Source organism: Bombilactobacillus sp. ESL1092 (genome assembly GCF_058107465.1).
The window spans coordinates 576,714-634,384 of sequence record NZ_CM176594.1 but is presented as its reverse complement, the minus strand read 5'-3'; the positions used below and the strand labels follow the sequence as shown (position 1 = coordinate 634,384).

The 57,671-nt window shown below is 38.0% G+C and carries 53 protein-coding genes, 1 tRNA gene and 2 pseudogenes (2 of these 56 cut by a window edge); 52 read left to right on the top strand and 4 right to left on the bottom strand.

Features of this window, described 5'->3' with window-relative positions:
• The 24 genes and pseudogenes from AC3B6Y_RS03035 to AC3B6Y_RS02920 form a co-directional block, all read left to right on the top strand.
• On the top strand, positions 1-1,164 hold the 3' portion of the coding sequence (locus tag AC3B6Y_RS03035) for an SLAP domain-containing protein (RefSeq protein ID WP_489791338.1). 249 nt of this gene lie to the left of the window's left edge; only the last 1,164 of its 1,413 coding nucleotides appear in the window; its start codon lies off the left edge, out of view; it ends in the stop codon at positions 1,162-1,164.
• A gap of 382 nt (positions 1,165-1,546) precedes the next feature.
• Positions 1,547-3,019, top strand: coding sequence for an SLAP domain-containing protein (locus tag AC3B6Y_RS03030; RefSeq protein ID WP_489791337.1), 1,473 nt, complete (start codon positions 1,547-1,549; stop codon positions 3,017-3,019).
• A gap of 162 nt (positions 3,020-3,181) precedes the next feature.
• Positions 3,182-4,240: a glycoside hydrolase family 73 protein gene (locus tag AC3B6Y_RS03025; RefSeq protein WP_489791335.1), complete on the top strand. Its 1,059-nt coding sequence runs from the start codon at positions 3,182-3,184 to the stop codon at positions 4,238-4,240.
• Between the two features lie 296 nt (positions 4,241-4,536).
• Entirely contained in the window at positions 4,537-4,884 is a 348-nt protein-coding gene (locus AC3B6Y_RS03020) for a hypothetical protein (protein ID WP_489791333.1), read from the top strand.
• A 155-nt stretch (positions 4,885-5,039) separates the two neighbouring features.
• Positions 5,040-5,378, top strand: coding sequence for a hypothetical protein (locus AC3B6Y_RS03015; RefSeq protein WP_489791332.1), 339 nt, complete (start codon positions 5,040-5,042; stop codon positions 5,376-5,378).
• A 26-nt stretch (positions 5,379-5,404) separates the two neighbouring features.
• Positions 5,405-5,752: a hypothetical protein gene (locus AC3B6Y_RS03010; protein WP_489791331.1), complete on the top strand. Its 348-nt coding sequence runs from the start codon at positions 5,405-5,407 to the stop codon at positions 5,750-5,752.
• A 51-nt stretch (positions 5,753-5,803) separates the two neighbouring features.
• Positions 5,804-6,148 carry a hypothetical protein gene (locus tag AC3B6Y_RS03005; RefSeq protein ID WP_489769497.1) on the top strand — a complete coding sequence of 115 codons (345 nt, stop codon included), beginning with the start codon at positions 5,804-5,806 and terminating at the stop codon, positions 6,146-6,148.
• Between the two features lie 37 nt (positions 6,149-6,185).
• The gene (locus AC3B6Y_RS03000; protein ID WP_489791330.1) at positions 6,186-6,530 is read left to right on the top strand and encodes a hypothetical protein; all 345 of its coding nucleotides are present in this window, start codon (positions 6,186-6,188) and stop codon (positions 6,528-6,530) included.
• Positions 6,531-6,673: 143 nt separating this feature from the next.
• Positions 6,674-7,093 carry a DUF1492 domain-containing protein gene (locus tag AC3B6Y_RS02995; protein WP_489791329.1) on the top strand — a complete coding sequence of 140 codons (420 nt, stop codon included), beginning with the start codon at positions 6,674-6,676 and terminating at the stop codon, positions 7,091-7,093.
• Positions 7,094-7,206: 113 nt separating this feature from the next.
• Entirely contained in the window at positions 7,207-7,656 is a 450-nt protein-coding gene (locus AC3B6Y_RS02990) for an ArpU family phage packaging/lysis transcriptional regulator (protein ID WP_489769499.1), read from the top strand.
• Between the two features lie 984 nt (positions 7,657-8,640).
• Positions 8,641-8,916: pseudogene (locus AC3B6Y_RS02985) on the top strand (hypothetical protein); the annotation flags it as partial.
• Between the two features lie 28 nt (positions 8,917-8,944).
• A complete protein-coding gene (locus tag AC3B6Y_RS02980; RefSeq protein WP_489791328.1) occupies positions 8,945-10,219 on the top strand; it encodes an NlpC/P60 family protein in 1,275 nt (424 codons plus the stop codon).
• A gap of 118 nt (positions 10,220-10,337) precedes the next feature.
• Positions 10,338-10,679, top strand: coding sequence for a hypothetical protein (locus tag AC3B6Y_RS02975; RefSeq protein WP_489791327.1), 342 nt, complete (start codon positions 10,338-10,340; stop codon positions 10,677-10,679).
• A 2-nt stretch (positions 10,680-10,681) separates the two neighbouring features.
• Positions 10,682-11,794, top strand: a complete 1,113-nt coding sequence (locus tag AC3B6Y_RS02970) for a GH25 family lysozyme (protein WP_489791326.1) — start codon at positions 10,682-10,684, stop codon at positions 11,792-11,794.
• A 230-nt stretch (positions 11,795-12,024) separates the two neighbouring features.
• Positions 12,025-12,942: a peptidoglycan recognition protein family protein gene (locus AC3B6Y_RS02965; protein ID WP_489791324.1), complete on the top strand. Its 918-nt coding sequence runs from the start codon at positions 12,025-12,027 to the stop codon at positions 12,940-12,942.
• Positions 12,943-13,107: 165 nt separating this feature from the next.
• Positions 13,108-13,902 carry a hypothetical protein gene (locus AC3B6Y_RS02960; RefSeq protein ID WP_489769504.1) on the top strand — a complete coding sequence of 265 codons (795 nt, stop codon included), beginning with the start codon at positions 13,108-13,110 and terminating at the stop codon, positions 13,900-13,902.
• Positions 13,903-14,075: 173 nt separating this feature from the next.
• The gene (locus tag AC3B6Y_RS02955; protein WP_489791323.1) at positions 14,076-14,555 is read left to right on the top strand and encodes a sigma-70 RNA polymerase sigma factor region 4 domain-containing protein; all 480 of its coding nucleotides are present in this window, start codon (positions 14,076-14,078) and stop codon (positions 14,553-14,555) included.
• 433 nt (positions 14,556-14,988) lie between these two features.
• Entirely contained in the window at positions 14,989-17,661 is a 2,673-nt protein-coding gene (locus tag AC3B6Y_RS02950) for a hypothetical protein (protein WP_489791322.1), read from the top strand.
• 503 nt (positions 17,662-18,164) lie between these two features.
• Positions 18,165-20,942, top strand: a complete 2,778-nt coding sequence (locus AC3B6Y_RS02945; protein WP_489791320.1) for a hypothetical protein — start codon at positions 18,165-18,167, stop codon at positions 20,940-20,942.
• Positions 20,943-21,670: 728 nt separating this feature from the next.
• Complete coding sequence (locus AC3B6Y_RS02940; protein WP_489791318.1) at positions 21,671-23,149, top strand: hypothetical protein; 1,479 nt, start codon at positions 21,671-21,673, stop codon at positions 23,147-23,149.
• 12 nt (positions 23,150-23,161) lie between these two features.
• On the top strand, positions 23,162-24,172 hold the full coding sequence (locus AC3B6Y_RS02935; RefSeq protein ID WP_489758108.1) for an AI-2E family transporter: 1,011 nt from the start codon (positions 23,162-23,164) through the stop codon (positions 24,170-24,172).
• A gap of 72 nt (positions 24,173-24,244) precedes the next feature.
• Complete coding sequence (locus tag AC3B6Y_RS02930; RefSeq protein WP_489791317.1) at positions 24,245-25,924, top strand: hypothetical protein; 1,680 nt, start codon at positions 24,245-24,247, stop codon at positions 25,922-25,924.
• A gap of 167 nt (positions 25,925-26,091) precedes the next feature.
• Complete coding sequence (locus AC3B6Y_RS02925; RefSeq protein ID WP_489791316.1) at positions 26,092-27,078, top strand: acyltransferase family protein; 987 nt, start codon at positions 26,092-26,094, stop codon at positions 27,076-27,078.
• A 67-nt stretch (positions 27,079-27,145) separates the two neighbouring features.
• On the top strand, positions 27,146-27,835 hold the full coding sequence (locus AC3B6Y_RS02920) for a 2,3-diphosphoglycerate-dependent phosphoglycerate mutase (RefSeq protein ID WP_489758111.1): 690 nt from the start codon (positions 27,146-27,148) through the stop codon (positions 27,833-27,835).
• A gap of 147 nt (positions 27,836-27,982) precedes the next feature.
• Here the strand turns inward: AC3B6Y_RS02920 and AC3B6Y_RS02915 are convergent, their stop codons facing one another.
• Positions 27,983-28,411 (bottom strand): type III toxin-antitoxin system ToxN/AbiQ family toxin, encoded by a 429-nt coding sequence (locus AC3B6Y_RS02915; RefSeq protein ID WP_489791314.1) that lies wholly within the window; start codon positions 28,409-28,411, stop codon positions 27,983-27,985.
• Positions 28,412-28,787: 376 nt separating this feature from the next.
• Between AC3B6Y_RS02915 and efp the strand changes: the two genes are divergently transcribed.
• The 11 genes from efp to AC3B6Y_RS02860 all read left to right on the top strand — a co-directional run bounded on the left by efp (position 28,788) and on the right by AC3B6Y_RS02860 (position 39,029).
• Entirely contained in the window at positions 28,788-29,351 is a 564-nt protein-coding gene (gene efp / locus AC3B6Y_RS02910) for an elongation factor P (RefSeq protein WP_489758115.1), read from the top strand.
• Positions 29,338-30,156 carry a PfkB family carbohydrate kinase gene (locus AC3B6Y_RS02905; RefSeq protein ID WP_489791312.1) on the top strand — a complete coding sequence of 273 codons (819 nt, stop codon included), beginning with the start codon at positions 29,338-29,340 and terminating at the stop codon, positions 30,154-30,156. The genes efp and AC3B6Y_RS02905 overlap by 14 nt, the downstream gene beginning before the upstream one ends.
• A complete protein-coding gene (locus AC3B6Y_RS02900) occupies positions 30,153-30,704 on the top strand; it encodes an ECF transporter S component (protein ID WP_489791311.1) in 552 nt (183 codons plus the stop codon). Before AC3B6Y_RS02905 ends, AC3B6Y_RS02900 begins: the two co-directional genes overlap by 4 nt.
• A gap of 4 nt (positions 30,705-30,708) precedes the next feature.
• The gene (locus tag AC3B6Y_RS02895; RefSeq protein ID WP_489791310.1) at positions 30,709-31,398 is read left to right on the top strand and encodes a DUF6198 family protein; all 690 of its coding nucleotides are present in this window, start codon (positions 30,709-30,711) and stop codon (positions 31,396-31,398) included.
• Between the two features lie 238 nt (positions 31,399-31,636).
• Positions 31,637-32,179, top strand: a complete 543-nt coding sequence (gene citX, locus AC3B6Y_RS02890) for a citrate lyase holo-[acyl-carrier protein] synthase (RefSeq protein WP_489769513.1) — start codon at positions 31,637-31,639, stop codon at positions 32,177-32,179.
• 217 nt (positions 32,180-32,396) lie between these two features.
• A complete protein-coding gene (locus AC3B6Y_RS02885; RefSeq protein ID WP_489791309.1) occupies positions 32,397-33,185 on the top strand; it encodes an alpha/beta fold hydrolase in 789 nt (262 codons plus the stop codon).
• Positions 33,186-33,325: 140 nt separating this feature from the next.
• Positions 33,326-34,507, top strand: coding sequence for an aminotransferase class I/II-fold pyridoxal phosphate-dependent enzyme (locus tag AC3B6Y_RS02880; protein WP_489758121.1), 1,182 nt, complete (start codon positions 33,326-33,328; stop codon positions 34,505-34,507).
• Positions 34,507-35,964, top strand: a complete 1,458-nt coding sequence (locus AC3B6Y_RS02875) for a hypothetical protein (protein ID WP_489791308.1) — start codon at positions 34,507-34,509, stop codon at positions 35,962-35,964. Before AC3B6Y_RS02880 ends, AC3B6Y_RS02875 begins: the two co-directional genes overlap by 1 nt.
• Positions 35,961-36,944: a glycosyltransferase family 2 protein gene (locus AC3B6Y_RS02870; protein WP_489791307.1), complete on the top strand. Its 984-nt coding sequence runs from the start codon at positions 35,961-35,963 to the stop codon at positions 36,942-36,944. The genes AC3B6Y_RS02875 and AC3B6Y_RS02870 overlap by 4 nt, the downstream gene beginning before the upstream one ends.
• Positions 36,945-37,008: 64 nt before the next feature.
• The gene (tyrS, locus tag AC3B6Y_RS02865) at positions 37,009-38,271 is read left to right on the top strand and encodes a tyrosine--tRNA ligase (RefSeq protein ID WP_489758124.1); all 1,263 of its coding nucleotides are present in this window, start codon (positions 37,009-37,011) and stop codon (positions 38,269-38,271) included.
• Positions 38,272-38,294: 23 nt separating this feature from the next.
• Positions 38,295-39,029 carry a DUF975 family protein gene (locus AC3B6Y_RS02860; protein ID WP_489791306.1) on the top strand — a complete coding sequence of 245 codons (735 nt, stop codon included), beginning with the start codon at positions 38,295-38,297 and terminating at the stop codon, positions 39,027-39,029.
• 115 nt (positions 39,030-39,144) lie between these two features.
• Here AC3B6Y_RS02860 and AC3B6Y_RS02855 read toward each other — a convergent pair whose 3' ends face one another.
• The gene (locus tag AC3B6Y_RS02855; protein ID WP_489791305.1) at positions 39,145-39,804 is read right to left on the bottom strand and encodes a metal-dependent transcriptional regulator; all 660 of its coding nucleotides are present in this window, start codon (positions 39,802-39,804) and stop codon (positions 39,145-39,147) included.
• Between the two features lie 96 nt (positions 39,805-39,900).
• On the opposite strand from AC3B6Y_RS02855, the gene AC3B6Y_RS02850 reads away from it, so the two are divergent.
• From AC3B6Y_RS02850 to AC3B6Y_RS02840, 3 genes are all read left to right on the top strand, one after another.
• On the top strand, positions 39,901-40,416 hold the full coding sequence (locus AC3B6Y_RS02850; protein ID WP_489769517.1) for an HdeD family acid-resistance protein: 516 nt from the start codon (positions 39,901-39,903) through the stop codon (positions 40,414-40,416).
• 119 nt (positions 40,417-40,535) lie between these two features.
• Positions 40,536-42,386, top strand: coding sequence for a cation:proton antiporter domain-containing protein (locus AC3B6Y_RS02845; RefSeq protein ID WP_489791304.1), 1,851 nt, complete (start codon positions 40,536-40,538; stop codon positions 42,384-42,386).
• 89 nt (positions 42,387-42,475) lie between these two features.
• A tRNA-Thr gene (locus AC3B6Y_RS02840) sits at positions 42,476-42,548 on the top strand.
• 162 nt (positions 42,549-42,710) lie between these two features.
• On the opposite strand, the gene AC3B6Y_RS02835 is transcribed toward AC3B6Y_RS02840, so the two are convergent.
• Positions 42,711-43,412, bottom strand: a complete 702-nt coding sequence (locus tag AC3B6Y_RS02835; RefSeq protein WP_489769519.1) for a hypothetical protein — start codon at positions 43,410-43,412, stop codon at positions 42,711-42,713.
• Between the two features lie 171 nt (positions 43,413-43,583).
• Here AC3B6Y_RS02835 and AC3B6Y_RS02830 point away from each other — a divergent pair, with 171 nt between their 5' ends.
• Both AC3B6Y_RS02830 and guaA read left to right on the top strand, forming a co-directional pair.
• Positions 43,584-44,255, top strand: coding sequence for a hypothetical protein (locus tag AC3B6Y_RS02830; protein ID WP_489769520.1), 672 nt, complete (start codon positions 43,584-43,586; stop codon positions 44,253-44,255).
• Positions 44,256-44,274: 19 nt separating this feature from the next.
• Entirely contained in the window at positions 44,275-45,822 is a 1,548-nt protein-coding gene (gene guaA / locus AC3B6Y_RS02825) for a glutamine-hydrolyzing GMP synthase (protein ID WP_489791303.1), read from the top strand.
• A gap of 70 nt (positions 45,823-45,892) precedes the next feature.
• On the opposite strand, the gene AC3B6Y_RS02820 is transcribed toward guaA, so the two are convergent.
• A complete protein-coding gene (locus tag AC3B6Y_RS02820) occupies positions 45,893-46,462 on the bottom strand; it encodes a TetR/AcrR family transcriptional regulator (protein ID WP_489791302.1) in 570 nt (189 codons plus the stop codon).
• An 83-nt stretch (positions 46,463-46,545) separates the two neighbouring features.
• Between AC3B6Y_RS02820 and AC3B6Y_RS02815 the strand changes: the two genes are divergently transcribed.
• The 12 genes and pseudogenes from AC3B6Y_RS02815 to AC3B6Y_RS02760 all read left to right on the top strand — a co-directional run.
• Positions 46,546-47,193, top strand: a complete 648-nt coding sequence (locus AC3B6Y_RS02815) for an HXXEE domain-containing protein (protein ID WP_489791301.1) — start codon at positions 46,546-46,548, stop codon at positions 47,191-47,193.
• Positions 47,194-47,198: 5 nt separating this feature from the next.
• A complete protein-coding gene (locus AC3B6Y_RS02810; RefSeq protein WP_489791300.1) occupies positions 47,199-47,852 on the top strand; it encodes an HXXEE domain-containing protein in 654 nt (217 codons plus the stop codon).
• 95 nt (positions 47,853-47,947) lie between these two features.
• On the top strand, positions 47,948-48,301 hold the full coding sequence (locus AC3B6Y_RS02805) for an iron-sulfur cluster biosynthesis family protein (RefSeq protein WP_489791299.1): 354 nt from the start codon (positions 47,948-47,950) through the stop codon (positions 48,299-48,301).
• A 230-nt stretch (positions 48,302-48,531) separates the two neighbouring features.
• The gene (locus tag AC3B6Y_RS02800) at positions 48,532-49,464 is read left to right on the top strand and encodes an NlpC/P60 family protein (RefSeq protein ID WP_489791298.1); all 933 of its coding nucleotides are present in this window, start codon (positions 48,532-48,534) and stop codon (positions 49,462-49,464) included.
• Between the two features lie 292 nt (positions 49,465-49,756).
• Positions 49,757-51,262 (top strand): ABC transporter substrate-binding protein/permease, encoded by a 1,506-nt coding sequence (locus AC3B6Y_RS02795; RefSeq protein WP_489758137.1) that lies wholly within the window; start codon positions 49,757-49,759, stop codon positions 51,260-51,262.
• Complete coding sequence (locus AC3B6Y_RS02790) at positions 51,249-52,007, top strand: amino acid ABC transporter ATP-binding protein (RefSeq protein WP_489790202.1); 759 nt, start codon at positions 51,249-51,251, stop codon at positions 52,005-52,007. Before AC3B6Y_RS02795 ends, AC3B6Y_RS02790 begins: the two co-directional genes overlap by 14 nt.
• A 10-nt stretch (positions 52,008-52,017) precedes the next feature.
• Entirely contained in the window at positions 52,018-53,160 is a 1,143-nt protein-coding gene (locus AC3B6Y_RS02785) for an ArgE/DapE family deacylase (RefSeq protein WP_489791297.1), read from the top strand.
• A gap of 407 nt (positions 53,161-53,567) precedes the next feature.
• Entirely contained in the window at positions 53,568-54,689 is a 1,122-nt protein-coding gene (locus AC3B6Y_RS02780) for a 5-methyltetrahydropteroyltriglutamate--homocysteine S-methyltransferase (RefSeq protein WP_489791296.1), read from the top strand.
• A 56-nt stretch (positions 54,690-54,745) separates the two neighbouring features.
• A complete protein-coding gene (locus AC3B6Y_RS02775) occupies positions 54,746-55,045 on the top strand; it encodes a glycine cleavage system H family protein (protein WP_489758141.1) in 300 nt (99 codons plus the stop codon).
• A 138-nt stretch (positions 55,046-55,183) separates the two neighbouring features.
• Positions 55,184-56,545 carry a threonine/serine exporter family protein gene (locus tag AC3B6Y_RS02770; protein WP_489758142.1) on the top strand — a complete coding sequence of 454 codons (1,362 nt, stop codon included), beginning with the start codon at positions 55,184-55,186 and terminating at the stop codon, positions 56,543-56,545.
• A gap of 278 nt (positions 56,546-56,823) precedes the next feature.
• Positions 56,824-57,567, top strand: a pseudogene (locus AC3B6Y_RS02765) (transporter substrate-binding domain-containing protein); the annotation flags it as partial.
• On the top strand, positions 57,559-57,671 hold the 5' portion of the coding sequence (locus AC3B6Y_RS02760; protein WP_489791495.1) for an amino acid ABC transporter substrate-binding protein/permease. 1,297 nt of this gene lie beyond the right edge of the window; 113 of the gene's 1,410 nt are visible here — the first part of the coding sequence; it begins with the start codon at positions 57,559-57,561; its stop codon lies off the right edge, out of view. The pseudogene AC3B6Y_RS02765 and the gene AC3B6Y_RS02760, both read left to right, overlap by 9 nt.

Below are 57,671 nucleotides of genomic sequence, written 5' to 3'. Positions count from 1 at the left end.
ATGGGTCTTAATGAAACGTTCTTAGATAGAAGTGGTGCTTTAGGAGTAACTAATGGTCAGGATGGCTTAGTTGATCAAGGTGGAAAACTAAGCGGAATGTCCAAACGTTTTTATAGTGGTGATACACAAAATGGCTCATCTGATGGTATTACAAATGATAATGATGACGCAGCAAATGTTTGGAAGATTGCTGATAAGTATAGTAAAAAGGTAACAGTTGAATTTAATAACGATTCAGCTAATACTTATGAGGTTACGAATGCTAATTTATCAAAGATGACTAACACCGTAAACGGCATTTTAGCAATTGGTGGTGATGTAGTAGAAAAGATTGCTATTTATCCTAACGATAATCCTAGCGAAACTGTTAATACTATTACCTTGAAACTACATGTTTCTGGTGCTCGTGATAATGCTAGTGGTAGATTAGAACAAATTTACAATCAAGCAGATGGTTCAATCAATCGTTTGAATGTTTCAGATAAAGTTAAATCAGCTGCTCATAATGCTGCTAAAGCCGTTTATGAACAATCTTTAAACGATGTGAAGAAAGCTAGAACTGTTGATGACATTACTGGTATTGAAAATACTTTACAATCTAACTTAGATAGTATTGGTTCTCAAGCACAAGTAGCTGATACAACACCAAGTAATACTATTCCTTCAGCACCTTCGATCTCAATTCCAACAACACCAGCTGAAACTTCTAGTCAAGCTACAAGTATTGCTAAACGTGGCGTTGTAACTATTACTAAATCTGGTAGTGCACAAGTATATAATAAAGATGGCAATGCTATTAATGGTACATTCTTAGCTAATGGTACTGATTGGAAGACATCAAGATTAGTTACATTGGCTGATGGTCGTCAATTGTATAAAGTTGCTGCTAATGAATATGTTTTAGCAAGTGATGTTAGCTTCTCATCTGACCAAACAGTTAAGACTAACAAGGAAAAAGGTGTCTTCACAGCCAATAATAATGGTACAAATGCTGCTGTTTATAATTTAGTAAATGGTAAGTTTACCATTGTTCCTGAACGTGTATTATTATCTAATACACAGTGGCGTTATGATAAGAAGGCTGTTGTTGGTAATACAACTTATTACAAAGTTTCACCAACAGAATGGACTTCTACAGCTTATGGTCATGCTACGGCTGAATAATGCTTATATGGTTTGAAATAAAAAAGAATTTCTCAAAAAATGAGAGATTCTTTTTTATTGTCATTATACTGTAAGCTAAGTGAAACTTTTGATTTAATTAATTCAAATATTTTTACTTTTGAAATATGATATTTGTGTAACAAAATATTTACGAATATATAATATTCTGCCTGTATAGTAAATATCGCTTGCAAAAGCTAGTATTTGAGTTAAAATAGCATTGTTGGTATAAAAGGTATTGACTGTAATTAGTTGATGAATTGTACAGTGACGACTACCAATTTACTATCATTTAGTGTACTTTTTAACAACTTTTTATATTTATAATATAGGTTCAATATCTTCTATAAAATTATAAATGATTCGAGGAGGAATACCAATTATGAAGAAAACTTCATTAATGGGCGCTAGCGTTGTAGCAGCTGCTTTGTTAGCTGTTGCACCAGTTGCTGCCCCAGCAATTAGCTCTGTTTCTGGTACACAAGTTGTTAAGGCTGATACCACTTCAGATGCAGGAAATGTTTTTAACAATATTCAAGTTACAAGTTTAAGCTATGATTTAAATAAGACTGCTGACTCAGATAAGATGGGTAGTCAAGCTTTTGCAACTGCTGCTAGTTCTTTGTCTACAGATTATAGTAAATCTTTGAAAGTTAAAGACTTGATGGGTACAGATAATAAAGCTTCAGGTTTCTTGGTTAATTTCCAAAATTCTGTTCCTGTTGGTGATCCTTTAGTTACTAAAGATATTCAAGACGATACAGTTAAAATTTCTGTTAAATCTGGTGATTTACAATTACAATCAGCTGCTGAATTGACTAATAAGATTAGTGATATCGAAGCGAATGGTGGTTCTTTAACAGCAACTTATACTATCTATGATGGTTCTAATAAAGAACTTGCTTCTAAGTCATTTACTCTTAATGCAAGTGCTCCATCGACTGCTGCTACAGTAACATCATTGTATGCTACAGCTCCTGCTTCTTTTGATGTTCAATCTGGTACCCCAGTAAGCAACTACAACTACGGTGCTACTGCCAACGTTAAAGCTGTTGATCAAAATGGTAAAACTGTTAATGTTACAACATCAGCTAAAGTTCAACAATTAAGTACAACGGTTGAAGGTAATACAACAACAAATACTTGGAACGATGCTACAGGCAACTTTGCTAAGGAAACTGATAATAACGGTGTAAAAACTGCTAATGAGTATCGTCAACAAGTTACTTTAACATTACCTGCTAATGCTAAGGACGCTACTGTATATGTTAATAATGTTAAATTGAATAATATTAATGGTAGTGCTGTATTTAATAGAGATATTAACGTTAAAGGCTCAGACGAAGCTAATGCTGACTTTACTATGGACAAAATCAATGGTGTAGTTACAGTTAAGAGCGACAACACAGCTGTTACTTTATACGATAAGAACGGTAAGAAGATTGATGAACGTTATGTTCTTGGTGGAACATCATGGTTTACCAATGGCAAGCGTACAATCTTATCAACAGGTAAGGTTTACTACAAAGTTTCACCTACAGAATATATTTCTGCTGATGATGTAGCATCCTATGTTGCTAATGGTTCTGATTCATCATCCAACACAACAACAGATAATGGTTCTGTAAAATTTGTTAAAGAACATGGTACTTTCACAGTTAATGATGGTGCAAATTACGGTAATGTTTTGTTAACTTACAAAGATGGTAAGTTCTCAACTATCGAACGTGTCATTGCCGCTAACTCACAATGGCGTTATGATAAGAAAGCTGTTCTAGGTGACAGAACTTATTACAAGATCTCACCAACAGAATGGGCTTCTACAGCTTATGGTACAGCCGTAGCTGACAAATAGGTCATTAAGTTGATTTGTAAAAGGGTTTCTCTTTCGATGAGAAACTCTTTTTTTACATAAATTACAATTAATATTTTATTTTGATTACAAAGATTAGAATTACTTGCAATCATTTACGAGGATTGTTACTATCGAATTGTAATTAATCTGGGAGGCATTTTTTTGAAAAAGAAATTCATCACCTCAACTATCACGGCTGCTGTTTTGACAACTTCTTTATTACCATTAGTTAATACTGTAGCTCAGGCGACAGACCAAACAGTTGATAATCAAAATGTTAATAATGATATCACAAGTTCGAGTAATGATCAACAAATTAATAATAACACAGCCCAACAAGCAACTAAGGCTAGTCAGAAACAATCTCAAGTAGTTTCTCCTCAAGGAGATTCAAGTGTGAGTCCGGTTTCTCCAGCAGCGACTCCTGCTGTTTCTACACGAGCAGCTACTCTGGGAACATTTGCAACAACTACTTCACAGCAAGCGTTTATTAGTCAAATTGCTCCATATGCACAACAAGCGGCTAATTCACGTAATTTATATCCATCAGTTATGATGGCTCAAGCTATTTTGGAAAGTGGTTGGGGGACATCTGCTTTGTCTCAAGCGCCAAATTATAATTTGTTTGGAATCAAAGGTAGCTATAATGGAGCTTCTGTGAATATGCCGACGTTAGAATGGGTTAACGGTCAGTATGTTTCTGTTGATGCATATTTTCGTAAGTATCCTAGTTATTTAGAATCATTTAATGATAACGGCGACAAATTGCGGAATGGTGTTAGTTGGGATAGTTCTTATTATAGTGGCACTTGGCGTGAAAATACGACTAGTTACCGTGATGCCACTGCCTGGCTACAAGGTCGATATGCTACTGATCCAACTTATGCAAGTAAGCTCAATAGTATTATTGATACTTACAATTTAACGCAGTATGATAATACTGCTGCTGCTTCAGCAACTATTCCAAGCAATAGCTCTAATTCTAATAATTCCGTTCCATCAGAAGGACAAGTACAGACTTTTCGTCACGTTGTGAGGACTTCAAATGTGTCTTCATATGCTTGGTTATATGATGATAACGGTAATTGGATTCAGGAACGTTATTTGCAAAAGAATACTGACTGGAAGACCGATAAAATTAAAACTTTGAATGGACGTCAGTATTATCGAGTTGCTGGCAATGAATGGGTTCTGGCTAATGATACAACGGTCATGAGTTAATAATTGAATTTTTTATAAATGACGTAAATATTAAGTAATCTTACTAGTAAAACTAGCAGGATTGCTTTTTTTGTTTAATCATGTTTCTCGTATTAATGTAAGAGTGAAATTGTTTTATTTTTAAGTAGATTAGTCGATTGTATTAACAATATATTATTAAATCATAAATAATTGCTAAAAATTAAAACGTTAAGCGATGAAAACATAGCGTTTAATTGGATTTTGTTAATTTTTTAATTTTTGGTGTTATAATTTAATCGGTTTCAAAATAAAGATAATTTAAGGAGGGAAAAGGCATGACTTTGAAATCGAAATTAGTAATGTCGCTGGTAAGTTTGACAATGGTTGCACCGTTGTTAACTACAGGTCTAACTAGCGTTGGTGCTGATACTGTTAATGATAATTCACAGCAAATCAGCACACGTAATATTAATGTTAGTCCTACAAATGGTGTTGTAACAGTTACCTCTAACTTAGCTAGAGTTTTTAACGATAACTTATTTAGCGATGGAACACAGGTGGTCAAGTATCAATCATCTTGGAGAACTGATAAAGTTGCTTATAATACTGCAACGGGAGAAGAATTCTTCCGGATTGCACCTAATATGTGGTTATCGGCTTATGATGTTGTATTTTCATCTTAAGGTATTTTATTTCCAGTAAATGGAAAGGCTTTCTCTTCACCTTGGAAGTTTCTGATCAGTTTTAAATTAAGGGTTATTATGACTTTGACATTATTAAAGTTAGGAGATTAAGAATGAAACTTAAATCAAGTTTAATGATGCTAATGACTAGTGCGATGGTATTATCACCTGTTATTAGTACAGGGTTAACTAATGTAAGTGCTGATACTGTTCAAGCTAATTCTGAACAGGTTCAAAGCAGTAAATTGCAACCACGATTTGACGGCCATAGTAATGTTTATTCGATTCAAGTTAAAAGTGGCGTAGTACAAGTTGTTGATGAATATAATATTTTGATTAACACTGTAGATATAGATGGTAATTACGTTAAACACGTACCGAGTGGATCCCAGTGGAAATATGATGAGATTTATTACATGATGGATGGAAGTACTTGGTATAGAGTAGCGGGAAATGAATTCTTATCAGATGATGTTGTTACTGTTATAAGATAATATTTTATTTTTAGGAGGAAATTATAATGAAACTTAAATCAGGTTTAATGATGTTGATGACTAGTACTATGATGTTGGCGCCTGTTATTAGTACGGGATTAACTAGCGTTAGTGCCGATACAGTGAATGATAATTCCACGCAAGTTAGCACCCGTAACGTTAGCCTTAGTCCTACTAACGGTGTGGTTACTGTTACGGTACGAATGGGTAGAATGTATGATGATAATTTACAATTTGAACCTGCCAGAGTTTTACCATATCAATCAGCATGGAAGACAGACAAAATTGCCTACGATTCAGCAACAGGAAAAGAATATTTTCGTATTGCACCGAATGAATGGGTAATTTCTGATGATGTAGTATTTTCATATTAATTTAGTTGTATTATTTGTTAATTTGATTGATAGAGTTAGAGGCTAAGAATTATGAAGTTAAAATCAAATTTAACCATATTGGCAACAAGTATTTTGATGTTAGCACCTGCTATCAGTACTAGTTTAACTAGTGTTAATGCAGCTACTGTTAGCAGCACTTCAGAACAAATCAGCACCCGTAACATGGTTATTAGTCCAACCAAAGGTACGGTAACCATAACTGCAGCAAATGGTCGAGTTTACAATGATAGTTTTGCTCTTGTCCAAGGGTTAACCTTCAAATATCAATCATCTTGGAAAACCGATAAAATTGCCTATGATACGGTTACTGGTAACGAATACTTTCGCGTAGCACCCAATAAATGGGTTAATTCTTATGACGTTGTTTTTTCATAATAATTGGTAAAGTTTTATTTGTAAGGAGGAGCTTATAATGAGATTCAAGTCAAGTTTGATGATGTTAGTAACTAGTGCAGCCATGCTTGCCCCTGTTGTGACGACTGGATTAACTGCTGTTTCAGCAGATACGGTTGCCCCCGATGTAACACAAGTTAGCACTCGAAATATCACGATTAGCCCAACTAAGGGCGTGGTTACTGTAACTTCTAACTTTGCTCATTTTTATAAGGATAATCTAGAAATGGTGCCTGATTGTGGTGTCTATTATCAAACAGCTTGGAAAACTGATAAAATCGCTTATAACTCATCCACAGGTGAAGAATTCTTTCGGATTGCTCCTAATAAGTGGTTGTCCGCTTCTGATGTAGTATTCTCTTAATTAATTAAAAACTGTAATGTAATTTTGTGATCACAATTTACTTATTAGCTTTAAAGACCTCTTACATAAAAGGGGTCTTTTTTATTCAATTTAATTACTTTAATTACTAATATAAACAGCTTGGTGGTTTTTGTAAGAAAGGTATGAATATAACTATGGTAAATAATAATTCTTTAAATCAGAATTTAACATCAATTAATGTTAATAACTTATTAATTCAATATCAGACTAAAAGAGCTGCTGTGATTAGGTATAATCTGATTTACTCTTATCTGATTGATGCGTCTCGTTCGCAAAAATTATCAGAATACTTGATGTTAAAATATTTTATCAATCAATGCTTTTGCAATATATGTGAAGAGATAATTATGCAAAGAATTTCTAATCAACAACATTCCCAAATCCTCCAATACACCTATTTAAAGCCCTTAAAGAATGATAGGGCTATCATGACAAAACTTAATTATAGTAATTCTAGTTACTATCGTCACAGAAAGTTAGCCCTATGTGATTTTGCGGAATTTTGGCCCAATCGCTTTGATTCGTTAAAAGTATATGATTAAACATTGATAATAGTTGGGATATTTTTGACACATTAAAGGAACACTCTTGGGATAATATCCATTGCATAATAGTATTGTTGAAAGTTTTGAAAGACATTACAAGGAGGTTAACAATGAGAAGAAGAAGAGAGTCACAATTACTTAATATTGAACAAACAGCTATTAATGCAGATAATATTTTAAGTCAATATCAACATAAGAAGGATTTACTTCAAAGATGGAACTTTGGTATTCAATCGCCTAGTTTTGAAACCGTTACCCAAAATGATCATTCTAAGAATCATGTAGAAGATCGATTAGTGTCACATATTGATGAAAAAACTTTTTGTGGTTGGTGTGAACAGATTATTAACGAGATGATTAATGACAAGCAGCATGCACAAATTTTAAAGTACACTTATTTAACTCCGCTAGATAGTGACCAGGAAATAATGGAGCGTCTACACTATGAACGTTCTAGTTATTATCGTCATCGTAAGTTAGCTTTGTGTGACTTTGCCGAATTTTGGCCACCTGTTGTTCAAGAATTAGTAGTTTACAATGAACAAGTGAAACAAATTTAAGACAAGTTTGAAACACCTATGATATTTAAATCATTGCATAATGATAGCGTAGAAAAAGATAGCTAGTTAAAGCACTTCTAATGAAGTGCTTTTTTTGTACCCAGAAAGGGGGTGATTGTTATGGATTAATTATATATTTCAATAATTTGGATGTAGAAAGGAGTTTTATAAATGGATAATTCAGGAATTGTGACTGTCTTAGAAAGTAAAGCCAAAGTTTATTCAGCTGTTGCTGGTAGTTTAACTGGCCAAACATTAGCTTTCAATACGCAATGGAAATACAATCTTACTTCTACTGACAGTCAAGGTAAGAATTGGTTTCATGTTGGTGGCAGTCAATGGGTTTGCGAGACAGAAGTTGGTGTGAAAATTCAAAGCGCCGTTCATACTAGCGGAACTTTAAAATCTAATGGTGCTTTTGTGCGGGTTTCACCGAATGGTTCTGGTGCAGGCTTTAATTTAACTGCTCAAGAGTCATATCGATATGATACCAAGGTAATCGATGCTTGGGGCTACACTTGGTATCATGTCGGTTTTGCTAATTGGGTTGCCGGCTTGGATGTCAATTTAAACATTTCGGGGGTTGTGACGGTTACGGAAAGCAAGGCCAAAGTCTATTCGTCCGTTAATGGCAGTGCTACTGGTCAAACTTTAAGTTTTAATACGCAATGGAAGTATAATTTGGTGGCTATTGATGGTCAAGGACGTAATTGGTATCACGTTGGTGGTAGTCAATGGGTCTGTGAAACAGAGGTTGGCAATCAGTTACAAAGTTTAACTCATGTCAGTGGAACTTTGTCCTCCAATGGCGCCGTTGTTTATCATGCGCCTCAGGGTTCGGGAGCTGGTTTTAACTTAACAGCAGGAGAATCTTATAAATACGATACTAAAGCTATTGATGTTAATGGTAATGCTTGGTATCACGTGGGATTTGCTAATTGGGTGTCAGCTAACGATGTCATCTTGGCTAGTTCCAAACCAGGTAATGGAGCGCGTGTGAAAGTTACTTTCTATGATCCAGCAGTTTTGGGATCTTCGATGGGATATGGTGGTGTTGCGGCCAACTTAAATGTTTATCCTAAAGGAACTAAATTGAAGATTGTTTTGGATCAACCAGTTAATGGACAAACAGTACTTTATCGTCAGGTGAATGATACTGGAACTTTTGTTAATCAAAATCCAAATCAAATTGATATTGCTTTGCCTAATTCGCAAATTCCAGCTTATGGCGTCACTTATGCAACGATTTATGTTCTTTAAGTTTATAAAATAATGGAGGAAAGGTATTATGGATAGTTCAGGAATTGTAACAGTTTTAGAAAGTAAGGCTCAAGTGTATGCTACTGTTAATGGTAGTAAAACAGGACAAACTCTAGCGTTTGATACGCAATGGAAATATAATAATACTTCTACAGATGACCAAAGTCGCAACTGGTTTCATGTTGGTGGTGGCCAATGGGTTTGTGAAACAGAAGTTGGCGTGAAAATTCAGAGTGCTACACACACGAAAGGAGTACTAAGTTCTAGTGGAGCCTTTGTTCGGATATCTCCTAATGGTTCGGGAGCTGGTTTTAATTTAGGAGCCAATGAACCTTACTCTTATGATACTAAAGTGGTTGACGCTTGGGGGTATACATGGTATCACGTCGGTTACGCTAATTGGGTTGCCGGCTTGGATATTACCTTAAAAACTTCAGGAGTTGTTACTGTGCTAGAGAGTAAAGCACAAGTCTATGCTACTGTTAATGGGAGTTTAACTGGTCAAACTTTAGCCTTTAATACGCAATGGAAATATAATTCTACCGCCGTGGATAAGCAAGGACGTAATTGGTATCATGTTGGCGGGGGCCAATGGGTTTGTGAAACAGAAGTGGGCGATCAAATCCAAAGTGCTACTCATGTAAAAGGAACCTTAAACTCAAATGGAGCTTTAGTTCGTTTTGCTCCGAATGGTTCTAGTTCAGGACATAATTTGACTGCGGGTTTAGCTTATAAATATGATACGAGAGTTGTTGATAACTGGAATTATAGTTGGTACCATGTAGGCTACGCTAATTGGGTTGCCGGTTTAGATGTAACGGTGAGTGGTTCTGGTAGTGAGATTGTCAATATTGCTGAAAGCATGTTAGGCTACTTCACTTATAGTCAGGTTCACGGAGTATCATATATTGGCTCGGTTGCCAATCCTAATCGTTATGGTCAAACCGATTGTTCCGGTTTTGTTTGGTTAGTTCTTAAAAAAGCTGGCTGCAATGTTCCGGACAATATGCAATGGTACACAGGATCTATGGAAAGTGATGCTCGTTATAATCACAATTGGTTAAAGCAGGTCTCAACTAGTGAAGCTCAACCAGGTGATATTATTATTATGAATTCCGGTTCGGGAGCAGGTAACAACGGACATACTGCGATCTTAACTAGTAACTGGAATGGCAATGCCACTTCGATTATTGAAATGGGTGGTAACCCTAATGCTAATGGTGTCAATACTTGGACGGTAGGTAATGCATTTTATAGTTTATTAAATGCTGGAGCATCGCAAGTATTGGCTCGACCTATCTAAATTAGGTAAATAAAGTGACTAGAATTAAATGAGGAGAAAAAGTGATTAAAGAAATAGAATTGCGTTTCTATTTGTTTGATCGCTTTTTTTGTTTTAGGAGTTAAAGGAGATGATCTGAATGAGTCTGTGGTCTTGGATTGAAATAACTATCGCCTTATTACCAATTCCAGCAGCCTATTTGGGATGTAAAAAAGCACTAAAATCTATGCATGATAATTCACGTGTCTCTAAAATGGATGCGCGCGTCACCCATACAGAACAAGCTATTCAAGCAATTCTGCATGATTCTTTGTATAAACGATGTACTTTTTTTATTAGTAAAGGTTCAATTTCCTTAACGGAGTTGGATAATATTGAGCACTTGTATAAAGGTTATGCAAGTGTCGGCGGCGATGGAACTGGTAAAACTCTCTACAATAAAGTGCTAGCTTTAAAAATTTTAGATGATGATAAGGAGTGATGATGTTGAAAAAAGTTTATGTGAATTTGTTTTGGGGAGTAGTTATGGAACTACTCTTTTTTACTACATCAGTTCAAGCTGCTAATACCGATATGGTGGACGTATCTAATCATAATGGCGATATGACTTATGCTAATTTTGTAGATATGCGCGACCATTATGGCGTTAAATCAGTGGTCACCAAAATTAGTGAGGGAACTGACTATCAAGACCCTACGGCAGCTAATAATATTAAAACTGCCCAGCAAGCAGGTCTATATATTAATGGTTATCATTTTGCGCGTTATCAAACGGTCCAACAAGCTAAAAACGAGGCAGACTATGCTTGTCAAACCGCTAAGGCTGATGGCTTACCTGTTGGAGCTGTTTTGGTAGCAGATGTTGAATCTTCTGAACAACAAGCACTGAGCTATTCGCAAAATCAAGCCAATAATGAAGCGTTTGAGAATGTTGTTCAACAATATGGTTATCGTCCTAATATCTATACGATGGCTAGTTGGGTAGGAGTCAAGTTTCCCGTATCTAAAGGGTGGATCGCTCAATATCCTGCTAATCCTTGGAACTTAACTTCTTATAGTAATCATCATGCTTGGCAATTTGCGTCAGATATGTCGTTTACTGGTAGTTATGGGCAGTTTGATGTATCTAATTTATATGATGATTTTTACACCGCTGGACAAAAGACTGTTAATACTATTAATAATGTCGTCACCACTCAAACCACGGATAAGAATGCTTCGACTATGTTTCACAGTGATAGTTCTGCTTTTGATACAACGCCGTTATTGAATAATACTAGTTGGGCAGCTTCGAAGATAATACCTGATAACAATAATCGTCCGATGTTTTTAGTCGGTGGTGATAGTTATCTACCACAAAGGAATACTAATCTTAAAGGCTTACTGACGATTAATTATTTAAACGGTTATGGTCCCAATGCTGTCGATAGTACTGGTAAGGAAATTGCAAATTCCAATCTAACTTTTAAAGGGGGAACACAATGGAAAACGAATGATAAACTGTATAATATTTCTGGGGTTGGCTATTGTTATAAAGTGGCAGCAAATGAATATGTCGCAGCGAAGTATCAAGTTGGATCTGGATTTAAAGGATAATTAATTGAAAATAAATGGCTTAACGTATTATTAATTATTTTCCTCCGAGTACGAATCAATATTAATGTTATGATGATTTAGTTCAATGTCAAAATCTAACATCTATATCTCAATGACTATTATCGAGATTATAAGTCTTTTGCGTTTATGTTACACAAATGTTAAAGATATTGTTCTGAAATTTATTTATTGTTAAAATGATTACAAGATTAAAAATGGAGGAAATAAAAATGCTGAAACGAAATTTAAAAATAATTATTTCGTTGATGTTTGGTTTAGTTATTGGCTTTGGCTTCACCAGCCAAAACACAAAAGCTGAAACAGTTAATGAATACATTCAGCGCAATAATATTCAACCAAGTAATATTCAACAGGTCAATGGAACTTTTGACCAAATGTTTGGTTATGAAAATGGTGTTGGTAAACCTGAAGGGGTCGTTATCCATGAAACTGCAACTCCAGGGGCTACTGCTTGGGATGAAGTAACCTACTTCAACCGCGAATGGCAAACCGCCCAAACTTATGTACATGCGTTTGCGGATGCTAACCACATTTTACAAATTCATAATACTGACTATGGGGTTTGGGGAGCTGGTTATTGGGCGAACCAACGCTTTATCCAAATTGAATTATGTGAAGAAAACACTTATGATGGTTTTGCTCGTTCGGTGAATAATCAAGCTTACTTTACTGCTTATATGTTGAAGAAATATGGCTTGAAGCCGTCATTGGCTGATCATACTGGTAGTGGTACGATCTGGTCACATAATGCGGTGAATCAGTATCACCCTTCGGCTGGTGGGCATACTGACCCAATTGGTTGGTTTAGTAAATGGGGTTACTCCATGGATCAATTCTATCAATTGGTTCAAAGTCAATATGATAAGTTGAACGATACTGCCAATAATGCGGCTGCTGGCAACAGTAAAGATGGTATTATTCAAGTTAATGATAATACAATTGGCGACATTTATAATTTGAAATCTGATGGTAGCTTTGAATTAGTTCCTGAGAGAAAATTATTAAAGTCAACCCAATGGATTTACAATAAGTCTGCAGTCTATAATGGTCATACCTACTTTAAGGTTTCCCCAACGGAATGGGCTATTGACACGCAAAACACGATCTTACGTTATTCCACACACTAAAATATCATAATTATTTAAAGACTATTAGTGATTTTTTGCTAATAGTCTTTTTTTGTGATCTTTTTTACCAAAAAGAGTAGTCTTTTTAAGTAATTCGCGTTAAATTGTTATTGTTGCAACCGTTAACACGCGGCTGCTCCAATCATAAGGAAGAGGTATTGGGATATGAAAGATTACGATTTAACCAAAGTACCAGTGATGAATAAAGAGGTGTTAAAAGCAGCGATTGCGCACCAACAATTACCCATTCGCCAGGAATTTCAATTAACGGCACAAACCATTGCTTTATTTGATTTACAAGGTCAAGCGGCATATCCAACCGTCATTTTTGACCGCCAATTGGGCTATTTTGGGCTTCGCCAAACGACTCGTCAAATTTGGAATAACTATTTTCACCAACATATCTTCGATTTGTACCATACCCGCCGCTTGATTCAATATCATGGGCACTCACGATTATTGGCGCTGTCCTTAGGTTCATTGGTGTATTTTCCATTAGGGGCGATTGGTCATGGCAACAGCGACTGGGTCGGTTTGCACGGGCAGATTGATTGTGCACAAGACCTTCAACACCAACAAGCAACTTTTTATGATGAGTCCGGACAGCAATTACAATTTACTTATAGCCGCCGGCATGATTTGTGGACGGCAATTCATCAAGCTGGCTTTTACGCGCAATATAATGTGCGGGCATTTGAACTGGCAGCTCAAGAGTTAGGCTTGGAACTTAAACCGATCGTTTGGAGTAGCTTATTGAAGCAGGTGATTAACTGTCACTGCTCCTTACATCGTCAATTACCAACCACATACTTAGAAGTTAAAGACTTTTTACAAAGTTTTCAGACTTGGTCTTTAACCCACTTATTAAAAGATCCCGACTTGGATTTAAATGAACAATTGCAGCAAGAGCAGCTGCGCTTTTGGCAAAGTAATTTACATGCGGCGCACTATTTATGGTAGTAATTGCGCCCGCGGTTGCAGATTAGTTGTGTGCAACCAGTAGTAATTAATTCACAAAAGGTGTATTCAATCCTTTGGTAGTCGTGTTTAACGCGTGTTTTATGGGAAGTTCAGGCTTGTTATCTTAAAGCTACACAAGCGCTTGTGCAAACTTAAGATGGGAGTTTGAACTAGTGAAACATTCGTTACGGCAAGGTTTTGATTTAGCCTTAACTAATCAACGCTTAATTGGTGGCGCCTTGAAACAAGCTGGGGTTTGGCGCAATAATCTGAATTATGAAGATTATTTTCAGGATGCCTTAGTACTGTATGCCACGACGTGGGTCCAATTTGAGCAATCAGCTGGTCAATTTGCACCGTATATTTTTCAAAAGATTGTCTGGCGCACGCAAGATCAATTGCGCCAAAGTCACCGCCAGCAACATGAGTTGGTGGAAGAACTCTTTTATTTACCCGCGCAACCGACCACGGCACTTAGCGACTGGCAGGTAGTGTTACACCAAAAGGCTCGGCAATTAGCACCATTAGAACGGCAAGTATTGCAAGCCTGTATTCTAGAAGTACCACTAACGCAATTGGCGAAACAAGTTCATAAAAGTCCGCGGTATTTACGTAAAATTCGCGCCCAAGTTCGTCAGAAATTAATATCATAAAGTGATTGATTGAAAAAACACAACTAAAGTTCAGAGACGTTTGAATAACTTTAATTGTGTTTTTTTTAATATTTTTCTAATAATTATCCTGCTTAGAATAACATAAATATTATTAAGGATTTTAAGATTAAATGAATTATGGTTTACTGCCAATATATACTCAGTTTGTTTGCCTTAATATCAAATAAAGTGATTTTTTAAAGGGGAAAGTTTCATTGACTTGGTGAATTAATGAGCACTAAAATGGAGTATCAATTGTTACGTAGTAGTTGATGCACAAACAGTTTATTGAACTTTTTTACAAAATAATTAATTATTTTTTGATTAAATGCTATAGCTAAATAAATTCTTTGATATCAAAGGCACTGATAATTTGTATTATTTTTCAAGTAAATCTTTACTGGAAAAATTGTTTAATTTTGCATCGAGAACTATGAGAGATGCAGTAAGAATAGGTGTAGTGATGTTAAAAAGGCAAAAAGTTTTCCAAATTTTCATGGGTTTGGTAACTGTTAGTTTAGTGAACATTATTTTATTTAATCAGCAAAATTGTAATCCCACAGTGGTGGCCGCGCAAATTTCGTCATTGCTGCCTTGGACTAGCAAGCAACTCGGCGGCAAAACGCCAACTGCCAGTTTGATAGCAACAGAGCCCTGGACGCGGAAGAGTGAACTTGTATATAACTCGCAGGTTTATCAACCGGCAAACTTTCGCTTAACTGGTACGAGTACTTGGAATCCGCAGTCGAAAAGTTGTGATGTTGCGTTAAAGTGGGATGATCTGACAGCACCAGCGGCACCATATCAGCTTAATGGTGGTTATAAAGTTTATTCTTCATCAGCGAGTAATGCGAGCTGGTTGATGGAACCAATCAATTATGGCAAGCACCTTAAAGTTTTGAATGTTTATCCGGATAAAGGGAATTTTTTGAAAAAATGGCTTGCTGGCTATGATAGAGATCCCTCTGACGGTTCGAGTTTGTTAGATATCACTGAAGTGCCACTGACGACTTTTAATAAAAATCCCGATTATTATTTATATCAAAATCATCAAAATGGTGCTTATCAATATGATTCTCTTTTTTTTGGCTCCAAAGATAGCAATGGGAATCAAGATATTAGTGATGTGGCGGGCCAAGCTGTGACCAAGTTTGGGAATACGGGTCGCGCAGTGATTATTGGTCATGATGTTGTCGCAGGCAATCATTCGCTAGCACAACATGCTAACTTCAACAAATATTTAGCCGATAAATTAGGAATTCAAGTCGTGGCAGTGCCTGATGGGCAAGTGCAGCCGCGGGTAGGCTCGACCAAGGTTAAATTTGTGAACGCCGGTTTTTTAACTGAGTATCCTAATGAATTACCTACGGATCAAGATTATACGATTTCCAAATCGCATACTTTTGGGCAGTACTATCTCTATGGCGGGCAAGCCCAACGCTGGATGCAATTTGATCAACCTTATTCAGATGCTGAAAATAGTCATTTCTTTGCCTTGAACGCTGCCAGTAATCCTTATGAATTAAGCAGTGGTCAAACACCAGCGGCGAGTGATTTAGGCGATAACAATCATTACTTAATTACCAAAAATAATTATGCGATGATTCAGACCGGTCACACTTTAGGAGCTTGTACACCTGATGAAGCGCGGATTATCGTGAATACCATTTATTATGTTTCGTCCTTAACGACGACGAATACCGCTAATATTAAAACCGCCAAAGATACAACGGCGCCCAATGAACCCGACGTGAGCCTGGCTAATACTAATCCTGGTAATCCGAACCGCCTCAATATTACTTTAGATAAGCATGTGGCTACTGGAATGAGTTATAACGCGCAAGACGGCGATAATGGTAATCTCTATAATTTTAAAATTACGGCTAATGTTGCCGGGAGGAATGAAGAACTGGATTCGGATGCTATTCATCAAAAGGTTGAAAGTGGTGTTTGGGGTTATCTCTACCAAATTGATAATCAGCCTACCGCCACTTTGACGCCCAATCATGATAGCTATGGGAATGTTACTTTAACCGACATTGACCGCAGTGATGGGAGTGGTGAACACCTGACACCAGATATTAATAATTTAAAAGTTAGTTTTACCGCCCAACGTTCACTCGGTCATTCGCAATTTTTGCATGTTGCCACCGTCGATCGGGCGGGCAATATTTCCACAACTAAAACGGTGAATCTGAATAGTTATAATTTGCCGTATCAAGGCACCTTAACGACAACAGGGCAAGTGGATGGACAGGCTGCTTCAACGACACCAACTTTTCGTCCCGGCGCGACTGTCCAGTTGAAGAGTGATTACCAGATGCAAAATCAAGCTTATAGTTATCAAGATTTACAAGCACCCATCCATTTCAGTGATCATTTACCAGTTGGCTTAACGTATGTGCCTAACAGCTTACAGGTAACACTGCGAACAACTAGCGGGCAAAGTTATACTTTGACGCCACAGCAATTACAGGCTAATCAGCCACTGGACTTTAGTTTATTAAGTCCAGATGGAACGGCTATTTTTCCACCGGGGAGTTTAATTGAAGTAACTTTTCAAGCCACAACGTCAGCGCAAGACAATTTAGTCCAAATCATGAATCATGCTGAAGTGACGGGCAAGAGTAGTGATCAACTATCCCAAAAGACCACTAGTGATCTAAAACTGACGCGGGCTGGTGTGTTAGAAATTACGAGTGTGCCCCAAGAGATTGCCTTTGGGACTGTGAAGAGCGCACCAGTCAACAATGATAATACTAAAACGATTGGGGATCTGAAAGTGCGGCATTTTAGTTCGACCACTGCTGCTAGTCAGCACTTCAATGTGCAAGTGGCGTTTAATCAGCAATTACGTAATTCACTGCTCACGCCGGTGACGGGGTGGAATTTACAGTTGGATACAGACAATGGTTGGCAATCGGTCACCTCTGCGACAAACTTGGGTCAACAAACGCAATTCAGTGGTAATGTGCAGGGAGGCATTGTCGATTTTGTTAAGCAAATTGGAGTCGGTAAATGGCGGTTAACCATTCCCCAGATACATCCCAAGAGTGATGATTATCAAGGAACCATCACTTGGAGTGTAGTCAATGGAATCAATTAAGTTAATGGCATTTTAGAATAGGCTGGAACAAAATAATTAGAGGTTGAGACAAAAAAGTTGTTCGTCAATTTCAACGGACATTTTCTTTTAAAGGTGCTTTAAACCTCGTTATTGTTCCAACCTTTTTCATTTGCAGTTTACATAATTTGTTAAAGTTAAGATCTGACAAGTGGCATTGAGGAGTTATTTTACAAAAAAGTGAATTCAAGTACAAAAATATGTGGATTTTAAATTAAATTTGCTTAGATATTAAAAAAACCATTTATTTCAATCAAGCTTTGCGTAATGGGTGGATTTTTATTGACTTTAATAATTATTTTGCATTAAAATTATTACGTAAATAATTCATGCATTTTTAATTAAAATTAGGCTTTATTTATTAAATAAATGCTATTTTGAAAATAATTTTCGGAAAATATTTTTAATTATTGTAAAAAATAATCTTGCTGGAATCGAATGTGAGTTCAGAATTGGTTGGTTTTAGTTGCTAAATGTCAGTTGCGATGAAAAAAGGTGTAATGATGTTTAAATTACAAAAGCTAATTCAAAAAACAATCATAGTGGTGGCGATCGGATTTTTAGGAATTAATGTTGGGGTAGAACCAGTTAGTGCCCAACCAGTTCAGGTCGCAGTTTCCGCTAAAAAGCAAACAGGCACTGATTTAAAATCAATGATTGACCAAGTGCAAAATTTGGGACAACCAGTTGCTCAGTCCACACCAACAACGCAACAATCGCCTACCAAAGCGATTCGCGTTGCTCACACGCCTACAAAAGCTGCTTCTAATTTAGCAAGAACGGCAGTTCCCGAGCCGGTCTATAACTCTACGACTTATGGACAATCCAAGTTTGGTTTAAAGGGTCATAGTACTTGGGATCCACAATCGAAAAGTTGTGATGTTACTTTGAACTGGGATGATTTAAGTTCTCCTAATTCTAAATATACGTTAAATAGTGGTTATAAGGTTAATTCGGCATTACAAGGTGCCAAAACTTGGACTATTGAGCCCATTAATTACGGGCGCCATTTGAAAGTCTTGAACGTTTATCCTGATGATGGTAAACACAACGGGCGTTTTTTAAAAAGTTGGTTGACGGGCTATGATAAGAATCCTGATCCGGCATCAGCTCATGAAAGTATGTTGAATGTAACGGAAGTTTCGTTGCCTGATTTTAACAGTAATCCTGATTATTATTTGTATACTAATCATAGTTCGGGTGCGTTCCAATATGATGCCATTTATTTTGGCTCACGAGATAGTAATCTACACCAAGATATTAGTACTACTGCTAGTCAGGCGGTGGCTAAGTTTGGTAATGCTGGTCGGGCGGTCATTATTGGTCATGATGTCGTGGCGGGTAATCACTCAATTGGTCAACATACCAACTTTAACCAATATTTAGCCGATAAATTAGGTATTAAAGTTGTTCAAGTGGCCGATGGGCAAGTGCAACCACGCGTGGGTTCACAACAAGTAAAATTTGTTCATACCGGTTTTTTGACCGAGTACCCTAATGAATTACCAATTGATCGCGATTATACGATTTCTAATTCTCATACTTTTGGTCAATATTATATGTATAGTGGTCAAGCAGAGCGCTGGATGCAATTTGACCAGCCGTATTCGGACGCAGAAAATAGCCATCCGTTTGCGATTAATAGTGCTAATAATTTGTACGAATTAGCGGTGGGACAGAATCCAGCGCCTAGTGATTTAGGTGATAATAATCATTATTTAATTACCAAAAATAACTATGCTATGATTCAAACGGGTCATACTACGGGAGCTTGTACACCGGATGAAGCGAGGATTATTGTCAACACAATTTATTATGTTTCATCTTTGTCAATGACTAATTCAGCCACGATTAAAACTGCTCAAGACAAGGCCGCACCGAACACGCCTACTATTTATGCTACTAAACCAACTGATCCAGACAAAATTCATATTACATTAGATAAGCAAGTGACAGCTAACAATTCCTATGCTACTCAAGATGGTGATAATGGGTCGGTCTATTGTTTTAAAATTCAAGCCAATGTTGCTCAATTTTCAGATAGTGAAATTGAATCGGATGCGATTAACCAAAAAGTGGAAAGTGGCGTCTGGGGCTATTTATATAAGATTGATGATCAATCTTCGGAAACACTCACGCCACGCCGTGATGCTTACGGTAATGTAACTCTGACAAATGTAGATCGTCCGGACGGAAGTGGTGAACATTTGGTACCAAACATCAATGATTTGAATGTGGGTTTTGACGCTTACCGTGCGCAAGGACGCTCGAAAATTTTACACGTTGCCACGGTGGATCGCGCGGGCAATGTTTCGAAAACTGTAGATGTGGCTTTTGGCGATTATTATAATGCGCCGTATCAAGGACAATTAACGCAAGCAACTCAAGGAGCAGAACAAACAAGCTATAATACCACAACGACCTTTCAACCGGGTGATCTAATCAATTTTAAAATGGATTATCAAATGGATGATAAGTCATATGCCTGTCAAAACTTGACTTCACCAATTACTTTTAGTGATCATTTGCCAACGGGTTTAACCTATGTTCCGGGCAGTCTCAAAATCAGTTTAACTAATCCTAGTGGAACTAAGTATAATTTGACACCAAGTGTTGCTGACGCAGCACAGCCCTTAGATTTTAGTATGAACAGCCCTTCCGGAACGATTTTTCCGCCGGGCAGTTCGATTGAAATTACTTTTCAAGCAAAAACTTCCGCACAGGATAATTATGTTAATTTAGTCAATCACAGTGAATTAAGTGGCACTAGTAGTGATGGTACTAATCAATCATCCGAAGCTAATGTAACTTTGACACGGACGGGCGTGCTGACGATTAAGGAAGTACCGTCGGAAATCAAGTTTGATAAAATTCGTATCCCCAAAGATAGTGGGACAAATGCTTCGACCGTGGGGAATTTAAAAATTCAACATTTTAGCCCTGACAGTACTAATGCGGCCACAGGTTCGCAGAATTTTAACGTGCAAGTTTCGTTTAATCAAGCTTTAGTCGGTAAAAACAAAAAAACTACTAAAAATTGGAGCTTAGATTTGAAAACAGATCAAGACTGGCTGCCAGTGGAGACTGGAACAAAGTTGGGCCAAAAGACTGAATTTACCGGTAATACTACGACGGATGGCATTGTTGATTTAACTAACAAAGTTGGGAAGGGCCAGTGGAAATTGACAGTTCCTAAGGTTCGCCCTCAAAATAATGATTACAGTGGTACTATCACTTGGACGGCAGTTAATGGACTGAGTTAAGTGTTAGAAAATGATGTGCATAAAAAGATCAGTATTCAATTAAGAGCTAGATTTTTAAAATTCTGGTTCGAGTCATAATAGCAGTGTTTTTAGTTTTCACCATAGTAATTGTTTGTTGGTTCAAAATAGTTTATCAAATTAATTTAAGAGATACAATAAAGTGGCTAGATCCTTGTGAATCAAGGATTTAGCCACTTTTGATGGTATACTTAATAAGTAAAGTTAAATGCTAAGGCAGTGGCTATTCCGAAAGGGAGTGGTGCTTATGGTGTAAAAACTGTAACCCCAGATCCTAAAGAAAGGAATAGCAAATTGTTTCATTTTAACGTCCACGATCTTTGCCAAATAATCAATACGATTATTGACGTGGCAAGTTTCTTCAAGTTTCTTTTGGATGATCATGCATGAATCAAAAAAATAGCTGTCCTTAGCCACGCCAAGCTAGATAGCTATTTAAAGTAGATTTAAAATTTTGAATAGTCACCGCTTTGGTAACTTTACGGAAAGGTTAGTGTTACAGCACTGACCTTTTCTTACATACAAATAATAACATAGTTGGAAATAGATTTCATGTCAAAGGATCGTATTGATGAGTTTGAGATTACTTTTCTATTATTAAATTTCGAATATTAATTATCCCTACTTTTCATATTTTGCTATAATGAAGCTTGTTATCTACATATGCATTAAAGCGCAATTCATTGGTCAAATAATGAGGGGATTATTTAATGAAGAAACAGCGAATTTTGGGAACAAGATTGCTAATGATTTGCAGTTTGTTGGGACTGCTGTTAGTTGGGTGTCACAAGCAGGCAGTTAATCAACAAATTACGCAATCGAAAACAGCTTGGTATTTATACCAAAAGCCCAATCAAAATGTGCAACGTTTGCGTTTTTATCGCAATCAGACAGTAGGGGTGCAACATGTTAGCTTATTGGGCGATCGCCATGGCTCAAGCGTGTTGAATGCTAAGTTTGCGAATCCTTCCTATCAGCTCAATCAAGATGGTCAAGAAATCACGATTAATACGACTCATCCGAAAATGATTTTAGCTGTTAAAAAAGCCTACCATGAACAAAAAGCTGGTTACACACTAACCGGCTTTGACGTGACTTATCAGGGTGAAAAGTGGAAGTTGGGTCAGATTACAAAAGTTAATCACGCTAAAAATAAGAAGTATCGCCAGTATCAAAAGCAACAGCGTCAAGCACAGTTAACGACGAAGCAATCAGATCAATTAGGGCCAACTTTATTAAAGCATTTGGTGACTCCGTCTTTGAAAAATGCAAGTAGCCAATTAAATAATCAATCAATTGCGGGCGAGTATAATTATCGCGCCTTGTTAGGCATGAGTCGAGTTTACGGGCATTTAAGTATTGATACCAAAGGGCATTTTACGAATACTTTATATGTTCACGCCAAGCAAAGCGTGAAAAATCCTAACCAAGATAATCCAGTGATGTTAGAGCAACAGACAATTTCTGGAATTTTAACAAGTTTATATGGTAAATTATATTTTAAGCCGGCTAATGTTTTAAGTGTCAAATACTTTACAGCGGGGCAAAATCCTGAAAATCCGGCGATTAAGTCGTTTAATTTGACGACTAATTCCAAGAGATATGGTCAAAATATTAAATTGGCCAAGTACCGCATTGAAAAAACGGATCAGGGGCTAATGCTTTATAATCAAGACTTAGCAGCATGGACTGATCAAAAGCAGTCCACGACTGACGGTGTTCAGCTCTATGAAAACGCCAAAGCAGGCCCCACTTTAAAGCAGCAGTACGATAGGTTGTATCAGCATTATCAAGATTTAAAGAAAGCGCCAGTTACCTCGAATGCAGATTTAAGGCAATATGTTGCAGTTAATGCTAGTCAACATGATAATACGTTAGCGGGAATTGGTATTAATTTGGCGGGCAAATTTAGCATTACACAAGATGCTAAAAGCTTTACCGGAATTGATCGTCAAGGTCATCAACAACCAACTCGCCAATACGTGGCGTTATTAGAACCGGCTATTTTGCAAGATCAAAAAAGTAAACACACCGTGAATACCCCCGCTGGTCAATTCTTGGTTTTTGGTGTTTATCAACAGCGTTTATATCTATTACAACAACCCGATAGTGATTCCACGACCACTACGTGGACGGGGTTTAAGAATCTAAAATTAAAATTACCAATTGCGAATATTACGTGGAATTAATGAGGTGACCACATGAAATTATATCGAGAGTTTTTACAAAATCAGCAACTGCGCCGGAGTGTGGTGTTGTTGTTATGCATTTTTGTTATTTGGTTAATGCGAGGGATCATGAGTATCGTCTTGTTAACGTTTATTTTTACTTTTTTGTCCATTAATTTTGTCCGGTGGGTGCAAAAACGCCTGCACTGGTCGCCGTTTTGGATTGTCACTCCGTTGTACTTAATTATTATCGGGGTGATTTATCTGTTTGCAACGCACTATATTCCTAATATCATTAATTCCACGGTGCAATTATCCAAAAAATTATTTAGTTTTTATAATAGTAATCAAGTGCAAAATAATTCGGTCTTGGCTTACATCGTCGATAGTCTGAAAAGTTTAAAATTAGATGATCAGCTCAAAAAAGGTGTTGCTCAAGTAGTGAAATATTTGACTAGTGTCGGGGCTTTAGGTGTTACAATCGTTTTATCCTTTTTATTGAGTTATTTTTATAGTTTTGATGCTGATAAAATGAATGATTTTGGGCGTTCTTTTCAAAAGGGACACTTGGCATGGTTCTTTCAAGATATTAATTATTTTGCCCAAAAATTTGTGAACACCTTTGGCGTAGTTTTAGAAGCCCAGTTGGTGATTGCGGTTGTCAATACAATTTTAACGAGTATTGTCATGATTATTTTGAAGTTTCCAGGTATTCCGAGTTTAGCAGTCATGATTTTTGTGTTGTCCATGATTCCGGTAGCGGGTGTAATTATCTCCTTGGTTCCATTGTCAATCGTGGCTTATTCTGTGGGCGGTTGGCAACCAATGATTTATATCTGGATTGCTGTTTTATTAATTCATACGCTAGAAACCTATGTCTTAAATCCCAAGTTAATGTCTAGTCGCACCAACTTGCCGATTTTTGTGACCTTCGTAGTGTTACTCATTGCCCAAAAAATGTGGGGTACTTGGGGGTTAATTGTGGGTATTCCAATTTTTACTTTCTTTTTGGATTTACTAAAAGTTAAAACAATTAAAGTCTGATGAAAGTTAGTGTTCTGTATATTACTTTTATGTTAAACTGATATTAGTTGGTAATAGAGTGAGGTATTTTATATGTCATTATTTAATAAGCAACATTCTAATAAACAATCGGATTCTAATCAGCCGCAAGAACAACAAATGGCTAATAATCAACAACCTAATCCGAATATGATGCCGAATCAGGCGATGAATAATAACAATTATGGTGGTGCTAGTCAGCAAACACAACAAATGCCGGTCCAAAACCCGAATAACGTAGCTTTGAATCAACAAACGCAGCAGATGCCAGTGCAAGATCCCAACGCGGCGTTGAATCAGCAAACACAACAAATGCCCGTCCAGGACCCGAATGCTTCCATGGGCCAACCGACTCAGCAGATGCCAGTTCAAAATCCGCCGGCCAATGATCAAAACGCGGCTAACGCCAATAATTCGGGTTATTTTCAAGATGTTGCTGAATATCCCGTGCAAAATCCTGCGCCTCAGAATAATGATACCAATTTATATCACTCCAGTAATTTTAATAAGCCCAATGTGACAGTTAATGAAGTCACTGAAAAAACGGCTTCGAAGAATACCGGTTGGGATCAGTGGCGTCAAACTGAAGAACAATTAACCAATCTCAAGTCTGAACAACAAGAATTGAAGCACGTATTGAAGGGGCAATTACTGAGCAGTCGGACTTTTTATCATCAAACGCTTCAAAGAAAGCAAGAGAGTGACGACCCATATGCTCAAAATGTTAATTACGACTTGCAACAAATTCAACAAATTAATGATTCTTTGAAACGCTGGTTTGGAACCGATGCTATTTCTGGTGAGGTTATGTTTGAAAAAGGACAACAGTATTTAGTTTTAGAAGAACGTTTGGCCCAACCGGATGATGAAAGTACTGATGATTTAGCTAATTTGAATTTTTATTTAGATTCATTTCATGTGTTGCCTAATTTAGTGACATTAAACTTTGATGAAGAATTAGCGGCCAATTGGCAAGATAACCTGGACGCAGGGGTTGTTAATCCCGAATCACAATTATTAAACTTGTACCAATATTTTCAAACTGAAGCAGACGCCAAAGCCAATGTGAAGCGTTCTGGGATGGGCATTGAAATTAGCCCTCATGCACGTGTAGAAACGGACTCGCAACAAAATATTGATCGCATTTATGAGCGAGATAGTTTAGTGATGAAGGTGGTCAAGGATGAAGACGGGCAACCAGCTAATATCTACCACTACTATAACGGTCAATTGTTAAGCTTAGACTATTTAAATGAAGCAGGAATTAATCTGGTAACAGAGTTTTTTGATAGTCGGGCGAAAGATCAATTGTTGCGTAAGAATTTTTATCGTTTAGATGGCACGTTGGCGGTGATTTTGAATTATCAAGAATCCCAACCGCGGGTTCAGGTCTTCAATCATAATAATTCTTTAGTCCAAGCTTTTGAAACGGAGCAAGATTTTGCAGCTTGGTGGCTGGTCAATAAGGTCTTAAATGATAAGACGACGATTATTGTTCCCCTGAGCTCACCGGTTTGCATGATTCTGCTAGAATATCCGGATGCTAATTATCAAGTAATGCCTTATATTGATGATTTTAAACAGCAACAAACTGAAGTTTCACAGTTATTGCCATTGACGGAACGCTTGAGTGCTGGAATTTTAGTTAAATCGGCTGATGATCAAAAACGTTTAAGTGAATTGACGCAAGGGCAAGTTAATGTTTCCATTGTGAATGCGGATGATGAACAGTAAGAATACTAAATTATAATTTATAAAAGCTGAGACAGGGCGATTAATGAAGCAGCATTAGTTGGTCATTAATTCGAAAGTCGCCAGCTTTTTTTTGCTGTTGCAATCCATGCTAAAATATAAAGTGATATCTATTTTGTTAAATAAGTTAGGAAAGGATCTTTTGATTAATGCGCAAGCAGCAAATTGATAGTCTGGATGCAATGAAAATCTTAGCTGCTTTAGCAGTAGTTAGTATTCATACAGGCTTTGTTGATGTTTTAGACCGCTTGAGTCACAGTCATTTTTTTACTTTGACAGTTCGGATGGCTGTGCCATTATTTTTTATTGCTGCAAGTTTTTTATTGGCGCGTCATATTAATGTCCATCATGATCGTTTGCCAGCTTTAAAAAATTATACGGTGCGGATTGGTAAGTTGTATATTTTTTGGTTAATCTTATACGGGTATTATATTGGGCGTGATGCGTGGGATAGCTTTCGCATATATGGTTGGAATTTGCCACGTTTTTTATATACTTGTGGTCAATGGTTACTGGTGGGTCCTTGGACCATGTTAGTAGGCTGGTATTTAAATGCACTCTTATTTGGAGTTTGGTTTGTTTATTGGTGGGGACGTAAAAGACCTAAATTGAGTTTTAGCACTGCCTTAATTATTTTTTTGACGATTGTGTTCTTTAGTGCCTATGTACCTGTGAACACCGGTATTTTAATCGCCTGCACACTATTTGTTGGTCCGATTTATGTTTATTTGGGCCAATTTATTGTCCATTTAACGACTTTGCCAAGTTGGAAAATCTTGGGCACGACGTTGGTTGCCGCGCTTATCATAGCTTACTGTGAGTTACATTTTGTCTTACAAGGACATGGTCACAGTGATCAATTAGTGAGCTACTTATTGTTAGCTCCCGTGTTATTTATGATAACTTTAAAAATACCGCTCCATTTGCCACATGCTAAATGGTGGCGCAATTTAAGTACGGTGATGTATTTTAGTCATTACTTATTAATGAAAATTGGTTACAATTTTTTGTATTATCAAATTCATAGTACAACGTTACGTTATGGCTTAGTCGTTATTGCAGCTGTGCTTTGTTACTTGTTGATACTTGGCTTACAGCACACGCGGTTGCGGTTTTTGGTCAAGTGGTCTTATTGACACTAGTTTACTGAAAACATATAATATCTTGTGAGAATGTAAACCTAATAAAAGGGGTATTGCGATTATGGCAAAATTAGTATTTATTCGTCATGGCCAAAGCCAATGGAACTTATCAAATCAATTCACTGGCTGGGTTGATGTGGATTTAAGTGAAGAAGGCGTTGAACAAGCTAAAAATGCGGGTCGGTTATTGAAGGCTGAAGGCATTGAGTTTGATCAAGCTTATACTTCTGTCTTGACACGGGCTATTAAGACTTTGCACTATGCATTGGAAGAAGCCGGTCAATTATGGATTCCGGAAGAAAAATCTTGGCGTTTGAATGAACGTCATTATGGTGCTTTACAAGGATTAAACAAGCAAGAAACAGCTGATAAATATGGTGATGAACAAGTCCATATTTGGCGGCGTTCTTACGATACTTTACCACCATTATTGGATGCCAGTGATGAAGGTTCTGCAGCACAAGATCGGCGTTATGCTGACTTAGATCCACGGGCTATTCCTGGTGGCGAAAACTTAAAGGTTACTTTGGAACGGGTTATTCCATTCTGGCAAGATAAGATTGCGCCGAAGTTGTTAGACAACAAGAATGTGATCATTGCTGCTCATGGTAACTCTTTGCGGGCTTTGACTAAGTATATTGAAGACATTTCTGATGAAGACATCATGGATGTTGAAATGGCTACTGGTCAACCTGTAGTTTATGATTTGGATGATCAATTAAATATCATTAGCAAGACTAAATTAGGCTAGAAAGACCTATATTAGAAAAAAAGACTGACAAACAATTTTCGTTGTTTCAGTCTTTTTTGTTTACAAAATTTAATTAGTTTCAAATTGCGTAAGTGCGTGTTCCAATAATTGAAAATCATTACATAAGTTGCAGTAGTAAGTGTCTTTTTACAGATACCTTTTACGATAGACGGTTTGTGACTTTTTAAGAATGCGTTTGCTAACCATTGGATCAGAAATGTAAAGATATTGATTAAGTAACATTCTGTCCTTTCGATTGTGATTGTTTAAATCAATATTCACTAAACTTAATTCAGTTGTTGGTACTGGTAACATGTTATTTAATAAGATGTAACCTAGGCGATTATTGATATTGTTCTTTTCAAATATTTTAATAATGACCCGAGATCGTGTTTTCATCCGTTGTTCTTTCTGTGGGTTGTAACTGGATAATGGTGCGAAATAATTGAATTTGCCATTTTGAAAAACGATTCCGCAATAATCACGATGATTTTGATATGTATTTTGAATTGAAACTTTTGGTGCTAATTGATGAGCATAATTAATATGGATATCAGAAACTGTGTATAAATCCATATTTACTTTTCTCCTATAAAAAAGTAGAGCCCTATTTTATCTCTACTTTTCAAGTCCAACTATGGTATGGATACACCTAATCTTTATACTTACACATTATAAATTGCTTTTGTTAATTTTCAAATTTACTAAGGTTCTTATTTTCGGCATTTTTGAAAATTTGTTTTTTCTTTATAGTGTTCCAAAAGTTAGAAGTTTTATTTATCTCATTAAAGTAAAAATTCTTACTTGAGCGTCGCACGTAGTTAGTATTCAACTTTAGTCTCCACTTATATAGTTTACAAAAAGAATCATGCGTAATTAATGGTTCTAGACTTAACTATTTGGCTAGATCTGCTACAATGATAGGTAATTAAGGATTTGGAGGAGAGACATTATGATTGAAGCAGTAAGTTTACGTGCTGGGATGACATTTATTCAAGATGGCAAATTAATCAAGGTAATGAAGGCTGATCATCATAAGCCAGGTAAGGGCAATACTGTAATGCGCTTGAAGCTTAAGGATTTGCGCAGTGGTTCAATTGTCGACACAACCATGCATCCAGATGTTAAATTGGAGCAAGCAGTTATTGATACAAAAGCGGCACAATACTTATACACGCAAGATGATGTAGCGGTGTTTATGGATTTGGAAACATATGATCAATATGAAGTTCCTTTGGCAATTATTTCCCAGGAAATGAAATTTTTAATGGAAAATATGGAAGTAAAAATTGATTTTTATGGTTCTGAGGTGGTTGGAATTAGTTTACCAACAACTGTTGTATTGACGGTGACGGACACGCAACCTTTAATTAAAGGGGCTACGGCAGCGGGTTCGAATAAGCCGGCAACAATGAATACAGGTTTGGTGGTCGCCGTTCCTGATTTTATTAATGTTGGTGAAAAACTGGAAATTAATACGCAAGACGGAAGTTATGTCAAACGTGCCAATAAGTAGACCAGATCAGCACTTCTTAGTAGCTGAAGATTGGTCCAGTTGGGGCAGTATGTCTTTGCAGGTAGCGACCACTGTCTTGCAAAATTTGGGAATACCTAGTGTCAGTTTACCAGTTAACATTTTGGCAACGCATCCAGGACATGACGTGCAGGCGCCTAAATTAGATGTGAGTCAATGGCTCCAGCAAGTGCTAACTTATTGGGATCAAGTCGCGTTTAGTGGTTTGGCACTTGGTTATTTGGGTACGAAGCAATTAGTTACTATTTGGCAAAAATATTTAGCAAGGCATCACTTGCCGTTAGTCGTGCTCGATCCTGCGATGGCTGATCATGGTCAATTGTATGGTTTATTGAATCATGATTATGTGAAAGCGCAACGCCAGTTATTACCATTCGCTGATGTTTTGACCCCGAATTTCACAGAAGCGCAGCTGTTATTAAATACCACAATTACGACTCCAGACCAATTAGTTCAAGCACTGAAGCAATTAACACAACAAATTAAAGGCAATCAAGTAGTGATTACCGGTGTCGCTAAGCAGGACAAGATTGGCTGCGCTTATCTCGTGGCAGGAAAATTACAATATTTAGCGTATCCGAAAGCTCATCATTCTGTGAGCGGTAGTGGTGATTTATTTACCAGTATTTTGGCTGGTTGTTTACTACAGCAAATGGATTGGTTAGCAGCAGTGCAAACAGCAACACGATTAACGACGAAGGCAGTAACATTAACACCAATAGAGCAAAGTGATGTCCAAGTAGCGACAATCGCGGCCGATTTAGAACAATTGAGGATGAGAAAATGACATCAAAAACATTACGGAAAACGATTTTTACCGGTTTGTGTGCCGCAATTATTTTTATTGGAATTAGTCTGTTTCGAATTTATTTGCCAGCACCAACGGGGCGGCCCTTTATTCATTTTGGCAATACTTTTGCGGTTATTTCAGTCATGTTGCTAGGCTTTCGAGCAGGTGCGTTAGCTTCGATGATTGGTCTGGGACTATTTGATATTCTCAATGGTTATGCGGCAACGTCGTGGTTAACCATTTTGGAAGCTTTGATTTTAGCCTTTGTCACTTCCTGGGTCTTTAAACGAGTACATTATGTAACTGACAAGCGGATCAGTAAATTGTATGTAGTATCGTTTGCCGCGGGGGCTATTAAGTTGTTAACTTCTTGGTGTACGGGAATTATTGAAGGGTTAATGGTTGGAACGCAATTACACGTGGCGATGATTAATGCGTTTGTTAGTTTGCCAGCGACTTTGATTAATTCGCTTGCGACTTTTATCATAGTACCGTTAATTTATGTAGCATTGGAACGAACCTTATTGAAACGGATGAAAATGTAATCATATGATTGAATTAGCTGATGGAACTAGAAGACGTCTCAAAAGTTCCGAAATGATTTTTTATTTGGGCTTTTCCATTATTTTAAATTCACTGGCCAATGGCTTAACAGTTGCTACTCATTTAGGTAGTGCTGTTTGGACGGCCTCAGCGGTTAATCTCGAAGGTCAAATTTCTTGGAGCTTAGGTACAATTTTGTTGGTTTATGCATTGCTAGTTCAGTGCTTAAACACTCTGATTAGTCAAAAATTAGATTTGACCATGTTTATCAGTAATATGTTGTTTGCACTGTGCTTTAGTTATCTCGTGCAATTTAGTAATCATTGGTTTACTTTATTGAAAGTTCCCCAACTACCATTAATTTGGCGCTTAATTCTCGATATTTTAGGTGTTTGCTTAATTGCCACGGCAGTGTCCGTGTATCAACGTGTGAATGTGATGTTACATCCTAATGATGAATTTAGTTTTTTATTACGGTTTCATTTTTTTCACGGAAATGCTGCGTGGGGGCAAATTGTTAGTTATATTATTCCAGTATTAATTATGATTTATTGCTGGGTACGTTCAGGGCAATTGCAGTCCGTGGGCATTGGAACTTTGTTCTCACTGTTTTGCCAAGGTTTTGTCATTGGCTGGGCTGATCACCACATTTTTAGCAAATTACAGCACCATTTTACAACTAAGCCGACTGAATAAACTAACTGCAAAATGTTAGTGTAGTTGTCTATACCACTAATTTTTGCGTGCTAAAATTAGGACATGATGAGAAGTGAGAGTTTCGGCAATTAATTAGAGTTTTGATAAGCTCTGAGACTTTTAATCTTCCAAATTAATCATTAAAATAACTTGTGTCTTATGAACATTATGTTAAACTTAGCGCGAGTAAATTAAAGCATATCTGTAATTTCAGATAATTGATAAGGTGTAGTAGACGATGACAATACTTGACCACGGGACGCCGATTACATTAGCTGCCATGAAGCAGAATCAAATTTGGCGTACTCAACAACAAGCAACTCTGACAAAAAATTACCGTATGGATGTACTTTTAACAATTCGGTTGATAATTCCTGGCAATGTCAAGAATAATGAAGCTTTACGTAGAGTTTTTATTGCAGGTTTAAAAGAACTAGAATTAATTTGTTCCAAAGAACAACTGCCTATAATTTATTTTGAGAACTATTTACATCGACTGACAGGGCCAGAAGCTTTTTTGATTTTGTCAGAAAGCTCAGTGCTAATTAAACGGCGAATGGTTCGCTTTGAAGATCAATTTACTTTAGGCTGTTTATTTAAAATTGATATTTGGCCGTATGGTTCAGACAAGTGTTTATCACGGACCGATGTTGGTCGTAGACAACGACAGTGCTTAATTTGTTCGCAACCAGCTCAACAATGTTGTCGCGAGCAAAAGCATAGCTTAGAGCAATTAAAATTAGCAGTTGATCAGTGCTATTGGGCATATTTTGGTCAATAATTTTTAGTAAAAGTATAAGACTGAAGCAAGCAAAGTTAGTGTTCAAAAATGAACCATTTCGGCTTGTTGCAGTCTTATTTTAGTGGTGAAAATTATAGTGCTCAGCTTTTGTTCATCCGGTGGTGTAGTCTGCTATTTGGGACTTGAACCCCCTTCCAAAAAAGTGTAGTTTAAAATTAGTTAATTTTAATGCTGAACATTTTAGGAGATGCTTAGGATGTGGCTGACAACAAGTGACGGAATCCAGTTAAATTATCAAGTCCGTGGGCAGGGACCAGTCTTAGTCTTTGTTGCGGGTTATTCTGGAACGCAGTTAGAATGGCAACAAGAAGTCGATTTTTTTGTGCAACAACACTATCAAGTAGTGACGATTGATCAACGCAATCACGGTCAATCACAACGGACGCGGCATAATTTACGAATTGCTCGCTTGGCCGCCGATTTGGCGGAATTATTTGCGGCCTTGGACTTACATAATGCAGTTTTAATTAGTCATTCCATGGGCGCAGCCGTGATGTGGTGTTATGTTAGTTTGTTTGGAACGCAGCGCATAAAAGCGTTAGTTGATGTGGATGAATCCCCTAAAGCTTTGAATACGCCGCATTGGCAATACGGAGCTTTAGATCTAACTTGGGAAACTGTGCGGCAACAGCAACAGCGCATTTTACAAACGAAAATGACTTATCAACAAGTACCAACACCAATTTGGCAAGCATTGAAAGCACAACAGCAGGCGCATCCATTTGATCCAGAATTAAATGTGCCCTTATTAACTAATCACTTGTTGCAAGATTGGCGCGATGTGATTGCTACCTGTTTGTTACCGCAATTATTTTTAGGTAGTGTGCATTCGCCGATTTGGCACCCCGGTTATGTCGACTTATGCTTGCAGTTAGCTCCCAAAGGTTATGCCCAGATTTTTCAAAATTCGGGGCACTTACCGCATTTAGAAGAAGCGTCGCAGTTTAATCAGTGGGTATTAACGTTTTTGCAAACGGTAATTTGAGAGTTATTGGTTCAAAAACGGGTTTAGCTGTATAATAAAAGCTTACAGAGTTTGCTAATAAGTTAGCAAGCAGAGTCTGATGGTAAAGAATTTCAAAAGACAACTGATTGTTCTAGGTAATCCAAGAAGGGAAGATTGACATGAGTGATTTAGAATCCAAAATGAGTACAGCTGCATTGCAGTTAAAACCACAAGATATTTTTTTGTTTAATGCTCAAGCTAATCAAACACCAGGCATTGTGAATATGACAGTCGGGGAACCAGATTTTATTACGCCCCAGCATATTCGTGAAACGGCTAGTCAAGCAATTTTAAATGATAAGATGCACTATACAATTCCGGAAGGCAAACCTGAATTAACACAGGCAATTGCGGACTTTTTAAAGACCAAATATGATCTACAATATGATCCCAAAACACAAATTGTCACTACAATTGGTGTGACGGAAAGTGTTTATACCACTTTAACAGCAATATTAAATCCTGGTGATGAAGTAATTTTACCGACACCTTGTTTTACTATTTATGAACCGGATATCTTATTAAACCAAGCAAAACCAGTTTATTTAGATACTTCACAAACTGATTTTCGGATTGATCCTCAAGTTTTATTAACGTTGTTACAACAACATCCGAAAGCTAAGGCTATTATTTTGAATTATCCGAATAACCCGACAGGGGTAACCTATGATCAACAGCAGCTACAAGCGTTAGCTGATGTGTTACGGCAATTTGAAATTTTTGTTTTGAGTGACGAAATTTATAGTGAACTATCTTATGATGTTCAACACGTTAGTTTAGCGAAGTTTTTACCGGAGCAAACAATTTTAATGAACGGTTTATCTAAATCGCATGCGATGACTGGTTGGCGCGTGGGTTATGTTTGTGGTCCCCAAAAAATTATGGCTCATTTGTTACATGTGCATGAATTAGTTACCACTTCCATTCCAGAAGTTAGTCAGGATGCGGCCATTGCGGCCTTGACAGCTGGTCAAGATGATACAAAAGCGATGAAAGTGGAATATCAAAAACGGCGGGATTACTTGTATCAACATTTAACACAGTTAGGTTTTCAAACTTCTAAACCGCAGGGAGCTTTTTACCTGTTTATTAAATTGCCAGCCAGTTTGCCGCAAGATGACGTCCTAGTGGCGCAAGAGTTAATTGCACAAGAAAAGTTGGCTTTATTACCAGGCAGTTTCTTCGGTTTAGGAGGTGCTGGTTATTTGCGGATTAGTTATGCTGCCAGCATGGAAAAAATTAAAACGACGGTCACGCGTTTAGCTGATTACTTGAAGAAAAAGGAAGGTTCTATTGCTTGATGGGTGCAACTTTCCAATCATGGATGACTAAAGTTTTAAAATTGGTTTTAATTGGCTTTGGTGGCTTGATGGTTGTCGGAGCCATTTTAAATAGTTGGACGCTGTTAAAAGAACAGGTAGGTACAGATCGGTGGCTATTGGTAGTGAGTTGGTGTTTGCTACTAGGCTTAATCACAGTTTGCACCTGGTTATTAGTCAAAATTCCCGATCAACCAATTAACAATTTAGTGGTGGTCACACTTTTATTAATTATTTTTGCGGGGCTTTTTTTAGCTTGGATTTATCAAACACCAACTAAACAATTTAGTGACTATCATAAATTTTGGCAATTGGGCGCTCAAGCAGTTCACGGACACCCGATTTATCATACTGATAACAGTTATTTTTCTAAGTGGGCTTATCAAACCGGTTTTTTAGTTTACGTAATGGGTTTTATTAAACTATTTGGTGTTAATTTGCGACTGTTTCAATGGTTCACGGTCGTACAACAAGTTGTGGTGCTAGCTCTAACTTATGTGTTGGCACAAAAGTTATTCCACCAAGTAACAATTAGTCGCCTTAGTGTATTTTTTATTGGGATTAATCTGGAATGGTGGGCACTGAACAATCGGGTGACCAGCCAATATTTGGCGTTAATCTTTTTCTTGTTGACCTTTATTCTGCTAATTGATGCTAGACCGTTTCACTGGTTAGCAGCGGGAATTTGCTTAGCACTCGGCAATGTCTTACGGCCCTTAGGGATCGTTTTTGTGGCTGGAATTATCGTATTTTGGCTTATTTATCGGTTGTGGACAGTACCAAGCAACTGGAAATCTTCAATAGCTCAGCTATTGGGTTTAGTCGCAGTTTATTTTTTGCTACTGGCTAGTTTGGGCTCTGCCATTAAATTATCTGGTTTAAACGCGTACGGATTAAGTAATCGAGATAGTGAATGGAAATTTGTCATGGGCTTAAATTATCCGACCGCTGGCGCTTACTCAAATGAAGTACGGCACCAGTTTAATTTACATGATAGCCGGCAAGTGATGTTACACAAAGAAAAAAATGTCACCCAGCAGCATATTCGTTATTTGAACAAGCATCACCTCTGGCTGAAATTATTTGTAAAGAAATTTTTTGTTCTATGGTCTAATCCGTCTAACACGCTGTCTTTTTCCCTTTTTGACCAAAATCATACGCCACGACATACTTGGTGGGTAACGATTATTGCTTACGGGATTAGTGTGATTGAGATGGGATTAGTGTTGCTGGGAGCTGTGGTATTGTGGTTGAAGCAGTCCAGTAATTCAAAGTTTAATCTCTTATTACTGGTGTTATTTGCCTACGTTTGCGCGCAACTAATCATCGAAGTGCAAGGGCGTTATCGCTTAGAGTTCGTGCCGATATTAGCGATCATTGCCAGTGTGGGTGTTAATCAGTTTTGGATGGGGATAAAAGAGTCGAGGTGCGGTCAGTGAGCACAAATAAATTAAGTATTGTGGTGCCCTGTTTTAATGAACAGGCGGTTTTGCCGCAATCCATTCCGGTTTTAAAACAAGTCTTACAAAAGCTGATTGTTCAACATCAAATCGCGACTGATAGTCAAATCGTTTTGGTAGATGATGGCAGTAAAGACCAAACTTGGTCGTTAATTGAACAATATAGTAATGCTGATCAAAACGTGACCGGAGTTAAACTCAGCCGTAATTTTGGGCACCAAGGTGCGCTACTAGCTGGCTTAAGTACTGTGGTGCATGATTCCGCTATGGTAGTGTCGATTGATTCGGATTTACAAGATGACCCCCAAGCCATCATTGAAATGGTAGGCAAGTATCATCAAGGCTACGAAGTAGTTTATGGTGTACGCAATAATCGCGCTACTGATAGTGCGTTTAAACGTTCAACGGCCGAACTATTTTATCGAGTGATGAGTGTTTTAGGAGTTAAAATGATTCCGGATGCGGCAGATTTTCGATTAATGAGCCAACGAGCTGTTCAAGTACTATTAGATTATCCCGAACGCAATTTGTTTTTACGGGGATTGGTACCATTAGTCGGTTTTCAGAGTGCTAAAGTCTATTACCGACGGGCAGCGCGTGTCGCAGGGGAATCCAAGTATCCGTTAAGTAAAATGTTGAAGTTAGCTATTGATGGCATTACTTCCTTTTCAATTGCGCCGATTAAATTAATCATGGGTCTAGGCTTTTTTATTGTGCTAGTAGCCTTGTTATTATTACTGTATACTATTGTGCAGAAAATACGGGGCGCCGTAGTATCTGGCTGGTCGTCGTTAATGATTTCAATCTGGGCGTTAGGTGGTGTGCAACTGATCTGCATTAGTGTGATTGGTGAATATGTGGGGAAAATTTTTCAAGAAGTAAAACAACGACCGCGTTTTACAATTGAGAAAGATTTGTACCATGCTAAAGAATCAGCTAACACAAAAGTAAAAAATTAGGGTCAATTTTCTAGTTAAAATTAGCTATAATGAAAGATAAATACTTGCTAAAGGAGTGAGGTTCGTGACTAAAAATATTATTGATGAATTAACTTGGCGCGGTGCCATTAATCAACAAACTGATGCAGAAGGTTTAAAGTCTTATGTTCAAGATCATCAGATTGCACTATATTGTGGGGTTGATCCGACCGGTGATTCGTTACATGTGGGTCATTTAGTAACTTTTATGATTTTAAAGAGATTTCAATTATTAGGTCATAAACCAGTGATCGTTATTGGCGGAGCAACGGGTTCAATTGGCGATCCGTCGGGTAAAAAATCTGAACGTGTTCTACAAACCATGGAGCAAGTGCAAAAGAACCAAGCGGCTTTAACTAAGCAGATGGTGGCTTTATTTGGAACTGATAACTTTGAAATTGTTAACAACTATGATTGGTTGTCAAAAATTGATTTACTCACCTTTTTACGAGATTACGGCAAATTATTTAATGTCAATACAATGTTGAATAAAGAGATTGTCTCTTCGCGCTTACAAGTAGGGATTTCTTATACTGAATTTACTTATCAAATTTTACAGGCGATTGACTTCTTAACGCTTTATCGCCAACATCAAGTTCGCTTGCAAATTGGTGGTGGTGATCAATGGGGCAATATTACCGCGGGCATTGATTTGATTCACCGAGTTGAAGGCAATGATACGCAAGTCTTTGGCTTAACTATTCCGCTCTTACTGAAAGCCGATGGGACTAAATTTGGTAAAACGGAAGGGGGCGCAGTCTGGTTAGATCCGAAGAAAACTAGCCCGTACGAATTTTACCAATTTTGGTTTAACACTGATGATCGAGATGTGATTAAGTACTTGAAGTACTTTACTTTCTTAGATCAAGACCAAATTTCGCAATTAGAACAACAAATGCATTCAGCTCCGGAAAAACGGGAAGCCCAACGCGTATTAGCTCAAGAAGTTACCCGCTTTGTGCACGGTCAAGCGGCTGTTGATGAAGCAGAAAAAATTTCAGCTGCCTTGTTTAGTGGAGATTTACTTGCTTTATCTGCGCAAGAAATTGAACAAGGTTTTAGCTCGGTGCCATCAGTGAGTGTTACTGGTCAAATTAGTAACTTGGTGGAATTTTTGGTTGATCAAACCCAAATTGAACCTTCAAGACGTCAAGCTCGTGAAGATATTCAAAACGGAGCAATTTATGTTAATGGTCAACGTCAACAAGACGTTAACTATGAATTAGATCCAACCCAGGCGTTTGATGGGCGATTTGTGATTATTCGTAAAGGTAAAAAGAAGTACACTTTGGTTCGCATCCAAGGGTAGTTAGAAAGAATAGGTAAAAAAGATTGCGACTTCCCCAAAATATTTATGAAATTAAGCGTCAAGCCCGTCTCAATTTAGCGAAACATCCGCGCAGTTGGTTGTATTTGGGATTAGTACCGACTCTAGTATTAATGTTGATTATTTATTTAATTTTTTGTTTAGCCGTAAAAATAACTAATCAATTACCTAGTGGGTTAGATTCACAGCAATTATATCGTGTTGTGCAGCAGTTCGTTAGTGCCAGCCCTAAATTATTATGGTATAGCCTTGAAGCACAATTAGCTTACGCTTTAGTAGCGATTGGCACTCAGTTCGCAGCTTTAAATTGGACGCGTGGTCTGAATTATAAAGGCGGCGTATCGCAAAGTTTACAAGTCTTTTCGGGAGTGTATTTCTTTCGCGTTTTGTTTTTATGGTTGATTTGCTATGGCATTTTTGAATTAGGCTTGCAACTATTATGGATTTTCGGGCTTTATTTTAGTTATGGTTTACGTATGGTTTACTTTATCCTGAAAGATCTTTCTCAAGTTCAAAAATTATCTTGGACCCAGACTTTGAAAACTCTTTGGTTTAGTTGGCAAATGATGCGGGGCAATAAATGGCGGTTATTTATGTTGGATCTGAGCTTTTTAGGCTGGGATATACTGAATGGTTTAACTTTCGGGTTGACTAACTTATATGTAGCACCTTATAAAGCAGCTAGTTATGCCGCCTTTTATCAAGATATTTTGGCTGTTCGCATGAAAGCTCAATTTTAGCTGAATAATAAGTAACAAAAAAACAATACCAGAAAGGACCATTAGTCTGAACTGGTATTGTTTTTTTTGTGTTCATTGTAATTTGAAGAAATACTTAATTGGTAAGCAACCTTACTCATGCTTCATTAACTGGTTCGACAAAAATGTAATTAGCTAATTTTTGACTTAAAGAAATCTTTTGTTGCTCATCAGTAATGATTAAAACTGAATGATCAAAGCTGGAGTGTTCCGTAACGGTAATAACTTGGTTTAATTTTAAGCCTAAGCTAGCAAAATGTGCCAAAAAGTCGCGATTATCAAAAATCCGCACGATTTTGACGGGCAGATTAGGTTTCACCTGACTTAAAATGAGATCATCGGCATCGGTTTCGCCTTGACCATTGCCCGGAATGATACCGCCGTGTGGACACTTTTGTGGAAAGTTCAAATAACGATTTAAAGCAGCCGTCATTTGGGCATCAGTCGCATGTTCTAAAGCATCGGCCTCCGGATGAACTTCCACTAATGGATAGTGTAATTTGTCAGCTAAAAAGACTTCCCAAAGTCGATGTTTCTGGACTAACTTTTCTGCTAAAGCTTGACCTTTGGCAGTTAAGGCAATGGAATTATATGGCGTGTGCTCGATAAAACCATTTTGACTGAGGGTCAAGAGCATTTCAGTAACGGATGGGGCACTAACATTCATCATGGCTGCCAAGCGCTTATTCGTAACTTTTTGTGCGCTTTGCTGTAATTCAAAAATGTTTTTTAAATAATTTTCTTGACTGGGTGACAAATTCTTGCTACCCCCTATAATTTAGGATACTATGCTCATTATAAAGTGTTCGTAAAAAACGTGCAATTTAATTTTAAAAATCGAGGCGAATAGTTGATGAAGACCCGGAAGTTTGATTTCTTTAGTCTAATTATTGGAATATTTTCTTTGTATGTTGGCTACTTGATTATGAGCCATCCTCTGACCGGCTTATTGTCCATCATTGTCGTAGTTGGTATTTTTGCGTTCGTGCGTGGCGTTTATCAATTATGGTTAAGCTATCGCTTGAGGAAAGTAACAAAACGGCAGACGGGGTGGTTAATTTTTGCAGCCATTGTAGATATCATTTTGGGCATTATCTTCTTATTCAATTTACCATTGGCAGTTTCTACTTTAATTTATATTTTTGCCATTTGGTTTATTGTTGATGGTCTGGCAGAAATTAGTATTGCGCCTTTATACCATACTATGGGCAAAAGTTATCATTGGCTAATTATTGGGCTGGCAATTTTGAGTATCGTTGCGGGCGTCAGCTTATTATTTCGTCCAATGTTAGCTGCCATATTGATCGTGGCGTTGGCGGCAACTTATTTCTTTGTCGCTGGTATATTAGAAATCGTGGAAGCTTTTTAAATTGTTAATGAGACTACCGACAGTTGACAATTCATAGTATAATTAATGCTGTCAATTTTGCTGTTTCAGCAAATCATTGATGGTACTACATATTAGTCAACAGAGGGGTAGTTATTAGCATGGATCTTTCATTAGTTATTGTGGCGTTGGCGGCTTTTTTGACACCAACGATTTTGGCGCGGTTCAAAGTTTCTTTGATACCGTCTAACATTGCGGAAATTATTGTTGGGGTGATTTTAGGCAAAAGTTGTTTGAATGTGATTCACATTAATTCCGTTTTAGATACGCTCGCTACTTTGGGAACCATCATGTTGTTGTTTTTAAGCGGGATGGAAATTGATTTTTCATTATTTAAAAAACCGGAACCGACCACCACTTTAGAAATTAAGCGGGCCCAAACAGCAGACAATGTCTCACCATTAAAAACGGCAGCCATCGCTTATGGCTCAACGTTAGTTGCTTGTATTGTTTTAGGAATTTTATTTGCCGTGGGTGGCTTGTTTAAGGACGTTTTCTTATCATCAATCTTATTTGCGACAGTTTCTCTAGGCGTCATGATTGGAATTTTAAAGGAAAATAATTTATTGGGTAATACTTATGGTCAAACATTATTATTGTTTGGTGTCTTAGGAGAAATTATTCCCTTAATGGGGTTGACGATTTTCTCAGCCATTAAAGGTGGCCATGGTACGACTTTGTGGTTATTGTCCTTAGTTTTTCTAGCAGCAGCCTTTTTGTTAGCACGTTTTCGGAATTTCTTTAAAAGTGTCATTAAGCTCAATAAATCGACGACACAACTAGATATGCGCTTTGCCTTTTTGGTAATTATTATTTTGGTAGTGCTCGCTATGTCGGTAGGGGCCGAAAATATCTTGGGGGCCTTTTTAGCAGGAATTGTGATCAAACTTTTGGAGCCACAGAAGGCAACGGAAGTGAAGTTGAATGCCATTGGCTACGGCTTTTTAATTCCCTTTTTCTTTATCTTAACGGGAGTTAAGCTGAATTTGATAACATTATTAAGTTCGAAAAAGACTTTAATTTTGATTCCACTATTATTAGTGGCCTTCTTAGTAGCTAAATTACCAGCTTATTGGAGCTTCAAACGTCTATTTTCTAAGTCGAACGCGATCGCGGGAACGTGGTTAGTGGAAACGACGATGACCCTAGTGATTTCCGGCGTAGCCATTGCGCAAGATATTCACGCTTTAACTAGTCAGCAAAGTGGCGCTTTTACTTTGGCGGCAATTATCACTTGTTTACTGGGACCGTTATTGTTTAAGAAATATTACCAACCGCAAGAACAAAAAGTGACGAAGACGAATGTGCATATTATTGGCACAACTGCGTTGGCAGTAGCCGCCGCTCAGCAATTACCGAAAGAATGGTATGAAGTGGCGCTTTATACCAACCATCAGGATAGTTATGACACATTTAAAGCTAGTTATGACATTACTTTACTGCCAGACTTAGATGTTTCCAAATTAATTGCCGCAGGCATTTTTGATACTGATATTTTGGTGATTTCACACATTCATTCAAATATTAATTTTCAATTAGCGTTAGCGGCTAAAAAATATGGTGTCCCGCGAGTCTTGGTTCGATTAGATAATCCAGATCCTGATAAATCTGGCACGATGGCCCAAGAATTGACGCAAGCTAATGTTGAGTTCTTCAATACCTTTGATGTGGGTGCAGGCGTTTTGCGTTCAGCCATTGAATCTTCACGAATTTTACCGTTAATTACTTCGAAGCATTCACGTATCTTTGAATTTAAATTGGTTAACCCTAATTTTGCTGGAACAACAGTGGCGCAATTGCCGAAAGATGTGGTGGTCAGTCGCATTATTCGCAACGGCAAGCCGTTAATTCCACATGGCGAAACGTTGTTGCAGCAAAATGATCACTTAATTTTGACGGGACCATGGGATTCGATTGTAAAATTACGGACGACTTTGGGTGAACAGAATTAAGGACACGGAGATAAAAATAAATTTGCGATAAATACAAATTGGGCTTGGCAAATAGGTAATTGTTTGCTAATATAAATAAGTGCTCAATTGCCATCTTAGCTCAGTAGGTAGAGCGCCACCGTGGTAAGGTGGAGGTCGTCGGTTCAAACCCGATAGATGGCTTATTATGTAATAGGATGAGATTTTTGATCTCATCCTATTTTTGTATTTAAAAGATGCAACTCCCAACTTAGTTGAGTGGGGCTGGATTATACAAAAAAGATTGCAACCAAAGTTGTTTCAAACTTGGTCACAATCTTTTTTAAACGGCATCAATTTAACTAATTATTTAAGTACACCGATACTTAACTTCTTACCTTGAACAACGGCGGTTACTTGGTAATGATTCAACTTCTGATTTTGTTGTTGTCCTTTATTACTTTTAGCTTTTTTAACGAGGTTATTCAAGTCAGCCCGTTTGATCTTCAACCCACTGGCAAAAGCATTGACGTTAGCTTTGACTTCATTACTCTTATAATCGTTGAAAGTTAAAGCAACCCGATAGAGGTTCGTTCCATCACTGAGCATTTTATAAGTCGTTGTTGGACTAAATAAAAGCTCCATTGGTTGATTTAATTTTGGCAATTTAGCAGCCATCTTAGCTTGCAGTTGCTTTGAATTATTAAAGTTATTAGCAAAATCTTGCAAGGATAAAATTTTCTTCGGCTTTTGCACCGTTACTTTAATTGGCTTTTTCAAAGCTTTGCTTTGACTAACTTTCACTTGACGCTTTTTAGTTGCTGCTGGTAAAGAGATCGTATACTTATCGTTTTTGACAGTCACACTTTGCTTAGGATTATCTGCAACTTGGTAATAAACTTTGCTACCTTTGTTGGAATTACCTGTAATTTCTTGTTTAAAAACTTTAGTGCCCGTAGTATTGTGTGCGCTAAAGGGCTTATTATCTGCGCTATTATTTGAATTTGAGCAGCCTGCTAATAAGAATGCAAAACCTGCCACAGCAACAGTTAATTTTTTATTAAACATTGTTGTTCTAACCACACTTTCATTTTATTTGTTAACAATCACATTATAGCAGTTTTTCACGTTTAGTCCTATGATGAGTCACAAAACTTTTGACTTTGATAATTAAGTTGTAGTCGCGACTTTGATAATGGTATAATTCGCTAAGGATAACTGTTACAAATGGAGAATAATATGAATGTTTTAAAATCACCAACTTTACGTGGAATTTGGTATGTCATCTGGTTAATAATGGTTGTAATTTCGCAGCATTTGGAACAATTAAGTATTGGTAGTAAGTCGATCCGTTGGGCTTATGCCGTGCTTTTTTTGATTGTTTCAGCATTTTTTTTGTTAATGATGGTCGGGCGCTATCGCCATGAGCAGCTATCGTTTGAAGGGTCAGCCCCCAACTTATTCGAAGGATTGGGGTTGTTTTTTGGCTTTGTGACTTTTATAGCGCTCATTATTGGTATTTTCTTATTCCTGATTAGTTATTTAAAAGCGCAAGGGCGGTTACCATCATTAAGGGTCTCCTCGGACTATCTGGATCGGGGACTGTTAGTTTTTTGGTTTGACTTGTTGGCCTCTGCTTTTATAGTGGCTGTGGAACAACAATTTGTTGTCACGGGCTTTTTCTTTAATTATTTCTTTCGAGAAAATACTTTAACCAATGCTTTATTAGGCATTATTATTAGTGGTATTTTGTATGGACTACTGAACATGGAAGTCTTTCATTTTATTAATTTCTTTATTTACTGTGCAATTGGTTGTTTATTAGCCGTGGTTTATTTAGCGACACAAAATTTTCAGATTAGTTTGTTATTAGGAATTTTTGTAGCTATTTTACGCGTGATTTTGATTTAAAAAAGGGAGACGTGATTGCATGACAGAGTCGAAGCAAGTTGATAGTATTTTAGTTTTAGATTACGGTAGTCAATACAATCAATTAATTACCCGGCGGATTCGTGATATGGGAGTTTATTCCGAGTTATTACCACACACCATCAGTGCGCAGGAAATCCAGGCAAAACAACCGCAAGGTATTATCTTATCTGGGGGTCCCAATAGCGTTTATGATCATGATGCTTTAACGATTGATCCGCAAATTTGGCAATTAGGGATTCCTATTTTGGGAATTTGTTACGGTATGCAATTGATGATGCATGATTTGGGGGGGCAAGTGCAAGCCGCAGGCAAACCAGAATATGGTCGGGCGCAAATTGAAGTTTCAGATACCACGAATTTATTATTTGCTGACTTGCCCCAACAGCAATTTGTTTGGATGAGCCATGGCGATCGGGTGACCCAAATCCCGGCAGAGTTTACGGCAGTAGCCGTGAGCGATAGTACCCCGTTTGCCGTAGTTGCTGATACCCAACGTCAATTTTATGGTGTCCAGTTTCATCCGGAAGTGCGTAATAGTGAGTATGGCTTGGATATTTTACGCAACTTCACATTTCAAATTTGCCAAGCTACGGCTAATTGGAGCATGCAAGATTTTATCACTGAACAAATTGCTAAAATTCGTGCCACAGTGGGTAAGCGCCGAGTTTTATTAGGCTTGTCTGGCGGCGTTGATTCTTCAGTGACTGGTGTCCTGCTACATAAGGCCATTGGTTCACAATTAACTAGTATCTTTGTCGATCATGGTTTGTTACGCAAAGGTGAAGCGCAGGAAGTAATGGCGAGCTTAGAGGGTAAGTTCGGTCTGAATATTATTAAGGTTGATGCCCAACAACGGTTTATGGACAAATTAAAAGGTGTTACTGATCCAGAGCAAAAACGGAAAATTATTGGTAATGAATTTATTCAAGTTTTTAATGATGAAGCACGTAAGTTAGATGGCATTGATTTCTTAGCGCAAGGTACTTTGTATACTGATGTAATTGAAAGTGGCACTAATACGGCGCAAACAATTAAGTCCCACCATAATGTCGGTGGTTTACCTGAGGATTTGCAATTTACCTTGATTGAGCCCTTGCGGACGTTATTTAAAGATGAAGTGCGTGAACTCGGCGAAAGATTAGAGATGCCCCACGATTTAGTTTGGCGGCAACCGTTTCCCGGCCCCGGACTGGGAATTCGAGTTTTGGGAGAAGTCACAGCGGATAAACTCCAAATTGTGCGGGACAGTGATTGGATTTTACGCGATGAAATTAAAAAAGCGGGCTTGCAGGAATCGATCTGGCAATACTTTACCGTGTTACCAGGTATGCGCAGTGTTGGTGTGATGGGTGATGGGCGCACATATGATTATACTGTTGGTATTCGCGCAGTAACTTCCATTGATGGCATGACAGCCGACTTTGCCCAAATTCCGTGGGCCGTGTTAGCCAAAATTTCTACGCGCATTACGAACGAAGTCGCCCACGTTAACCGCGTCGTGTATGACATTACTTCTAAGCCACCAGCAACGATTGAGTGGGAATAAAATTTGTTAATCTGTTGAATAGAAAAGGCAATGTAATCAGTTATTTTTGATGACATTGCTTTTTTGATTATTAAGTCAGATGTTGTTTAATATCTAAGGCAATTTGCACCATTTCAGTGGGCGACTTGGTAGCACCGCGGTTTAACCAATTAATTAACATCGCAAACATACCCCCAATGGCAAAATTTTGTAAATAACTGGCGTTGTCCGTGGGAAGGTTAGCTAAGGCACTCTGTTGTAAATTATCTAACCAAGAACGTTCTAACAAATGAAGTAATTTATTTTTTTGTAAGAGTAACAAAATTTGGCGATGTTGTTGCCAAAAGTTAAAAAAGTAAAAAACAATCTCAGTAAATTGTTGGTGATCTTCTTGGGCTAATTGACTGAATAAGGTACAAGTTAGCTGATTCAAATAGGTCATTAAAACATCTTCTAAAGATTGAAAATAATGGTAAAAAGTCCGGCGGGCATAACCGGCTTTGTTGACCACATCAATGACTCTTAAAGAGCTAAAAGAATGATCTGTTAATAAAGCTAATAATGCGCTGATAAAATCGGCCTGCGTTTGGCGGGCCTTAGTAGTTTGTTTAGCAAGATAAATTGGCTCATTATTTGACAATTGTGCAATTCTCACTCTCATTGGATTAAGTTACTATGCAAAATTATTTGCAGTTATTATAATCTAAAGTGACTAGCTAAACAATAACGAGTGAGGCATCAGAAATGAAGCGATTAGTTCAACATTGGTACCAATGGGCAGTTTATGTGGCAGGTTTGTTGACTGTCATTTTGGTTTGTGGCAACTGGACGTTGCTGCAACAAACGTTATTGGCTTCTTTAGTAGTTTTACATCTACATTTTTATGAAGAAATGGGTTTTCCCGGTGGTTTTCCCTGGATCGGGATGAAAATTGAATTGCATTTAACTGATGATAATTCTCGTCAGTGGGATTTAAATCAAGCTTCATCATTTTTTGGCAATGAATGGTTCGCTGTGGTCGTGTACCTCTTGCCATTATTTGTACCACAAGTTCACTTTTTAGCCTTGGCAGCAGTAATTTTTGCTTTTGCAGAAATTGCGATGCACTTGTTTTATTTCAATTGGGCCATGAAAGTTTGGTATAATCCGGGCTTATTAACTGCGCTATTGGGACTATTACCCATTTCGGTTAATTATTTATGGCGTGCGATCCCACAGGGGCAATATTCATGGCTCGATTTAGTAATGGCTGTGATTTGGATTGCCTTTAATTATTGGGTCGCTTTTCGTTCGCCAATCTATAAAAAATTAGGATCACTGAAACAATATTCTTTTACTACTGAAGAAGTGAACCGTGCGCAGTATTATATGAAGAAAATGAACAAGGAGTAATAGCAATGAAATTTTTATGTCGACACTGGCAGCACTTAGCTGCAATAATGTTTGTGGGATTAGCGTTTTATATGGGCTTTTGGGGTGGCCGTCAATTAAACACTCTACAAGTTTTTATGTTGATGAGTCTGATGGCTTTATTAGCGCACCAATCTGAAGAATACATTTTGCCTGGTGGTGCCGCCTTAGTGATTAATTTAGGAATTTATCATGAACCGCAGAATTATCGTAATTTCTCGGGAAATACTTTATCCTCCATGTTAGTTAATGTCATTTCGTGGTTGTTTTACTTGTTAGGGATAATTTTTCCCCACTGGATTTGGTTAGGACTAGGGATTATGTTCTTTAATTTGATCCAATTGCCCGGGCATGCTTTGATGATGAATAAAGCGTTAAAGACGTGGTACAATCCGGGCATGGCTACCGCGATTTGTTTGTTAATGCCAGTCAGTGTGGGCTATTTCATTTATATTGTAGAAAATAACTTGGTGGTGCCATTAGACTGGTTGTTAGGCGTTGGAGTATTGATTGTGGCAATGGTTGCAATTATTGTTTTACCAGTGCAGTTACTCAAAAATCCTAACTCACCATACAAAATCGCAGATTGGCAAGTGCAACAATATCGTAAAGTTAAAGCTTTTGCTAGCTGGCAAAAGTAACTCTGCGTAACAGATTATAATTCTAATTGCTTGGCAATTTCCCGCTTTTTAACTATCATAATCAATGAGGCTCAAAGGAAAGGGAGTTAAGTAGAATGTTTTTACAAGTTGATTCAGCTGCACAAACTAAATTGCAACCATATCTGGATGATCCAAATGCTTTGATACTATTAAACTTTGATGACGGGGTAAGTGATTATTCGCATACGCAAGCTAGTTGTACCTTAAATGTGAACTTTAACTTGACTGTGATTCAAAAGAGTGCTGATCATCATGATTTTCAACAGACGTTAACAACCTCGGTCGGCGACTTTTTAATCAAATCTTATTCACAGGACTTTTTAGACGAACAAATGCAATTAAAAGCTACCGCCGGTGGTGTTTTACAGTTGACCGGGACGCATGCGGGGATGATTGCTAGTCGCGTACCAGTTGTCGATGAACGTTAACATTTAGGAGTACCACTTACTTAATCTTAAACAAAGTGCGTGTAATTTTTTAATTACGCGTATTTTATTTTTTAAATAATTGCGACTATTGCAACACTGATGGAAATTGACAAATTGCTTTGTAGTATCTTAAGAAATTCTTAAACATTTTGCTTCACATTTGGCACAATTCGTTGTAAATTAGTATTAGTAAATTACAACAGGAATTGAGTGGAGATAAGGGATGATTTATGGTGAAACAATTGAATAAAGTTTTAGCAGCTGGTACTTTGATGGCGGCTGGTGTAGCGGCGGTAACGACTCAAACTTCACCGACTAAAGCTGATACTTACAATGCCAAGATTGCCACAACTAATGCGCAAACGAGTACGGTTAATTTATATAATAACCAAGGGCAAGTAATCCCTAATCGACAACTACCGGCCAATACGCAATGGCGCGTTGGTAAAGTTGCTTATTTTCAAGGTGGAAGTCAAAACTTACAAAATGTTTTGATGTATCAGGTTGCACCTAACGAGTGGTTACGCGCTCAAGATAGTTCTTTAAACGTCACGCCTACTAACGTGGTGACTAAGAATTTGGATACCGGCGTGACAACACCAGTCAGTCCAACGCCAGTTACTAATGCTGCCAGTGTGACCAATATTCCTGCCACCACTGCTACGCCAGTTAATAATGGTGATGTAGTGACAACGGCTAAGAGTATGCTGGGTTACTTTAATTATGGTGCGACTCATGGTATTGGTAACATCGGATCTGTGGCCAATCCTAATCCTGATGGTGTTACTGATTGTTCTGGTTTTGTTTGGCTAGCTTTAGCCAAAGCCGGTTATCGTGTTCCGGCTAATATGGGTTGGTACACACAAACCATGGAAAACGATGCTAAGGGTGCTCACCAATATTTACAAGCGATTGATCCTAGTCAAGCTCAAGCAGGGGATATTGTTATTGTTAATACCAATGATGGCTTTGGACAAAATGGACATACTGCGATCTTAGAAGGACCGTGGCAGAATGTGACACCTGGTAGTAACATGACACCAGTGATTCAGATGGGTGGTCGCACTACTGCTAAGGGTGTTAATGAAGATGGCTTTGCTACGTCATTTTTGAGTTTATTACAAGGTAATTATACGTTAACGATTGCGCGGCCAATTCGTTAAAATTGCTAATTAAAGAGTTACTTTGACATAATGTTAAATTATAAAGATTGGAAATTAATCAACCGAATAGTAATAATCTTCACTACGTTGGTGAGCCAAGGTAATTGAGACTTTTCTCATCAATTAATTACGTTTAAAAAAGGTAATAGGTGATTGATTGTTACTGCGGTCTAATGATAACTTTGGAACAATAGTTTCAAAGTTATTTTTTTGATTTTAATTTTAATTAAAATCTTGCAATTTTTGCTTATTATTTTATAATGTGAGTTATTAAATAAAGGAGGTATTATTTATGAACAAGCATAAGTCTTGGTTACAAGTATTAATTGTAATTTTGACGGTCATTTGGGGAGGATTGACGGCGACCACACAAGCGCAAGCCGCGGGAACAAATGGTCAAGTGCAAGATGACTATTTGCAAAAAGTGCAAGCTAAAAAAGAGCTAGTGATGGGAACTAGTCCTGATTTTCCACCATATGAATTCGTTAAAAATATTCATGGCAAATCAACAGTTGTCGGAATGGATGTCGAAGTCGGTCAAAAAATTGCGTCGGACTTGGGTGTGAAATTAGTTATTGAGCGGATGGATTTTGATTCGTTGTTGGTGGCTTTAGAGACCGGCAAGGTTGATATGGTCATTTCAGGTATGAATAACACGCCACAACGGGCGAAGAGTGTGGCTTTTAGCAAGGATTATTATCAAACAGGGCAAGATTTATTAATTCGGCAAGCTGATGTACATAGGTATCATAATTACCGATCATTTTCAGGCAAAACTATTGGCGCACAAACAGGTTCTATTCAGTATTCATTGATTAAACAACAGGCTAAAGCTTCGAAACTCAAAGGTATGGATAAAGACAATGATTTAGTTTTGGCGTTGCAGACACATAAGATTGACGCAGTGGCAGTTGATACGGCAACCGCTAAAGCCTTTGTCAAAAATACTAATGGTTTGGTTCGGATTCCTTCGGGTTTTAAGATTTCGTCAGCGGGTTCTGCAATTGCTTTTCCTAAAGGGGCCAATTCTTTAGTGCAAGCAGCCAATAAATCCATTGATACGATTCACAAGGATAATTTAATTAATAAAGTCTATTTACCCAAAGTTGGTAAATATATGACCAATAATAAATCTAAGAAAGCCAAGCAAAAAGCTAACTCTATGTGGGCTTATAAAGATTTCTTTGTTGCTGGTGTCGGTTATACCTTAATGATTTCCGCAATTTCGGTCTTCTTTGGGTTCTTATTAGGAATCATCTTAGGTTTAATGCGGTTAAGTCAGAGTTCTTGGGCGCAAAAGTTAGCAGGAGCTTATATTGAATTTGTGCGGGGCACACCGTTAATGGTGCAATTACTGTTTATTTATTTTGGTTTAGGTGTGGTTGTTAATATTCCCGCTTTATTATCGGGAATTATTGCGGTCTCGCTAAATTCGGCAGCTTATGTGGCTGAAGTGATTCGTTCCGGTATTAATTCGGTTAATGTTGGGCAAAGAGAAGCTGCCCGTTCGTTAGGAATGTCACGGGTTTTAACCATGCGGTATGTCGTCTTTCCACAAGCAATGAAAAACATTTGGCCCGCTTTAGGTAATGAATTTATTTCTTTGATTAAGGAAAGTTCGATTGTGTCTGTAATTGGAGTTAAAGATTTAATTTATCAATCGCGTTTAGTGCAGGCGGATACGTATCGTGGCGTAATGCCTTTAGTCATCACTATGATTTTGTACTTTATCATTACGTTCAGTTTGTCGCGTTTAATGAAATATTTTGAAAGGAAAATGGGCCATGGAAACGACTAAACAACAGCCAGTTTTGTTAGCAACGAAACAATTAACAAAAGCATTTGGCACCAATACAGTGCTCAAAAATATTGATTCACAAGTACACGAAGGTCAAGTAATTTGTTTAATTGGACCTTCAGGAGCCGGGAAAAGTACCTTTTTAAGATGTTTAAATTTATTGGATCAACCAACTTCGGGGGCGGTTCTTTTCAAAAATCAAGACTTAACACAGTTAGCGGATAAACAGCTGGATCAGTTGCGTCAGCAAATGGGGATGGTTTTTCAGCAATTCAATTTGTTCCCTCACATGACAGTTTTGGATAACTTGACCTTAGCACCGCTGAAAGTTAAGCAAATTTCAGAAACGGCAGCGACTGCTAAAGCACAAGAACTGTTAGAACAAGTAGGTTTGAGTGATAAACAAACGGCCTATCCGGCTAATTTATCAGGGGGCCAACAACAAAGAGTGGCCATTGCGCGGGCCTTAATGATGGATCCGCAAGTGCTACTTTTTGATGAACCTACGTCGGCCTTAGATCCCGAAATGGTGGGCGAAGTTTTGAAAGTAATGCAGGATCTGGCTCAAAAAGGAATGACGATGATTGTCGTTACGCACGAAATGGGGTTTGCCCGTAACGTTGCTGATCAGGTTTGGTTTATGGCCGATGGTGGCATTCAAGAGTCTGCTACACCAGCACAATTCTTTCAACATCCTCAAACTCAGCGGGCACAGGACTTTTTAGATAAGATTTTAGAGTCTTAGGGGTTATTTTATGGAACAACAACAAGCGTTAAAAATTTTAACTGATTTAATTGCAATCGAGACCGTTGATCAAAACGAAAGCCAGGTCGCCGACTATATTGCACAGCTGTTTCAGCCGTATGCCGATCAAGTAGCAATTCAACGCGTTAATTTTGCTCCGGGACGCGATAACTTATTAGTTACAATTGGACAAACCGGACCGATTTTGGGTTTTAGTGGTCATGAAGATGTCGTTGCAGCTGATGCTCATGCTTGGCAAACGCCGCCTTTTGCAGGAACTGTTCGTAATGGTAAAGTTTATGGCCGCGGTGCGAGTGATATGAAATCCGGCTTAGCAGCAATGATTGTGGCCATGCTTGATTTATTAGCGACCAAACAGCCGTTGGCAGGACGAGTCCGACTATTAGCCACAGTTGGTGAAGAGACGGGCGAATATGGTGCAGCTCAATTAGTCAAGTTGGGTTTAGTCGATGATTTATCCGGACTAGTTATTGGTGAGCCATCCAATTTACAGCTGGAAGTTACGCATAAAGGCGTCATTGATTACTGTGTCACTTCACGGGGAAAGGCGGCTCATGCTTCAACACCAGCAGCAGGCAAAAATGCGATTTGGCCATTAATAGACTTTGCTCAAAAAGTTCAAGCCTATTTTGCACAAGCTGAGCTAGCAGATCCTATTTTAGGTAAAATGACGCATGTTCTGAGTCAAATCCAGGGTGGTGAACAGATTAACTCCGTCCCCGCACAAGCAAGTTTAACGGGAAATATTCGGACAACGCCGGCTTACACTCATGAACAAATTTATCAATTTTTAAATGAGCAAATTCAACAATTAAATGCTCAAGGGGCAGATTTAACCATTGAGTATCGTTATCCGGAGTTACCGTTACCGGATCAATCGCAAAGTAAATTAGTGACCATAGCCCAGTCTGTTTTACAAAAGCAACTGCATTTGCCAGGCGAAATCATTGCCGGTCAAGGTGCAACTGAAGCTTCAGAATATATTCAAGTTGGTAAATTTCCGATTGTCATTTGTGGTCCGGGTGAAGGAGTGAGTGATCACCAAGCTAATGAATGGGTCAGTGTCCAAAATTATTTGTTAGGCTGCCAATTTTATCAAGCTTTGGCACAAAATTTTTGGCAAATGAATTAAAAAATAGTACTTCACAATAGTTGTTGTGTTAAGTTTCATTACTAAGAAATTTGGTTTCTGCTTTTTAAGAAAAAGGTTAACAAAAAGTTGTTGCTGTTTTAAAGTTGCAATAATTAAAAATTGCTGAGAAAAGATGAGTAAATATCACGCTAATTTAGAGAGTCACGGTGGCTGAAAAGTGATTTAAAACGGATATTGAAGATGGTCTCGGAGCAATCTCAAGTTTAACTTGCGGTTAACAACTGATAACTTGTTTCAGTATGAAAGGTACTGATTAAGAGTAGTATTGTGAGATATTGCTAAAAAAAGGTGGTAACACGCTAAGTGCGTCCTGCATGAATTCATGTAGGACGCTTTTTTTTGATTTTCGCCAAGGCCGATTTCGCAGTAATTTAAGGAGAATAATTATGAAACAACAGGTTAATCCATTAGCAGCATTACATTATGATATCGTCGGTAGTTTTTTGCGCCCAGCAAATTTAAAACAGGCGCGCCAAGCTTTTACTGAACACAAAATAAGTGCCCGGGATTTAAAACAAGTTGAGAATCAAGCGATTATTGACTTATTAAAGCAAGAGGCGAATTCGGGCTTAAAAGTTGTGACAGATGGCGAGTTTCGCCGCAGTTGGTGGCACTTAGACTTTTTCTGGGGATTAAATGGTTTACAAAAGGCTCAAGCGCAAACGGGTTATCAATTTCATGGTGAACAAACTCGAAATGAGACCGTTAATCTGAGCGGTCCGATTAGTGGAGAACAACATCCGTTTGTGGAGCACTTTAAATTTACGCAGGCGCACACGCCGGATAATTTATTAGTTAAGCAAACCATTCCAGCACCGAGTCAATTATTAGCGGAGTTAAGTCGACCAGAAAATCAGGATAGTGTGCAGCAGTTTTATCCTCATGAGGATAAATTATTGCAAGCTATTACAACTGCTTATCAACAGGTTTTAACAGATTTAGCGGCAGCAGGTTGTCAGTTAGTTCAGTTTGATGATTGTTCTTGGGGGCAGATCATTGACTGGACGCTGCATCAAACGCAAACTCCAGCTCGTATTGCCCAAATTAAGCAACAATTTGTCGATTTGAATAATGCAGTGATTGCTTGTGCTCCGTCAGAGTTAACTATTAATACGCATATTTGTCGTGGTAATTATCATTCCACTTGGTTTGTGTCCGGGGGTTATGAGAGCGTGGCAGATGTTTTATTTAAAAAAGAGCAGGTTCAAAGTTTTTATTTGGAATATGATACAAAGCGAGCTGGCAGCTTAGAAGTAATTCAAGCTATTCCAGCGGATAAGCGCGTGGTTTTGGGCTTAGTGACGAGCAAGTCGGGGCAATTAGAAGACAAAGCCCAATTAATTCAACGGCTGCAGGTGGCTAGTCAGTATCATCCATTAGAAAACTTGGCTTTGAGTCCTCAATGTGGTTTTGCTTCAACTGAGGAAGGAAATATTTTAACCGAACAACAACAATGGGCTAAAATTCAGCTGCTTCAAGACGTGGCGCATGAAGTTTGGGATGCGTAGTTTAAAAAGAGCAGTATAATTAAAATATGTTTAATAAAGATGATGGAGGCAAGCAAATGGATAATGAAGAAGCGGATTATTTTTGGCAGCAAAAGCTAACTAATGGGCATACACGCGTTGGTTTGGCGCCTAAAGGACAAGAGGAAGTGGGAAGTGTCGGGTTTGTTGATTTGCCGCAAGTTAGCGAATTAAACGTCGGCGATTTCTTACTATCAGTGGAAAGTGATAAAGCAGTGACGGAGTTGCATACGCCCTGCGCTGGCCGAGTTGTTCAGTTTAATCAAGCTTTGGTAGAGCATCCAGAATTGTTAAACGAAACTGATCAGCAACATAATTGGATTGTAGAATTAGCTTAAATTAAAAGCTTAGTTGTTGATCAATCTTGCTGCTTAAAAGTCGTCCGACTGGTAGAAGCATTTTACTGAAAACAGGTATGCTATAATGAAAAGCAGTTGATTAAATTTTAAATTGTACAAAAAAGGTTGGCGAATTTAGTGCCTAATGATAAAAAATTACAACCCCATTTTCATTTAGCTGCGAAAAATCATATGGATATTCCCTGGTCCCGAGTTGTGGCCCAGCATTTAAAGCAAACTGCAGTCAATGCTTCCTTGATGGAAAAAGCTACGATTATTGGACGAGTGGGCATGATTATGTTAGCTTCCGGTACGGGAGCGTGGCGCGTGCGCGACTCAATGAATACGATTGCGCGGATTTTAAAAGTGACGTGTTCAGCGGATATCGGTTTGGTTTCGATTTCGTACAGTTGTTTTGATGGGCAAGATGAGTACCGCAGTGTGACAGAAGCTTTATCGTTAGCTAGCAGTGGGGTAGATACGACTAAATTAGCAGCCATGGAAAATTTTGTAGCGCTTTTTGAAGAAGAAGGCGCTTTTTTAAGTGTTGGCAAAATTCATCATTTACTGGATAAAATTCAACAGCGACCCAAAAATTATTCTCCTTTGATATTGGGGCTAGCCGCGGCAGTAGCTTGTAGTGCCTTCGTCTTTTTGTTGGGCGGTGGTCCAGTCGAAATGTTTTGTACTTTTGTCGGGGCTGGTTTAGGTAATTATGTCCGGTCGTTAATGAATAGTAAGCATTTAACACTCTTTGCAGGTCTAGCAGCAGGGGTAGCGGTGGCTTGTTTAACTTATTTAGTCATTTCCAGAACCTTAGAATTTAGTTTGCATATCAATGTGGCACATGAAGCGGGTTACATTGGTTCGATGTTATTCGCTATTCCGGGATTTCCGTTTATTACCAGTGGTTTAGATATTGCTAAATTGGATATGCGCTCGGGCATTGAACGCTTTGTCCATGCTGTCACGATTATCATGGTCGCGACCTTAGTCGGCTGGATGGTCGCCTTAGCCAGTGACTTACGGCCCGATAATTTTGTGCCCTTAGGGTTGAATCCGTGGTTGTTAGCAGTGCTTCGGTTTCCGGCCAGTTTTTGTGGAGTGTTTGGTTTTTCTGTGATGTTTAACAGTTCCAAAAAAATGGCGACTCTGGCCGCTTTTAATGGCGCCATTGCCAATACTTTACGCTTAGAATTAGTTGATTTAACCACATTGCCGCCCGCTGCGGCCGCTTTTGTTGGGGCCTTAGTGGCCGGTTTATTAGCATCAATTATCCATAAAAAGTTTCATTATCCGCGGATTAGTTTAACCGTACCTGCTATTGTAATTATGGTTCCCGGTTTATATATGTATCGAGCAATGTATTATTTAGGCGTCGGTGCGATTTCACAGGGTTCTCAATGGCTATTGAATGCGATGATGATTGTCATCTTTTTACCACTAGGTTTAATCTTAGCGCGAGTCTTGATGGATTCTGATTGGCGACGGGCGAGTTAAACTCAAAAGTGCAATTTTTTCAAGAATGGGGTTAATTGGTCTAGACTAGCTCGGCGCGTTTGCCTATTCTTGAGCGGATTTGCGGGTAAATAAATGACAACTTAATTATTTTAGAGTAAAATTATGACTTAATATTTATTATGCTGAAGAAGCGTTAATGGTGTATCATTAAACTTTAATTTAGAATAATTTAGCAAAGGAGATGTTGAAGTAGTTACCACTGAGTCTTTAGGAATTAATGGAGGGTTTAAATTTATTTAATAAATGGAGTGATATTGATGAAAAGTCATTTAAAAACACTAAGTAGTTGGTTAGTGTTGATATTTAGCTTCTGGACATGCTTTAGTCTTACTAGTCATCATGTCCAGGCTAAGACCTACCAAATTGGAACCGACGTTACTTATCCGCCGTTTGAATTTGCAAACGATCAAAATAAATATATCGGCATTGACATTGATATTATTAATGCCGTCGCTAAAGAAGAGGGCTTTAAAGTCAATACCAAACAAGTTGGTTTTAATTCTGCTGTGCAGTCCGCACAAGCAGGACAGTTGGATGGTGTCATGGCCGGAATGACAATTACTCCGGAACGACAGGCCAAGTTTGATTTTGGAACCCCCTATTTTAAAACTGGGGTTGTCATGGCTGTTGGTAAAGATAGCTCCATCAAAGATTTTAAACAGTTAAAAGGCAAACGAGTAGCGATTAAAACAGGAACAGCGGCTGCTCAATATGCTACGAAGCTGAAGAAGCGTTACGGCTTTAAAACAGTCACGTTTGATGATTCTAACAACATGTACCAAGACGTTGTAACGGGCAATTCGGTGGCCTGTTTTGAAGATCAACCAGTGATGCAATATGCGATTAATCAAGGTATGAAATTAAAAATTGTTACCAAACCAGCGCAAGGTGGTTGGTACGGTTTCGGTGTGAAAAAAGGTACGCATCAGGAATTGCTCCGGCAGTTTAATGCCGGCTTTAAAAAGATTAAGGCTAATGGAACCTATGACAAAATTGTGGCCAAGTATTTGGGCGGTAAGACGCACTCCGCAGTTAAAGGTCAGACTTTTACCATTGGGACTGATGTGACTTTTCCACCGTTTGAATTTGCCAATAAAAATAACCA

Bases quoted from the DNA above. Each gene is read 5' to 3' on its own strand.
- AC3B6Y_RS03030 (WP_489791337.1), top strand. From the start codon at position 1,547: ATGAAGAAAACTTCATTAATGGGCGCTAGCGTTGTAGCAGCTGCTTTG.
- AC3B6Y_RS03020 (WP_489791333.1), top strand. From the start codon at position 4,537: ATGACTTTGAAATCGAAATTAGTAATGTCGCTGGTAAGTTTGACAATG.
- AC3B6Y_RS03015 (WP_489791332.1), top strand. From the start codon at position 5,040: ATGGTATTATCACCTGTTATTAGTACAGGGTTAACTAATGTAAGTGCT.
- AC3B6Y_RS03010 (WP_489791331.1), top strand. From the start codon at position 5,405: ATGAAACTTAAATCAGGTTTAATGATGTTGATGACTAGTACTATGATG.
- AC3B6Y_RS03005 (WP_489769497.1), top strand. From the start codon at position 5,804: ATGAAGTTAAAATCAAATTTAACCATATTGGCAACAAGTATTTTGATG.
- AC3B6Y_RS03000 (WP_489791330.1), top strand. From the start codon at position 6,186: ATGAGATTCAAGTCAAGTTTGATGATGTTAGTAACTAGTGCAGCCATG.
- AC3B6Y_RS02995 (WP_489791329.1), top strand. From the start codon at position 6,674: ATGAATATAACTATGGTAAATAATAATTCTTTAAATCAGAATTTAACA.
- AC3B6Y_RS02990 (WP_489769499.1), top strand. From the start codon at position 7,207: ATGAGAAGAAGAAGAGAGTCACAATTACTTAATATTGAACAAACAGCT.
- AC3B6Y_RS02980 (WP_489791328.1), top strand. From the start codon at position 8,945: ATGGATAGTTCAGGAATTGTAACAGTTTTAGAAAGTAAGGCTCAAGTG.
- AC3B6Y_RS02975 (WP_489791327.1), top strand. From the start codon at position 10,338: ATGAGTCTGTGGTCTTGGATTGAAATAACTATCGCCTTATTACCAATT.
- AC3B6Y_RS02970 (WP_489791326.1), top strand. From the start codon at position 10,682: ATGTTGAAAAAAGTTTATGTGAATTTGTTTTGGGGAGTAGTTATGGAA.
- AC3B6Y_RS02965 (WP_489791324.1), top strand. From the start codon at position 12,025: ATGCTGAAACGAAATTTAAAAATAATTATTTCGTTGATGTTTGGTTTA.
- AC3B6Y_RS02960 (WP_489769504.1), top strand. From the start codon at position 13,108: ATGAAAGATTACGATTTAACCAAAGTACCAGTGATGAATAAAGAGGTG.
- AC3B6Y_RS02950 (WP_489791322.1), top strand. From the start codon at position 14,989: ATGAGAGATGCAGTAAGAATAGGTGTAGTGATGTTAAAAAGGCAAAAA.
- AC3B6Y_RS02945 (WP_489791320.1), top strand. From the start codon at position 18,165: ATGAAAAAAGGTGTAATGATGTTTAAATTACAAAAGCTAATTCAAAAA.
- AC3B6Y_RS02940 (WP_489791318.1), top strand. From the start codon at position 21,671: ATGAAGAAACAGCGAATTTTGGGAACAAGATTGCTAATGATTTGCAGT.
- AC3B6Y_RS02935 (WP_489758108.1), top strand. From the start codon at position 23,162: ATGAAATTATATCGAGAGTTTTTACAAAATCAGCAACTGCGCCGGAGT.
- AC3B6Y_RS02930 (WP_489791317.1), top strand. From the start codon at position 24,245: ATGTCATTATTTAATAAGCAACATTCTAATAAACAATCGGATTCTAAT.
- AC3B6Y_RS02925 (WP_489791316.1), top strand. From the start codon at position 26,092: ATGCGCAAGCAGCAAATTGATAGTCTGGATGCAATGAAAATCTTAGCT.
- AC3B6Y_RS02920 (WP_489758111.1), top strand. From the start codon at position 27,146: ATGGCAAAATTAGTATTTATTCGTCATGGCCAAAGCCAATGGAACTTA.
- AC3B6Y_RS02915 (WP_489791314.1), bottom strand. From the start codon at position 28,411: ATGGATTTATACACAGTTTCTGATATCCATATTAATTATGCTCATCAA.
- efp (WP_489758115.1), top strand. From the start codon at position 28,788: ATGATTGAAGCAGTAAGTTTACGTGCTGGGATGACATTTATTCAAGAT.
- AC3B6Y_RS02900 (WP_489791311.1), top strand. From the start codon at position 30,153: ATGACATCAAAAACATTACGGAAAACGATTTTTACCGGTTTGTGTGCC.
- AC3B6Y_RS02895 (WP_489791310.1), top strand. From the start codon at position 30,709: ATGATTGAATTAGCTGATGGAACTAGAAGACGTCTCAAAAGTTCCGAA.
- citX (WP_489769513.1), top strand. From the start codon at position 31,637: ATGACAATACTTGACCACGGGACGCCGATTACATTAGCTGCCATGAAG.
- AC3B6Y_RS02885 (WP_489791309.1), top strand. From the start codon at position 32,397: ATGTGGCTGACAACAAGTGACGGAATCCAGTTAAATTATCAAGTCCGT.
- AC3B6Y_RS02880 (WP_489758121.1), top strand. From the start codon at position 33,326: ATGAGTGATTTAGAATCCAAAATGAGTACAGCTGCATTGCAGTTAAAA.
- AC3B6Y_RS02875 (WP_489791308.1), top strand. From the start codon at position 34,507: ATGGGTGCAACTTTCCAATCATGGATGACTAAAGTTTTAAAATTGGTT.
- AC3B6Y_RS02850 (WP_489769517.1), top strand. From the start codon at position 39,901: ATGAAGACCCGGAAGTTTGATTTCTTTAGTCTAATTATTGGAATATTT.
- AC3B6Y_RS02845 (WP_489791304.1), top strand. From the start codon at position 40,536: ATGGATCTTTCATTAGTTATTGTGGCGTTGGCGGCTTTTTTGACACCA.
- AC3B6Y_RS02835 (WP_489769519.1), bottom strand. From the start codon at position 43,412: ATGTTTAATAAAAAATTAACTGTTGCTGTGGCAGGTTTTGCATTCTTA.
- AC3B6Y_RS02830 (WP_489769520.1), top strand. From the start codon at position 43,584: ATGAATGTTTTAAAATCACCAACTTTACGTGGAATTTGGTATGTCATC.
- guaA (WP_489791303.1), top strand. From the start codon at position 44,275: ATGACAGAGTCGAAGCAAGTTGATAGTATTTTAGTTTTAGATTACGGT.
- AC3B6Y_RS02820 (WP_489791302.1), bottom strand. From the start codon at position 46,462: ATGAGAGTGAGAATTGCACAATTGTCAAATAATGAGCCAATTTATCTT.
- AC3B6Y_RS02815 (WP_489791301.1), top strand. From the start codon at position 46,546: ATGAAGCGATTAGTTCAACATTGGTACCAATGGGCAGTTTATGTGGCA.
- AC3B6Y_RS02810 (WP_489791300.1), top strand. From the start codon at position 47,199: ATGAAATTTTTATGTCGACACTGGCAGCACTTAGCTGCAATAATGTTT.
- AC3B6Y_RS02805 (WP_489791299.1), top strand. From the start codon at position 47,948: ATGTTTTTACAAGTTGATTCAGCTGCACAAACTAAATTGCAACCATAT.
- AC3B6Y_RS02800 (WP_489791298.1), top strand. From the start codon at position 48,532: ATGGTGAAACAATTGAATAAAGTTTTAGCAGCTGGTACTTTGATGGCG.
- AC3B6Y_RS02795 (WP_489758137.1), top strand. From the start codon at position 49,757: ATGAACAAGCATAAGTCTTGGTTACAAGTATTAATTGTAATTTTGACG.
- AC3B6Y_RS02790 (WP_489790202.1), top strand. From the start codon at position 51,249: ATGGAAACGACTAAACAACAGCCAGTTTTGTTAGCAACGAAACAATTA.
- AC3B6Y_RS02785 (WP_489791297.1), top strand. From the start codon at position 52,018: ATGGAACAACAACAAGCGTTAAAAATTTTAACTGATTTAATTGCAATC.
- AC3B6Y_RS02780 (WP_489791296.1), top strand. From the start codon at position 53,568: ATGAAACAACAGGTTAATCCATTAGCAGCATTACATTATGATATCGTC.
- AC3B6Y_RS02775 (WP_489758141.1), top strand. From the start codon at position 54,746: ATGGATAATGAAGAAGCGGATTATTTTTGGCAGCAAAAGCTAACTAAT.